Annotated in this window: 59 protein-coding genes, 1 tRNA gene and 2 pseudogenes; 25 read left to right on the top strand and 37 right to left on the bottom strand. The window is 49.9% G+C overall.

The annotated features are described in order from the left end of the window. On the bottom strand, positions 1–181 hold a 181-nt coding region (locus tag KNP74_RS08355; protein WP_214764015.1), incomplete at its 3' end, for a hypothetical protein. 359 nt (positions 182–540) lie between these two features. Beyond that, positions 541–996, bottom strand: coding sequence for a JAB domain-containing protein (locus KNP74_RS08350; RefSeq protein ID WP_214764014.1), 456 nt, complete (start codon positions 994–996; stop codon positions 541–543). Between the two features lie 371 nt (positions 997–1,367). Here KNP74_RS08350 and KNP74_RS08345 point away from each other — a divergent pair, with 371 nt between their 5' ends. Further along, on the top strand, positions 1,368–1,709 hold the full coding sequence (locus KNP74_RS08345; protein ID WP_029595514.1) for a YolD-like family protein: 342 nt from the start codon (positions 1,368–1,370) through the stop codon (positions 1,707–1,709). A 96-nt stretch (positions 1,710–1,805) separates the two neighbouring features. On the opposite strand, the gene KNP74_RS08340 is transcribed toward KNP74_RS08345, so the two are convergent. From KNP74_RS08340 to copZ, 3 genes are all read right to left on the bottom strand, one after another. After that, the gene (locus tag KNP74_RS08340) at positions 1,806–2,765 is read right to left on the bottom strand and encodes an IS30 family transposase (RefSeq protein WP_114167461.1); all 960 of its coding nucleotides are present in this window, start codon (positions 2,763–2,765) and stop codon (positions 1,806–1,808) included. Positions 2,766–3,113: 348 nt separating this feature from the next. Next, the gene (locus KNP74_RS08335; protein ID WP_029595516.1) at positions 3,114–5,252 is read right to left on the bottom strand and encodes a heavy metal translocating P-type ATPase; all 2,139 of its coding nucleotides are present in this window, start codon (positions 5,250–5,252) and stop codon (positions 3,114–3,116) included. A gap of 137 nt (positions 5,253–5,389) precedes the next feature. Continuing rightward, positions 5,390–5,593, bottom strand: a complete 204-nt coding sequence (gene copZ / locus KNP74_RS08330) for a copper chaperone CopZ (protein ID WP_029336157.1) — start codon at positions 5,591–5,593, stop codon at positions 5,390–5,392. Positions 5,594–5,865: 272 nt separating this feature from the next. On the opposite strand from copZ, the gene KNP74_RS08325 reads away from it, so the two are divergent. Next, positions 5,866–6,198, top strand: a complete 333-nt coding sequence (locus KNP74_RS08325; RefSeq protein WP_084158420.1) for a four-helix bundle copper-binding protein — start codon at positions 5,866–5,868, stop codon at positions 6,196–6,198. Between the two features lie 59 nt (positions 6,199–6,257). Here the strand turns inward: KNP74_RS08325 and KNP74_RS08320 are convergent, their stop codons facing one another. The 5 genes and pseudogenes from KNP74_RS08320 to KNP74_RS08300 all read right to left on the bottom strand — a co-directional run bounded on the left by KNP74_RS08320 (position 6,258) and on the right by KNP74_RS08300 (position 10,938). Continuing rightward, positions 6,258–6,935 (bottom strand): response regulator transcription factor, encoded by a 678-nt coding sequence (locus tag KNP74_RS08320; RefSeq protein ID WP_029595517.1) that lies wholly within the window; start codon positions 6,933–6,935, stop codon positions 6,258–6,260. Continuing rightward, complete coding sequence (locus KNP74_RS08315; RefSeq protein ID WP_214755065.1) at positions 6,913–8,316, bottom strand: sensor histidine kinase; 1,404 nt, start codon at positions 8,314–8,316, stop codon at positions 6,913–6,915. Before KNP74_RS08315 ends, KNP74_RS08320 begins: the two co-directional genes overlap by 23 nt. A 99-nt stretch (positions 8,317–8,415) precedes the next feature. Continuing rightward, the gene (locus tag KNP74_RS08310; protein WP_029595519.1) at positions 8,416–9,324 is read right to left on the bottom strand and encodes a F510_1955 family glycosylhydrolase; all 909 of its coding nucleotides are present in this window, start codon (positions 9,322–9,324) and stop codon (positions 8,416–8,418) included. A 323-nt stretch (positions 9,325–9,647) separates the two neighbouring features. Further along, a pseudogene (gene resA / locus KNP74_RS08305) lies at positions 9,648–10,192 on the bottom strand (thiol-disulfide oxidoreductase ResA). A 38-nt stretch (positions 10,193–10,230) separates the two neighbouring features. Next, entirely contained in the window at positions 10,231–10,938 is a 708-nt protein-coding gene (locus tag KNP74_RS08300) for a cytochrome c biogenesis CcdA family protein (protein WP_214764011.1), read from the bottom strand. A gap of 230 nt (positions 10,939–11,168) precedes the next feature. On the opposite strand from KNP74_RS08300, the pseudogene KNP74_RS08295 reads away from it, so the two are divergent. The 4 genes and pseudogenes from KNP74_RS08295 to KNP74_RS08280 form a co-directional block, all read left to right on the top strand. Then, positions 11,169–11,594: pseudogene (locus tag KNP74_RS08295) on the top strand (YdhK family protein); the annotation flags it as partial. Positions 11,595–11,793: 199 nt separating this feature from the next. Next, positions 11,794–13,245: a UDP-N-acetylmuramoyl-L-alanyl-D-glutamate--2,6-diaminopimelate ligase gene (locus KNP74_RS08290; RefSeq protein ID WP_029595522.1), complete on the top strand. Its 1,452-nt coding sequence runs from the start codon at positions 11,794–11,796 to the stop codon at positions 13,243–13,245. Positions 13,246–13,270: 25 nt separating this feature from the next. Beyond that, positions 13,271–14,431, top strand: coding sequence for a D-alanyl-D-alanine carboxypeptidase family protein (locus tag KNP74_RS08285; protein ID WP_029595523.1), 1,161 nt, complete (start codon positions 13,271–13,273; stop codon positions 14,429–14,431). Positions 14,432–14,574: 143 nt separating this feature from the next. Beyond that, on the top strand, positions 14,575–15,054 hold the full coding sequence (locus tag KNP74_RS08280; protein ID WP_125318013.1) for a TVP38/TMEM64 family protein: 480 nt from the start codon (positions 14,575–14,577) through the stop codon (positions 15,052–15,054). A 54-nt stretch (positions 15,055–15,108) separates the two neighbouring features. On the opposite strand, the gene KNP74_RS08275 is transcribed toward KNP74_RS08280, so the two are convergent. After that, positions 15,109–15,564, bottom strand: a complete 456-nt coding sequence (locus KNP74_RS08275; RefSeq protein WP_084158424.1) for a transposase — start codon at positions 15,562–15,564, stop codon at positions 15,109–15,111. Continuing rightward, positions 15,561–16,229, bottom strand: a complete 669-nt coding sequence (locus KNP74_RS08270) for a transposase (RefSeq protein ID WP_141639594.1) — start codon at positions 16,227–16,229, stop codon at positions 15,561–15,563. Before KNP74_RS08270 ends, KNP74_RS08275 begins: the two co-directional genes overlap by 4 nt. A 230-nt stretch (positions 16,230–16,459) precedes the next feature. On the opposite strand from KNP74_RS08270, the gene KNP74_RS08265 reads away from it, so the two are divergent. Beyond that, the gene (locus KNP74_RS08265; protein ID WP_214764010.1) at positions 16,460–17,683 is read left to right on the top strand and encodes an MFS transporter; all 1,224 of its coding nucleotides are present in this window, start codon (positions 16,460–16,462) and stop codon (positions 17,681–17,683) included. A gap of 61 nt (positions 17,684–17,744) precedes the next feature. On the opposite strand, the gene KNP74_RS08260 is transcribed toward KNP74_RS08265, so the two are convergent. Next, positions 17,745–17,999 (bottom strand): hypothetical protein, encoded by a 255-nt coding sequence (locus KNP74_RS08260; RefSeq protein WP_029595526.1) that lies wholly within the window; start codon positions 17,997–17,999, stop codon positions 17,745–17,747. 10 nt (positions 18,000–18,009) lie between these two features. Between KNP74_RS08260 and KNP74_RS08255 the strand changes: the two genes are divergently transcribed. Both KNP74_RS08255 and KNP74_RS08250 read left to right on the top strand, forming a co-directional pair. After that, positions 18,010–18,255, top strand: coding sequence for a hypothetical protein (locus KNP74_RS08255; RefSeq protein ID WP_131472542.1), 246 nt, complete (start codon positions 18,010–18,012; stop codon positions 18,253–18,255). 101 nt (positions 18,256–18,356) lie between these two features. Further along, positions 18,357–19,193, top strand: a complete 837-nt coding sequence (locus tag KNP74_RS08250; protein WP_214764009.1) for a GGDEF domain-containing protein — start codon at positions 18,357–18,359, stop codon at positions 19,191–19,193. Positions 19,194–19,516: 323 nt separating this feature from the next. Here KNP74_RS08250 and KNP74_RS08245 read toward each other — a convergent pair whose 3' ends face one another. Then, positions 19,517–20,035, bottom strand: a complete 519-nt coding sequence (locus KNP74_RS08245) for a Rossmann-fold NAD(P)-binding domain-containing protein (protein WP_131472540.1) — start codon at positions 20,033–20,035, stop codon at positions 19,517–19,519. Between the two features lie 93 nt (positions 20,036–20,128). Between KNP74_RS08245 and KNP74_RS08240 the strand changes: the two genes are divergently transcribed. Beyond that, the gene (locus tag KNP74_RS08240) at positions 20,129–20,575 is read left to right on the top strand and encodes a GNAT family N-acetyltransferase (protein ID WP_029595529.1); all 447 of its coding nucleotides are present in this window, start codon (positions 20,129–20,131) and stop codon (positions 20,573–20,575) included. A gap of 140 nt (positions 20,576–20,715) precedes the next feature. Then, on the top strand, positions 20,716–21,132 hold the full coding sequence (gene arr / locus KNP74_RS08235) for an NAD(+)--rifampin ADP-ribosyltransferase (RefSeq protein ID WP_029595530.1): 417 nt from the start codon (positions 20,716–20,718) through the stop codon (positions 21,130–21,132). Between the two features lie 149 nt (positions 21,133–21,281). On the opposite strand, the gene KNP74_RS08230 is transcribed toward arr, so the two are convergent. The 4 genes from KNP74_RS08230 to KNP74_RS08215 all read right to left on the bottom strand — a co-directional run bounded on the left by KNP74_RS08230 (position 21,282) and on the right by KNP74_RS08215 (position 24,218). Further along, complete coding sequence (locus tag KNP74_RS08230) at positions 21,282–21,524, bottom strand: hypothetical protein (protein WP_165569448.1); 243 nt, start codon at positions 21,522–21,524, stop codon at positions 21,282–21,284. Between the two features lie 55 nt (positions 21,525–21,579). Further along, complete coding sequence (locus tag KNP74_RS08225) at positions 21,580–22,638, bottom strand: ABC transporter permease (protein WP_214755059.1); 1,059 nt, start codon at positions 22,636–22,638, stop codon at positions 21,580–21,582. Further along, positions 22,638–23,498 carry an ABC transporter permease subunit gene (locus KNP74_RS08220; RefSeq protein WP_214764008.1) on the bottom strand — a complete coding sequence of 287 codons (861 nt, stop codon included), beginning with the start codon at positions 23,496–23,498 and terminating at the stop codon, positions 22,638–22,640. Before KNP74_RS08220 ends, KNP74_RS08225 begins: the two co-directional genes overlap by 1 nt. 306 nt (positions 23,499–23,804) lie before the next feature. After that, entirely contained in the window at positions 23,805–24,218 is a 414-nt protein-coding gene (locus KNP74_RS08215) for a hypothetical protein (protein WP_214755055.1), read from the bottom strand. Positions 24,219–24,293: 75 nt separating this feature from the next. Between KNP74_RS08215 and KNP74_RS08210 the strand changes: the two genes are divergently transcribed. Beyond that, positions 24,294–24,701, top strand: coding sequence for a hypothetical protein (locus KNP74_RS08210; protein WP_214764007.1), 408 nt, complete (start codon positions 24,294–24,296; stop codon positions 24,699–24,701). A gap of 41 nt (positions 24,702–24,742) precedes the next feature. Here the strand turns inward: KNP74_RS08210 and KNP74_RS08205 are convergent, their stop codons facing one another. From KNP74_RS08205 to KNP74_RS08195, 3 genes are all read right to left on the bottom strand, one after another. Continuing rightward, positions 24,743–25,501, bottom strand: coding sequence for a DUF817 domain-containing protein (locus KNP74_RS08205; RefSeq protein WP_138859450.1), 759 nt, complete (start codon positions 25,499–25,501; stop codon positions 24,743–24,745). A 9-nt stretch (positions 25,502–25,510) separates the two neighbouring features. Next, entirely contained in the window at positions 25,511–26,371 is an 861-nt protein-coding gene (locus tag KNP74_RS08200; RefSeq protein ID WP_214764006.1) for a metal-dependent hydrolase, read from the bottom strand. Positions 26,372–26,590: 219 nt separating this feature from the next. Next, positions 26,591–27,586, bottom strand: coding sequence for a helix-turn-helix transcriptional regulator (locus tag KNP74_RS08195; RefSeq protein WP_034777546.1), 996 nt, complete (start codon positions 27,584–27,586; stop codon positions 26,591–26,593). A gap of 115 nt (positions 27,587–27,701) precedes the next feature. On the opposite strand from KNP74_RS08195, the gene KNP74_RS08190 reads away from it, so the two are divergent. Continuing rightward, positions 27,702–28,547 (top strand): alpha/beta fold hydrolase, encoded by an 846-nt coding sequence (locus KNP74_RS08190; RefSeq protein ID WP_214755045.1) that lies wholly within the window; start codon positions 27,702–27,704, stop codon positions 28,545–28,547. Positions 28,548–28,570: 23 nt separating this feature from the next. On the opposite strand, the gene KNP74_RS08185 is transcribed toward KNP74_RS08190, so the two are convergent. The 9 genes from KNP74_RS08185 to KNP74_RS08145 all read right to left on the bottom strand — a co-directional run bounded on the left by KNP74_RS08185 (position 28,571) and on the right by KNP74_RS08145 (position 36,343). Next, a complete protein-coding gene (locus KNP74_RS08185) occupies positions 28,571–28,990 on the bottom strand; it encodes a YhfM domain-containing protein (RefSeq protein ID WP_214764005.1) in 420 nt (139 codons plus the stop codon). 77 nt (positions 28,991–29,067) lie between these two features. Then, entirely contained in the window at positions 29,068–29,484 is a 417-nt protein-coding gene (locus tag KNP74_RS08180; RefSeq protein ID WP_214764004.1) for a YhfM domain-containing protein, read from the bottom strand. A gap of 81 nt (positions 29,485–29,565) precedes the next feature. Beyond that, the gene (locus KNP74_RS08175) at positions 29,566–29,853 is read right to left on the bottom strand and encodes a hypothetical protein (protein ID WP_214764002.1); all 288 of its coding nucleotides are present in this window, start codon (positions 29,851–29,853) and stop codon (positions 29,566–29,568) included. A 107-nt stretch (positions 29,854–29,960) separates the two neighbouring features. Next, positions 29,961–31,379, bottom strand: a complete 1,419-nt coding sequence (locus tag KNP74_RS08170) for a sucrose-6-phosphate hydrolase (RefSeq protein WP_214764001.1) — start codon at positions 31,377–31,379, stop codon at positions 29,961–29,963. Positions 31,380–31,397: 18 nt separating this feature from the next. Then, entirely contained in the window at positions 31,398–32,828 is a 1,431-nt protein-coding gene (locus tag KNP74_RS08165) for a sucrose-specific PTS transporter subunit IIBC (RefSeq protein WP_214764000.1), read from the bottom strand. Then, on the bottom strand, positions 32,825–33,769 hold the full coding sequence (locus KNP74_RS08160; RefSeq protein WP_214763999.1) for a carbohydrate kinase family protein: 945 nt from the start codon (positions 33,767–33,769) through the stop codon (positions 32,825–32,827). Before KNP74_RS08160 ends, KNP74_RS08165 begins: the two co-directional genes overlap by 4 nt. Before the next feature lie 110 nt (positions 33,770–33,879). After that, on the bottom strand, positions 33,880–34,869 hold the full coding sequence (locus KNP74_RS08155; RefSeq protein ID WP_214711045.1) for a LacI family DNA-binding transcriptional regulator: 990 nt from the start codon (positions 34,867–34,869) through the stop codon (positions 33,880–33,882). A 47-nt stretch (positions 34,870–34,916) separates the two neighbouring features. Then, positions 34,917–35,393: a GNAT family N-acetyltransferase gene (locus KNP74_RS08150; RefSeq protein ID WP_138859460.1), complete on the bottom strand. Its 477-nt coding sequence runs from the start codon at positions 35,391–35,393 to the stop codon at positions 34,917–34,919. A gap of 86 nt (positions 35,394–35,479) precedes the next feature. Next, positions 35,480–36,343 carry a cation diffusion facilitator family transporter gene (locus KNP74_RS08145; protein WP_214763998.1) on the bottom strand — a complete coding sequence of 288 codons (864 nt, stop codon included), beginning with the start codon at positions 36,341–36,343 and terminating at the stop codon, positions 35,480–35,482. Positions 36,344–36,524: 181 nt separating this feature from the next. Between KNP74_RS08145 and KNP74_RS08140 the strand changes: the two genes are divergently transcribed. The 6 genes from KNP74_RS08140 (at position 36,525) to KNP74_RS08115 (ending at position 41,907) form a co-directional block, all read left to right on the top strand. Beyond that, positions 36,525–36,836 (top strand): hypothetical protein, encoded by a 312-nt coding sequence (locus KNP74_RS08140; RefSeq protein ID WP_021067357.1) that lies wholly within the window; start codon positions 36,525–36,527, stop codon positions 36,834–36,836. 38 nt (positions 36,837–36,874) lie between these two features. Then, positions 36,875–37,660, top strand: coding sequence for a class I SAM-dependent methyltransferase (locus KNP74_RS08135; protein WP_214708658.1), 786 nt, complete (start codon positions 36,875–36,877; stop codon positions 37,658–37,660). Between the two features lie 144 nt (positions 37,661–37,804). Beyond that, positions 37,805–40,183: an immune inhibitor A domain-containing protein gene (locus KNP74_RS08130; protein WP_214763997.1), complete on the top strand. Its 2,379-nt coding sequence runs from the start codon at positions 37,805–37,807 to the stop codon at positions 40,181–40,183. Between the two features lie 110 nt (positions 40,184–40,293). Then, positions 40,294–40,364 (top strand) — tRNA-Thr (locus KNP74_RS08125). Between the two features lie 138 nt (positions 40,365–40,502). Next, a complete protein-coding gene (locus tag KNP74_RS08120) occupies positions 40,503–41,063 on the top strand; it encodes a hypothetical protein (protein WP_214763996.1) in 561 nt (186 codons plus the stop codon). 148 nt (positions 41,064–41,211) lie between these two features. Beyond that, positions 41,212–41,907, top strand: a complete 696-nt coding sequence (locus tag KNP74_RS08115; RefSeq protein ID WP_034777482.1) for a queuosine precursor transporter — start codon at positions 41,212–41,214, stop codon at positions 41,905–41,907. Positions 41,908–41,938: 31 nt separating this feature from the next. Here the strand turns inward: KNP74_RS08115 and KNP74_RS08110 are convergent, their stop codons facing one another. Beyond that, positions 41,939–42,187, bottom strand: a complete 249-nt coding sequence (locus tag KNP74_RS08110; protein WP_034777481.1) for a hypothetical protein — start codon at positions 42,185–42,187, stop codon at positions 41,939–41,941. A 146-nt stretch (positions 42,188–42,333) separates the two neighbouring features. Between KNP74_RS08110 and KNP74_RS08105 the strand changes: the two genes are divergently transcribed. From KNP74_RS08105 to KNP74_RS08095, 3 genes are all read left to right on the top strand, one after another. After that, positions 42,334–42,690 carry a PilZ domain-containing protein gene (locus KNP74_RS08105; RefSeq protein WP_034777480.1) on the top strand — a complete coding sequence of 119 codons (357 nt, stop codon included), beginning with the start codon at positions 42,334–42,336 and terminating at the stop codon, positions 42,688–42,690. Between the two features lie 87 nt (positions 42,691–42,777). Further along, positions 42,778–43,410, top strand: coding sequence for a hypothetical protein (locus KNP74_RS08100; RefSeq protein ID WP_214763994.1), 633 nt, complete (start codon positions 42,778–42,780; stop codon positions 43,408–43,410). A 120-nt stretch (positions 43,411–43,530) separates the two neighbouring features. Next, positions 43,531–43,803, top strand: a complete 273-nt coding sequence (locus KNP74_RS08095; protein ID WP_240731233.1) for a hypothetical protein — start codon at positions 43,531–43,533, stop codon at positions 43,801–43,803. Positions 43,804–43,873: 70 nt separating this feature from the next. On the opposite strand, the gene KNP74_RS15030 is transcribed toward KNP74_RS08095, so the two are convergent. After that, positions 43,874–44,008: a hypothetical protein gene (locus KNP74_RS15030; RefSeq protein ID WP_034777478.1), complete on the bottom strand. Its 135-nt coding sequence runs from the start codon at positions 44,006–44,008 to the stop codon at positions 43,874–43,876. Positions 44,009–44,064: 56 nt separating this feature from the next. Continuing rightward, the gene (locus KNP74_RS08090) at positions 44,065–46,728 is read right to left on the bottom strand and encodes a cation-transporting P-type ATPase (protein ID WP_034777477.1); all 2,664 of its coding nucleotides are present in this window, start codon (positions 46,726–46,728) and stop codon (positions 44,065–44,067) included. 251 nt (positions 46,729–46,979) lie between these two features. On the opposite strand from KNP74_RS08090, the gene KNP74_RS08085 reads away from it, so the two are divergent. Continuing rightward, positions 46,980–48,014, top strand: a complete 1,035-nt coding sequence (locus KNP74_RS08085) for a PTS sugar transporter subunit IIC (RefSeq protein WP_214763993.1) — start codon at positions 46,980–46,982, stop codon at positions 48,012–48,014. Positions 48,015–48,054: 40 nt separating this feature from the next. Here KNP74_RS08085 and KNP74_RS08080 read toward each other — a convergent pair whose 3' ends face one another. The 4 genes from KNP74_RS08080 to KNP74_RS08065 form a co-directional block, all read right to left on the bottom strand. Further along, positions 48,055–49,098 carry a lipid II:glycine glycyltransferase FemX gene (locus KNP74_RS08080; protein WP_214763992.1) on the bottom strand — a complete coding sequence of 348 codons (1,044 nt, stop codon included), beginning with the start codon at positions 49,096–49,098 and terminating at the stop codon, positions 48,055–48,057. A 231-nt stretch (positions 49,099–49,329) separates the two neighbouring features. Further along, a complete protein-coding gene (locus KNP74_RS08075) occupies positions 49,330–50,328 on the bottom strand; it encodes a Gfo/Idh/MocA family oxidoreductase (RefSeq protein ID WP_214763991.1) in 999 nt (332 codons plus the stop codon). Between the two features lie 60 nt (positions 50,329–50,388). Continuing rightward, positions 50,389–50,877, bottom strand: a complete 489-nt coding sequence (locus KNP74_RS08070) for a GNAT family N-acetyltransferase (protein ID WP_138859472.1) — start codon at positions 50,875–50,877, stop codon at positions 50,389–50,391. A 79-nt stretch (positions 50,878–50,956) separates the two neighbouring features. Beyond that, positions 50,957–51,382, bottom strand: a complete 426-nt coding sequence (locus KNP74_RS08065) for an OsmC family protein (RefSeq protein ID WP_034777472.1) — start codon at positions 51,380–51,382, stop codon at positions 50,957–50,959. 94 nt (positions 51,383–51,476) lie between these two features. Here KNP74_RS08065 and cls point away from each other — a divergent pair, with 94 nt between their 5' ends. Beyond that, entirely contained in the window at positions 51,477–52,934 is a 1,458-nt protein-coding gene (gene cls / locus KNP74_RS08060; protein WP_214763990.1) for a cardiolipin synthase, read from the top strand. Between the two features lie 257 nt (positions 52,935–53,191). Then, positions 53,192–54,073, top strand: coding sequence for a sensor domain-containing diguanylate cyclase (locus KNP74_RS08055; protein ID WP_214763989.1), 882 nt, complete (start codon positions 53,192–53,194; stop codon positions 54,071–54,073). Positions 54,074–54,262 lie beyond the last annotated feature (189 nt).

Raw genomic sequence — 54,262 nt, 5'->3', positions numbered from 1 at the left:
ACGCATGCGTTGTCGAAACACTAAAACCCAGCTGGCAAAGTTCTGTACTTTTCGTTGCATTATTGTGCACATTTGTATTGCAAAATACAGTCGAAGCAATACCTCCGTCATCTCGTCCATCGTCTGTTGATCTAGTTGGTAACTGTCCATCTGAATCTTCCTCTCCTGTTGATAGCCTCATGATACCTCGCATCCAAGCAGACAACATCTCGCCTAATTTCACGTAAGCCCTGGTGTTGTTTCAAACAAGCCCTAGGGCTTGTTTAGAAAACATGCTCATTTTCAATAAACAAACCGTGTTTTCACTTCTGTCATTTCATCAAATAGTCTTCTTACGAGACAGACCAAAACAACGTCCAACCTTCACACACGAACCATCGCGTTTTCGTCATGCGAAAACGACCCTTTTCCGGATCCCGCTCTATGGATCCAGGCGAGAGCAACGCGAGTCGCCCATCCAGTCAAAGAAAAACGTACGTTTTTCTTCCTTGTCCTTACCGGACGGACCGGGACCGGTCCCCCGGCCCCACTCCATTCCGTTCAACCCATGTAACCTCGCTGTTTCATGCTGACGTACGACTCGTCCGCTCCGAGGATGAGATGGTCGAGCACCGGGATGCCGATGAGGTCCCCCGCCTCATGTAACCGTTCGGAGACGAGGATGTCCTCCCGGCTCGGTCTCGGGTCCCCGCTCGGGTGCTGATGACAGACGATGAGGCACGAGGCGTTGTTCAAGATGGCGCATTTGAAGACCTCCCGTGGGTGGACGACACTCGAGTTGACGCTCCCGACGTGTGCCCGGTGGACGCCGATGACCCGGTTCTTTGTGTTGAGCATGATGACGAGGAACACTTCACGGTCGTCGTCCCCGATGAACGAGGAACCGATTTGTCGGGCACTGTCCGGTGATTGGATGATGGCGTGCTCGAGAGCGACCATCTCCTCGCGAATCTCTTGTTTGATACGAATGACCTCGATGATGGATGTAAGTTCCATGATGGTTTGTCCCCTTTCGGATAAGCCGAGCTCAGAACGAACACCGTTGTGCGTCCTGTTGACGGGAACGAAGCGAGCGTCGGGAGACGGTGCAAGGGCGACCGCAGGGAGAGCCTCAAAAAAATGCGTAGAGCAAACGGAGGGACAGGCTTCCGTAGCCAACGAGCGAAAAGCCTCGCTTTGAGCCTAAAGCGAAGGAAGACGGGCCGGAGGGCGCGTCATTTTTTTGACGTCCCTTGCACCGAAGACCAGCGAGCTAGAGTACGGAAACAGGACGCACGGATTACCAATCACGAAAAAGGCTGTTCAAACGGGACAAATCGGGTATAAAATAAGAACAAACGTTCGTTTTATTGAGAGGGGTAATTATTATGACGATGTATCGCGATCGGGGCGAATTGAAATGGATCCCATTCCTCATGCCCGAGCACAAGGCGCTACTGACGAAATACTATAAAGAGATTCAAAAAATTGAGATGCCAGATATCGATGAACAGGTCCTATCGGTCTATGAGAATGTGCTGAACGACGCGATCTTCAGCGGAGATTTGGTAGAGGTAAAATATGTGGAGAAGCGGGAGATGAAACGATTCAGAGGATTCGTGCACCGGACGAACTACATGGAGCGGACCGTCGAGCTGGCCAATCAAAGGGAAGGGATCATCCATGTGCCGTTCGAGGCAATCATTCACGTCGAACAATCGATAGACTAACGCCCTGGCGGTTGCTGACGAAAAATCCTTTGCTGCTTTTATAGATGTATCAGTTAAAAGTTGCAGTACACTGATATCTTTAAATCATTCCGTTTGTCAATTTAAGCTAGACAGATCGACTCCATTCAGGTGACTCAAAAATGCCTCCAACGGTGTGCGGTAATTCAGTGACTTTCTTGGGATGTTATTCCGCTTGTCGGCCACCGACGAAATGAATGTTTGATCCACCTGGTTGAAGTCCATTTCCTTTGCCAAGCCGTCTTTCCGCAGGAGCCCGTTGGAGTTTTCATTCAAGGCGCGCTGAGAAGGCGTGCCGGGATCCGCAAAGTAAATCGAGACGTCGTGCCGGTTGCACAACGGTTTCCAATTGGAGAATTCCTTGCCGCAATCAAACGTGATGGATTTGAACAGATTTCTCGGGACCCCTTGGAACCACTGGTTCAACGCAGTTTCAATATCGCAAGCCTTGCGTCCTGCAGGCTTCAGGGCGATGATGACTTTCGTCAGCCGTTCGACCAGCGTGATCACCGCACTTTTGTGGCGGGCACCCACAATGGTGTCGCCTTCGATATGCCCGAACTCTTTTTTGAACGACGGGTTGTCGGCTTCCCGTTCGGAAATATGGCGTTTGAACGCCTGTTTTCCCCGGCGTTCCTGGTGTCCATTGGGTTTCCGTTTTCCTTTCATCGGCAGCGTGGCGGCGTCAAAGACCTGATTTTTGAACATGCGATAGATGGTGCGCGCGGAACAATCGATGGCCGTTTCTGCCCGGCCGACAATGACATCCGGCGTCCAGCCCTGCGCCACCTTGTCTTGAACATAGGCCACTTGTTTCTTCGGCAGGACAATCTTCCGCCGGCCGCAGCGTTTCTTATTTTTCTTGTATTGCGTGTAGAAGTCGAGCGCTGTATGTCCTGATTTCAGGAAATTGATGACGTTGTAGATTGGCTGCCTGGAACGGTTCATCAACTTAGCAATGATCGCTACAGGTATATTTTGGCGGTGGTAGGATTCTATCATCACCAGTTCATCCGTGGTAAGATGGGTGTAGGTCATTCGTGATCACTCCTATGTTTTTCTTTGGTCGGAAAATACATTGTGAGTGTACCACGAATGGCTTTTTCAATTGTCTAGCTTAATTTTACAATCGGCTATTAATGAATGAATGATCAATTTTTGAAAACTTTTTTGTGTTAATTGAATTTAAGTAGAAAAGAGAAGAAGCTTTTGGGCTTCCTCTCTTCCGATAATATCTCATATGTTAACTATAAAAATATATTTAATTATCCAAAGTCTTCAAACCTCCGTTTGACTTTAACCTAATACAAAACTGTGCCCCCAAGGTTAAAGAAAATTCAACTTTTGGGAGGCAGCACTTTTCGTGTACGACAATTAAACACGGTGTTAAACAGCTCTATTTCTTAGTTTCAATGTCATCGCATTGATAGCCACGATAACCGTGGACACGGACATCAGAACTGCTCCTGCGGCAGGAGCCAACGTAATCCCAATGGAGGCTAGAACACCCGCCGCTATGGGAATGGCAATAAAGTTATAACCGGCTCCCCACACGAGGTTCTGTTTCATTTTACTGGTTGTTTTATTGGCCAATTCGATAAAGGATTCAATATCGCCTGGATCCGACTGAGTCAAAATCACATCAGCGGAATCGATGGCGACTTGAGTTCCGGCACCGACTGCTATCCCAACGTCTGCTATTGCAAGGGATGGTGCATCGTTGACGCCATCGCCGACCATGATAACCGTTTGTCCATTATTTTTCAGTGATTCCACTAAACCATATTTATCTTGCGGTGATTGATTGGCTCTGTATTCAATGCCCAGTTCCTCTGCTACTCCTTGGGCCGCCGTTTCATTGTCACCTGTAGCCATAATCGGTTTTATATTGTAATGCTTCAATGCCTGTATCAGCGTTCTGCTCGTTTCTTTCAATTCATCGCCTAATGCGACCGTACCGATCGGATTCCCGTCCTCAACTAGTATACTTAATGTTGCCCCTTTGGGAACATCCACCGCTACATCTCTTCCAAGTGCCTTTTGGCTGATCAATTCGTATTTGCGGCCATTGGCGTTTCCTTCTATACCCGCACCCGACACAACATCAATCGAATCAAAGTGGACAGGCTGAATCCCTTGTTTCTCAGCGTATTGGACGATTGACTGGGCGATTGGGTGGCTGGACCCGCCTTCAATCCCTGCCATTAACGCCGCGATTTCGGCTTCGGTATGTTGACCATCCAGTGTTTCCATGTTCAAAACTTTAAATTCGCCAGTAGTCAATGTACCCGTTTTATCCAGTATCATTACATCAGCCTTAGTTGCCAGCTCCAATGCTTCGCGGTCTTTCACCAACAGCCCGCGGCTTGCACCTAAACTGGTGCTTCGTGCAATAACCAGCGGAATGGCAAGGCCGAGAGCGTGTGGACATGCAATGACTAATGTCGTAACCGTAAAAAGAACAGCGGTTTGAATGTCAGCAATGTACAGCCAAACGACAAAAGCGAGGAAAGCCGCCGCAATGGCGATATAAAACAGCCAGCCGGCTACTTTTTGAGCCAGATTTTCAGCTCTTGAAGGTTGATCCTGCGCCTGGCTTATCAGGGTTTGTACTTGGGAAATGAACGATTGGTCGCCGGTTTCCTGTACTTCAAGATATATGATGCCTGCACCGTTCGTGGAACCGCCGATCACTTTGTCTCCGGCTCCTTTTTCAATGGGTTTAGATTCCCCCGTCAGCAAAGCTTCATTGATCCGCGAGGTGCCTCTTTTGATGATGCCATCGGCAGGGACGTTTTCTCCGGCCTGAACCCGTACAAGGTCTCCGACTTTCAGCTCATTTACGGGACGCGTCTCGATCGAATCATCTTCCAATACCACATGTGCATCTTTCGGCACCAATTCGGCGAGCGATTTTTGCGCGTCTCCTGCTTCTCCGATAGCCTTCATTTCGATCCAGTGTCCAAGGAGCATGATCAACAGCAAGGACGCGAATTCAAAGAAGAAATCCATGATGTGATCGCCGGTTACGTAGCGTGCCAGCACGGCGTAAATGCTGTACAAATAGGAAACGGATATCCCTAATGAAATAAGGGCCATCATGCCCGGTGCTTTTTCCTTAAATTCAGCGATTGCACCTTGATAGAAGGGTTTTCCGCCATAAACCAATAAGATAGTTGCTAATACAGCGACCACAATATCCGAGTATGGAAAAGTAAATTGGAAAGGAAGCCGAACGTCCATCATCGGCGACAATAATAGAATGACAATGCCCAAGGGCAGCGACTTCAGGAAAATTTCTTTGAAATTCCCATGATGGTGATGTCCATGGTCACTATGATCGTGGCCACCATGATTGTGATGGGCATGATCATCATGAATTTTGGCAGGATTGCTGTCGTCTTGAATGCCTTCTTTCACTTGGTCTTCATGGTACGAATGCCCAACATGTTTGGAATGATCCATTTTACTGTGATCTACCTGTTCGTCTTGATGGTGGTGATGGTCTTTATCATTTTTAGCCATTCAGTGCGCCTCCTCCAAACTAGTGGTTCTTATCCTATTTAACCCTATTTACATTCTTAACATTCACAAAGTTCTTGCCGAATATACCACGCGAGGGTATATTTCATTTAAAAGTAAAGTGTGCTGTGAAAGCACCCTTATACGACGTCATACCCTTGTTCTTCAATCGCTTTCTGAATTTCGTTTAATGATGTCTTGGCAGTATCATAGTCTACTGCCACTTCGCCTTTTTTAAGATCAACTGTCACAGATGAAATCCCTTCGAGTTCACCGACGCCCGTTTCAACCGAGTTTGCACAGTGGCCGCAGGACATACCTTGTACTTTTAATGTTTCAATCATTATTATTCCTCCTAAAGTAATATTTCCTTAAACTTAACATACCCCGATAGGGTATATCAAGTGTTTAGTATCATTTTACTTTATCGCTGTTTCCATGACTCTAATTTAGAAGTTCACAATGACCCCCCAAAAAAACCGCACCATTGATTTTAATATTTGATTACTTGTCTATAAAATGTGCAGTTTCTATGGAGTTTCGGTATTTCTGTTTAGTTTGGAAAGGAGAGGGAAATCCAGTAAATGAAACAAAAATAAGAAATGGAGGTTTTAACATGGCTCATGAACAACATCAGGAATTGATTCGGGCATTACATGATTGTGCAGCGGAATGTAACCATTGTTTTGACGCTTGTCTGCAGGAAGATGATGTGAAGATGCTAGCACAGTGCATTCGATTAGACCGGGAATGCGCGGACATGTGTGCATTTTTGGAACATGCCATTACTCACAATTCACCGTTCGTTTCCGAACTGGCAGCCGTTTGCGCAACCATTTGCGAAGCTTGCGCAGAGGAATGTGAGAAGCACGCCGATCATCATGAACATTGCAGACGCTGTGCGGAAGCTTGCCGTAGATGTGCAGAAGCTTGCCGTAACGCCGCATAACCTTACTCAAAAAGGCCCGTCGGAAATATTTTCCGACGGACCTTTTCTTTTATCAAGCATCATTCTGCTTCATGGATCCATTTGTAGCCGATTCCCCAAACCGTGAGAAAATGATCATCGACCGGAAAACCGGACTGGCGGATTTTTTCCCGAACATTTCGCACATGCGAATCGATGGTCCGCCCTTCCGTCTCTGAGTCGAATCCCCAAATTAACTGGATCAGCTGCTCCCTCGTAAACACTTTGTCGGCATTCTTCATCAGATGGCCCACCATCAGAAATTCTTTTGGCGTCAATTTGATGATATGTTTGCCGTACGTAAGTTCAAACCGGTCTTCGTCCCACACCAAACCGTCCACTTCAATGGTATTTTTCGGAGTTCTCCTGCGAAGCAGCGCCCCCATCCGGGCCAGCAACTCATCTTCATTAAACGGCTTTGTGATGTAATCATCCGCCCCGATATTCAATCCCTTAACAATATCCTCCTGTTGTTCCCGCGCCGTCAGCATAATGATTGGCACATCCGAAAATTTCCGGATTTCGCGGCACAGTTCCCAGCCATCCATTTCCGGCATCATGATATCCAGTAAGACGAGATCGAAAGGTTCCGATTCCAAATAGTCGAGGGCTTCATGAGCTCCCAGTGCTTTTTTACAGAGGTACTGATGCGGCTTCAAATATAAAGCCACTAAATCCAGCATTCGTTGTTCATCATCAACCAACAGCACTTTCTGCAAGCGAATCCCCCCTTTTCAATTCTATCAGGACGGTTGTCCCTTGTCCGTACTCACTTTGAAGCGTCATGAGACCACCGTGCGATTCGACGATTTCTTTCGCAATCGCCAGGCCAAGACCGCTTCCTCCGTACTGTCTGGATCTGGATTTATCGACCCGATACAATCGTTCAAAGACAAAAGGAAGATTTTTTTCCGGTATGCCCTCTCCTTCATCACGGATGCTTATGGTGATGGTACCTTTATCTTGGACTCCCTGTAATACCACTTGTGTTCCTTCAGGAGAATGCTTGCGGGCGTTGTCCAAGACATTCAGCAATACCTGCTGAAAACGTTCGGGATCAATGAAGGCGACAATCTCATGTTCACAATGGACAGCCAATGAAATCTGTTTCTCGTCAAAAGCTGGCCGAACCAAGGCAACGACGGATGCAAAAAGCATCTCCAGTGAAAATTCCTCTTTTTGAATGGCGAACTGGTTATGATCCATCTGAGCCAGCTCAAACAGCTGCCGGATCAATTCCGTCAAATGGGCCGTCTCTTCCCGGATGATGCCAATGTATTCCTTTTTCTCTTCCTCGGATGCATCCGGCCGGCTCGCGATATCGGCATATCCTTTGATATAGGTCAACGGCGTCCGCAACTCGTGCGAAATACTCGCCAAAAATTCATTCCGCTCATTTTTTAAATGTTCCAAGTCACTGGATAGAGCAGTGATGGCTTTCGCCAGCTCTCCCAACTCATCGTTTCGGCCAATATTCAGGCTGACCTCGTGGTGCCCTTCGCTTAACTGTTCCGTCGCTTCTTTCATCCGAATCAACGGCAACGTAATCAATCGGGATAGCAGAAAAATTGTGATGACGGTCAACCCGACAGCAATCAGGCCAACAATCAGGAATTGGTTTCGCAAATGACTGACCATCCCTTTGATATGATTGGTTTCCGCAAACATGAACACGTGGCCTCTATGTTCTCCTTCAATGGTGATTGGGCTGTCCGTCGCAATAAACTCTTTTTTGTCCCATCGCTCTTCCACGACCTTCCCTCCCTGCAGAACCTCATCAAAATCGGTGTGTTCCAACACTTCCCTCATTTCAGGTTCAATCAGATCGGAATGGGTCAATTCGTTGCCATCTGCATCCGTGATGATGACGATGAAATCGGAGGCCGATTCCATCAACGCCACATGGTTCAATGTCGCCGGTTCAAAACTGTCTTCCAATACTTCGCTGTGGGTGTTCCCTCTTGCAAGCAGGTTGGTCATGACTTCATCCACCCGTTCATTGACAAAAGTAACGTACAGGGTTAGAAACAAAACCAATTCAATGATGATAATAAACACAAAAAACAGCAAACCTATTTTCAATGCAAGCCTGTTTAACATGGCATCCCTCTTTAAGTCGATTGGTTAGCAGCAATCAAGACAAAGACTGCTGCCGAAAGCTGTTGGATTCGGTTCGTCTTTCAAACGGCTAGCTGGTTTCTACTTGGTTTTTCCCTCTTCCAGCAGCGTTTTCCAGGTCTGTAATCCGTCTTCCGACAAGTAGGCATTGCCTTCAAATGTGTAGATCGCCAGTTCCATTCCATCCATCGGGTTTTGTGCAATAAAAGCGACGGCATCTTGTGAAAGGTCCGGTGTATCCACCGGCTCGAGTTCTTCATTTTCCATAGTATACTTCACCAGAGCCGCCGCTGTCCCGTAGCTTCCGAAGTACAAATGGTCTTCGGTGAAATGCACCGCTGTGCCTGTTTCACTTCCGTCTGTAATGGCTTTAAAATTTTCTCCGCCATCCCGTGAGAAATAAATCCCTGCAGCCGTAGCTGCAGCGACGAAGTTTGAGTCAGCCGGGTGAAGAGCGAGCGAAGTCACTTCGCCTTCCAGCCCTTCAGCCTTCACAGTTTTCCATGATTCGCCTTCATCACCGCTTTTATATACGCCGGCTTCCAATAGGGAATTCTTGGCCGGATTGATTAGGAAAATGTCGTTACTGTTATATCCCACCGCCATGGCATGAAAATCCGTTTCTCCTTGAAATGCAATCTCTTCAATCGATTTACCGCTGTCGATGCTTCGCTGTATCCCTAGGGGATTGGGTAATTCTGAGTCTGCACTTGGGTGGCCCGACGTAATAAATCCTTCATTTGTTGCATTAAAGCCCATATAATCATGAAAATTATCCGCCGTTTCGAACCAGCCCTCTTCCCGGTAAATTTTCAGCCCGGTATGCGAGGCAAAATACAGTCCGTTCTCATTTCCTGCATAACCCATCCCATGAACATGGTTCAGTTCCCCTTCAAACGGCACTTCAAATGAATCCGTTGTATCATTGCTGCAGCCTGCCAACAAAAGAAAAGCCGACAGCACTGCCGTTCCTATTCTCTTTTTTTTCATGTAGATGCCCTCCGAATATGTCATTTTTTATTTTTTATAAGTATAACATTCTTAAAGTTTAACGAAAAAGTTTCGACTTTTTGTGCAGATATCTTGATTTCAAAACAGCTAATCCATTCCCTCTACAATTGACCCAAAAGGAATAATCCTTCCAATCGGTCCGGTGGAGGATCTTTGCCTGATTTTTATTTATAAATTTTCTACACCTGACATTTCTTTTCTTTCGGTTAGTCCACTTTAAAGAAATGTTTTTTTCTCGTTTTTTCTTTGCAGCATTTTTCAAAATAACGTGGCCCGCATTATGCTTGGGAAATTCAGAGGTATCAGCACGGTTTGATCTGTTCCATATAACTCGCGATATCCTCTTCGGACATTTCACCCGTAATAATTTTCTCGATTTTGCCCTCTTGATTGACTAACAGAGTAGTCGGCAATGGACGGATATTATAAGCTTCCATAACACTTTTGTCCTTATCGATAACAATCGGGAACGTTAAATTTCGCTGTTCAGCAAATTGTCTCACTTCATAATCGGATTGCGCAATATTGACAGCGAGTATCTCCACACCTTGATCCTTGTATACCTGGTACTGCTTTTCCATCAGCGGGAACTCTTTTTCGCACGGTTTGCACCAAGTACCCCAAAAGTTCACGAACACCCCCTGCCCTTTGTACTCAGACAGCTGATGCCGTTCCTCGTTCAAATCCGTCAACGCAAAATCGGGTGCCGAATCTCCAACTTGCAGCAATTCGTTTTTCTCTTTTGTTAATCCGTTGTAGATGGTAAATGCAATAGCGACAACCAGAATGAACAAATACTTGTCCTCATAATCAAGCGATTTCTCTTTTTATCCTTTTTAGCAGCCATACACTGTCACGTCCTTCCTAGATGATGGGTTGAGTCCATTAAAACCCTGTAAATCCACCCGTAAATTGCGATAAAAAAGCGATGATTTCTGTCAGCATGTCAAAGTAAAGTAAAACGCCCATCAGAATCATTAATGCTCCTCCTATTAACATGAAAAGAGCGCTCTTCTTCTTCAAGAAAGTCATTTTCTCAATAAAAAACGACATCAAGAGAAAAGGAATGGAAAATCCCAGAACGTAAAACAGCATATAGAGTAAGCCACTGTCCGGATCCGCTACTCCGAGTGCAATAACTCCTGCAAGTATGGGACCGGTACACGGGGTCCATCCAGCTGCAAAGCCAATGCCGATCAGAACAGAACCCGCGTATCCGGAGGGCCTTTTCTGGAACTGTAATTTCTTATCCGACAGCAGGAAGTCGAATTTCAGGATACCGGTTAGGACCAAGCCAAAAAACACCATCAAAATAGCGCCCAATTGACGTAGAAGAACTTGATATTCCAAGAAGAAGTTTCCGATAAGCGAAGTCGACAAGCCCAACGCTAAAAAAATGATGGAGAAACCTATCAAAAATAGAACCGTATGAATCAAAGCCGTGCTCCTCATCATTCCCTTGCCCGTCTTTAACTCATTGACTGAAACTCCAGTAAGGTAGGATAAAAAAGCCGGATACAAAGGAAGGGAGCATGGAGAGATAAATGATAAAAGCCCTGCGCCAAACGCAAGATACAAACTAATTTCCGCCACTTGTACACCTCCTATTACAGTAAGTTGAATCCTCTTCTTTATCATTTTTGTATCCCTTAAGGAATCAAATGAAATTTTCTATATAAGACTCGGGGAATTTCAAGGTATGTAAAATTAAATACAGCCCCTCTCTTAACTTCTACTTCCCCGTGCTTGCTTAACCGTTCCAGAAGACGTCAACCAATCCAGTTTACCGATTAATTCTTGATTTTCTGTGCAGTTTCTTCTATTCCGGTTCAGGTGAAGTCCCGGATGATTTGCAGGAAGCCGAAAATCCAACCTTTGAAGTTGGAAGCCAGGCGATTATTGAAACCGATCATATGGAAGGCATGAAAGGTGCTGAAGCCACAATTGTCGGGGCTTATGATACAACCGCCTATGCAGTGACCTATACGCCGACGGACGGAGGCGAGCCGGTTGAAAATCACAAATGGGTGATTCACGCAGAATTGGAAAATCCAGGTGATGAACCATTGGAAACGGGCGATGAAGCGGCCATTGCCGCTGACCATATGGAGGGAATGGACGGCGCAACGGCTACGGTTGATTCTACCGAAGAAACGACCGTCTATATGGTTGATTTCGTCCCGACCACCGGAGGCGAGGAAGTCACCAATCATAAATGGGTGACTGAAAGCGAACTGTCACCCGAATAAAAGCGCCAAAACCCGGGATCTTGTCAACAAGATCCCGGGTTTTTATCTGTAATGGTTCATAAAGGATTCGATTTCGTTTGTATTACAAAAACATTAAGTTTTAGTAGTTAGGCTTCCCGTATAAATTCTGCACATTTTTTCAACATTTTTATAATAGAATAAATCAAATTTAAATAGTTTTAGAGAGGTCACCAAATCTATGAAAACAAATCAGCTTTTGAACGAATCCGGTCTGATCTCCCGATTAGATTCCAGAATATTAGAATTAGACATCAAGGGGATTGCCGATAACTCAAGCGATGTGGCAAAAGGTTTTGTGTTTGTTGCTATTAAAGGATTTGAAATTGATGGTCACGGGTTTATTGACCAGGCAATTGAAAAAGGGGCAGCCCTTGTCATCGGAGAACAAGGAATTACCCGGTTAGGTGTCCCTTATTTACAGGTGGAAAATAGCCGGAAAGCGCTTGGCATCCTGGCCAGGAATTTTTATGGCCGTCCATCTGACCAGAAAATAATGATTGGAATTACGGGCACCAACGGAAAAACGACGACGAGCTATATGCTCCAGCACTTTCTGGAAAGCAACGGTATGAGTTGTTCTGTCATCGGTACCAACCAAAATATTATCAATGGCGAAAAAATGAAAAGCTCGAACACCACACCAAATTCACTCGCTCTCCATAAACTGTTGACCCTCAGTCAGGATGAGGTCGTCATTATGGAAGTTTCTTCTCATGGACTGGCCCAGTATCGGTTAGAAGGCATTGAATTTGATTACGGCTTGTTCCTCAATCTTCACCATGAACACCTGGATTATCACAGTTCCATGGAAGAATATTTTCAGGCGAAGCTTACAATGTTCAATCAGATGAAAGAACATGGGATTGCTGTAGTGAATACAGATAATGAGTGGGGACGAAAGCTCTGTGGAATCCTGCAAACAAAGGGAAAACCGATTTATGCAATTGGCACATCCACTGAATGCAACCTGCGTGTTGCAAAATTTCATTCACTGTCCTCCACTATGCGGGTGATTGAAAGTAACGAAACGTATCAAATGGTCGCTGCCATGACCGGAATGCACAATATGTATAACACCTTAATGGCCTACGGAACATCATTGTTGCTGGGTATTCCCAAAGAAAAGCTCTTAAACTCCATTCACCATTTCAAGGGAGTCGATGGACGCTTTGAGGTCACGAAACTGGCCAAGGGCTCGATCGTTATTGTGGATTATGCCCATACTCCGGATGCCATCTCTTACTGCCTGGAAACTGCAAAATCACAAGGGGCCCAACGAATAACCCATATTTTCGGCTTTCGTGGAAATCGAGATGCCAGCAAGAGAAAGCACATGCTATCCATATCTGCTGAAATGAGTGACCGCTACATTTTAACGTTGGACGACCTGAACAATGTTTCTCCAGGAGATATGCTGGAAGTTTTAAACCAACTAAATGAAACATACGGCAACTCAAAAGGCAGCATCGTTCCAGACCGTACACTCGCCATTCAGCAAGCAATCCATGAAAGCAAGGAAGGCGACTGGATTGTGATTACCGGTAAAGGACACGAGAAATACCAGCAAACCTTTCATTTACCGACTGATTCGGACCGGGAAACCGTCAATTATATAATAAAGCAGAACTAAAATAATCACTCAGGAGGGAGTAGTTATGAAAAAACTAAGTGTTGTTTCAACCATTTTAATCATGATCAACACTTTAATCGTTTCGTCCGTTTTCAGTAAAACTGATGACCCTTCCCTGCCAAACGTATCCAGTGAAGCAGCTATTGTCATGGAAGCAACGACTGGAGAAATCCTCTATGAAAAAAATGCACAGTCGCAGATGTATCCTGCCAGCCTAACAAAAATTGCCACAGCCATTTATGCAATTGAAAACAGAAAATTAAATGATATTGTAACCATCAGTAAAAAAGCACGCAATACGGAAGGCACCCGTGTTTATTTGGAAGAGGGAGAACAAGTGACTTTAGAAAAACTGTTGCTGGGCCTCTTAGTCAACTCTGGAAATGATGCCGGCGTCGCCATTGCTGAACACATCAGCGGCAGCGTTGAGTTATTTTCTGCTGATATGAATTTATATTTAGAAGATGTAATTGGCCTGCGGAATACGAACTTCGAAAATCCCCACGGTCTTTTTGATCCCGAGCATGTTACGACAGCCGAAGATTTAGCGAAGTTAACCCGATATGCGATGAAGAACGATGAATTCATGAAAATATTTGGAACAAAAGAACTGCCCTGGAACGGTGAATCCTGGGATACCACGCTTTATACCCACCACAAACTATTAAGGGAAAAACCTTATGAAGGCGTTACGGGTGGTAAAACCGGGTTTGTGCCAGAAGCAGGCGTCACGCTGGCCACGACAGCCAAAAGAGAAAACCTGAATTTAATTGTCGTCACCTTAAAAAGCGACACAGAGGCAGAAGCTTATGCTGACACTATTCAACTTTTGGATTTTGGATTTGAAAATTTTAAAACAGTGAGCATTCCGAAAGAAAGCAGCTTTTTTGCCGGTGATGTGGAATACATTACGCCAGGCGATTTCTTTTATACACACCAAACAGATGAGCAAGTGACAATCGCTGTAAAAGAAGATGGACTATTAAGGATTACTGATCAGGATGGCACTCTTTTGTCTTCTTATCAGTTTCCCGTTGTCAGTGCTTCTGAGACAAACCTTCCTTCTAATTCTGAAGACGTTCGCACATTTTTCCCACCTGGGATTTTAAGTTCAATCTATTTGTTCCTCCTCGTCGTTGGCTTTTCAGGATTAGTGTATTACCGAATTCGAAAAAAGCGGATATAGAACGCACTTCTCTATCTTAAAATTTCATTCAACTGAACTTTTATATACCATCAATTTTTTAAACAGCGCAGGAGGCGGATTATACCATAAACACTCAGTTCCCCGTTTTAGAATTTCTGCTGCTTCTCATTTTCAACATAAGTATGGGTGCAGTTGGCTTTTTCCCAAGCTTTTTGCTCACGTCTCTCAATATCAGTTCTTTAGGGTTAACCATTGGCGTCATCCTTTCTTTGTCGGGGGAGATTTTTGGCGCTATCGTCGGATTTTACCTATATCGATATGGGTTTTCAAAAGTTAATCCAAAGTGGTTAAAGCGGCCGTTCTGGAGGTACATCCAGAGTTCTTCAATAAGCCGCGTCTTCTGGGCAATCATCTTGCTGCGCTTAATTCCTTTTGTCCCATCAGGTCTGGTAACAGCAGGGGCGGCCTTGACGCCCATTCCAGGTGGCTTATTCATTATTGCCAGCACCATCGGTAAAATTCCGGCCGTTTCTCTTGAAGTGGCTGTTGTTTATGGCCTTGTAGAATCCATACATCCCGGTTATCAGTACGGCTTATTTATTTTGATCTTTCTATCGTTTCTAGTGATCTGGGCAAAGAACAAAAGAAAAAATTCTTTGTAATTTTACCCCCTGTTTGAGAAAACTTCGATAAATTCATCCTCTTTTTCTGGCTCATCACCATAACTCGTGGTTGCTATTTTGACGACCGATCTCGAGGCGCAATCTTAAAAAGAATCGCTCGAGGTTTCGATAGCCATAGCCACGGCGTTTGATGAGCTTGATCTTGTTGTTCGTCCCTTCCATCTTCCCGTTCGACAGCCTTGACACGATTGTCTGGCGCATCGCTTGCTCCCGGACCCGGATTGCTTTCGCGATCTTCGCCAGGGGCCCGCACGGATGGAACTGATAACGGTCCAACCAGTCTGTGAGCCGCCGTTGCGACTGTATCTCGCACGTCGCCTTCAGCACATACCGGATATGCTGGAGCCCTTGATAGAGGTTCCGAATGAATGGATCTTCCTGCATACAGGAACGGGCGACCTCCCGGTCTTCCCCAGTCAGCGTTTCCGGGCGACGCGCGAGCGAACGATCGATCACGCGAACGTGGTGATGGCGTCTTGCCTCGTTCAAAAACGACGCCGTCGGCGAAGGGCGTCCGTGACGAACTGGACGAGGTGGAACCGGTCCAGCACATGTTCTGCCTCCGGGAAGACATGGTTGATGGCCTTCGCCATCGCCGGTGCAAAATCACTGACGACAGAACGGACATCCCCGGATACGCCTTGAAGTGCTGCCGAGATGGCTGCCACGTCCCGGCCCGGGACAATGGACAGAAGCTGGCCACTCTTGGCATCGAGGACAATCGTCGCATAGTGGTGCCCCTTTCTCGTGGCGAACTCGTCGACCAGGACATGCGTTGCACGCTCCATCGTCTCCACCGAAGCGTACTGATAGAACCAGCGCTCCACCGTCGTATAAGGGAGGCTGTACTCGCGTGCGACATCTGAGATTGTCCGTCCGTGGCAACGTTTTGCGATGCCTTTCCGGAACACCTCGGTGGAAGTGCTGACGAGCCCGAGACCGTAGTCATACACGAACGTCAAATCACAAGAGGTGCATCTTTGACGTGGGACATCCAGTTCGATCCAGAGTACACCGACGTTCCACGCATGACCGTGTCGAAAGCGACGCCGCTTTTTCGAATGCAGGATGGTCTTTCTCTGGCACAGCGGACAAGGGATGTCATGTCGATCCGGGATGACCGGAAAAACGTTTGGTTCTTCGTCTGAAGACATCTGAATCTGAAAAAGGTCTGGAAGTGGAAGAAGTAATTTGATAAACTGTTGGGACAAAGCGAAAACTCCAATCGTGGTTTGTCTAAGCAACAATTACGATACCGGGGTTTTCGCTTTTTTTCTATGTTCAATTCAAAATCTGATGGATTTTATGCGTCAACCACACCTTATGGTGATGAGCCTTTTTGTGACATACTGTTCAAAATCTACTTTGAACGGGGACGATTGCGATGAATACTTGGAAACACACTTTACTCTTACTAACTGGCGTCGGCATCTCGAACCTCGGCGCCTGGGTGTATTTCATCGCCCTCAACTTGATTGTTCTCGAGATGACGCAATCGCCGTTCGCCGTCTCGGTCCTCTACATTCTGGTCCCGCTCGCGGCACTATGCGCGAACGTTTGGTCAGGCTCGGTCATCGACCGTACCGATACACGCCGCTTGATGATGTGGCTTGATGCGCTCCGCGCCGTCGTCGTCTTCAGTCTCGCTTTCATCGACTCACTCGCGCTCATCTACTTGCTCGTGTTTCTATTGAACATCGCGAGTTCCGTCTTCGAATCGGCCTCCCTCGTCTACATGACCAAGCTCGTCCCAAGCGGTGACCGTCAACGGTTCAACGCCATGAAAAGTTTCGTCCAATCGGCCGGATTCATCTTAGGCCCGGCCATCGCGGGATTGTTGTTCATGATCGGTACACCCGCGCTCGCGATACAATTGAACGCGCTGGCGTTGCTCGTGTCTGTCGGAATCCTCTCCCTACTACCGAAGTTGTTCACGGCCCGCGACGAAGTCGAAGTGTTCAACCTGCGCATGATTCTCGATGATTGGAAAACGGTCGTCCGATTCGCATCGACCATGCGTTACGTGACACTCGTCTATGGCCTATTCTGCGTCATGACGATTTTCATGTCGAGGCTCGACTCGCTCGAGGCGTCGTTCGCGACGCAAGTGCTCAACTTTTCTGAGAGTCGCTACGGTTTTCTCGTCAGTGTTGCCGGAGCCGGGATTATCGCTGGTTCCATCATCAACGCGACGTTCAGTGCCCGGCTGACGTTACCGTTCCTAATCAGTTTCGGTGCCATCCTAACACCTGTCGGCTATCTCGTCTTCGCCTTCTCCGAGTCATTCGTGGTCGCAGCGGTCGGTTTCTTCCTGCTCACGTTCGCCTTGTCGTTCGCGAACACCGGCTTCTTGTCGTTCTATCAAAACAATGTCCCGACCGACCTGATGGGCCGCTTCTCCGGGGTGATCAACGTAGCGGAGTCCGTCTTGATTATCGGGTTGACGTTCGGCATCGGTCTCCTCGCTGAATATGTCGGGATTCGCTCGACGTATGTCGCCTTTTCACTCGCTTTCTTGCTCGTCGGCTTGGTCACAGTACGGGTTGTACTAGAGCGATCAAGACAAGCTTTGTATACGTCAGCTCTACACGAGGAGGAAGCATCCTAATGCGGTTATAGTGTTGGCGAAACAACAGAAAGAGCCGATTGAGACCATCCTCTCAATCGGCTTATTGTATCGCTTGAGTCATCTGATCAATGTGTTCTTCTACCACAGCAACAATGACATCCGGACGATCTAATTGAATGGCATGCGATGCCTGTTCCGCAATCACCAGCTTGCTAGTCGTTGCGAGCATCGTTTGTTCACGAATGAGTTGATGCCACGTTGCTTCTAATAACCTTAACTCAGATTCAGGCAAACCGTTTAACATGCCTTGTGCGACTTCATAATCGGCGTCGCGTCCGATCACATATAACGGCATCGCATAGGCGATGGATCACTCGTCACTCCTCCTCGCCAGAGACAATCATCTTCCGATCCATGTGTTCGACTTTGAAGTGACGGGCGCGATGAAGCGAATCGATCGACACGTTGATTCACGATGGCCAGACCACCCTTGCCACATAACTGACGACACCACCGGCATCTGTGTCGGTGGTGTCGTTTACTTAATCCCGAAGAACGCACTCGCTCCGATTCGAAAAACGATCTCGTCGTTCCAGTCTAATGTTTTATAATGAAGGTGACGGACATCTTTGATTGGTTATTCCGCATATATAGCGGGTAATTGAAGAGGTGGCTCATCGTGAGCCGATTCAAGACAGATGGAGGGGTGAACATGAAGCAATGGACTAATGAATCGATTTATTTGTTCGGTCTCATCGCTTGTATGATTGTCGGTACGATGGCTTATATCGTCCTTTTGTCTGAAAGTAACACCGGTCTTCTCGGCTACTTGATTTTACCCACCATCATACTCTCTTCTCTCATCTTCGGGATGCGAGCTGGGCTGACTCTGTCTGTCACGCTCCTCCTCTTTTTATTCATCTATTTCCGATGGCTCGCGTCCATTTACGAAACAGGAAACGTTCAGTTTTTTAACGCCAGAGGCATCAGTTTTACGATTCTGCTTCTCGTCATGTCCATTCTGTCTGGTCTCGTTCATCAACTCGTGAACACCGTTCAACTGTCCCGGCACGAGTTAGAGGAACAAGCGCGACAATTGATTGCGGTCGATCCAGAGACGTGGCTTGATAATACCGAGCGATTTCGGATGGACTTGAGTGCGGAACGAGACCGTCTCATTCGCCACGGTGGCTCATTCTCAGTCTCGTTCATTCACTTGAATGACTTCGCTCGTTTCAAGGAACATTACGGACGAACTGAATATGAATGGTTCTTGAATTATTTCAGTGACGAGCTCCATATGGCAACAAGACGAACCGATCACAAGTATCGGATCGCAGTCGATACGTTCGCCATCATCTTCCCCTACACGTCACAAAAAGCCGCACAAGTCGTCCATGACCGGATTCGTCCGCTACTAGAACAGTATGGGCTTCAAAGCGGTAAACACGTGTCATTGACGTATGAGGATACGTTTTATGAGGTGAATCAAGAAAATTGTAACACGGTCGTTGATAAAATCGTTGCGAAGGCATCGTCGACTAGTTGAGAAATACCTGATAATAAAACCTTGAATGATCGACACTTAATAAAAGTGCGCATTCAAGGTTTTTGTGTCATCATATCGATTTTACCCCACATTTAGCCGTTTCGATTCTCCATCACGACTGCTGTCTGTAACGTCTATCCAAGCCCATTATACGCAAACTCAGAATTTCCATTTGGATACAGCATCAAGTCCTTCACAGAGTTAACCCAATTCAATTTCTTATCTAAATCGCTCTAGATGATACTCTATCTAGGTTGCCCGAAGAGCATTTTCATATGTATCGTTCGACCTTTTATCACTTCAGTTTATTATTGTTAATCGTTTCATCTCGTTACATTTCCGACTAAATGGAGAGGTTCCTTCCCTTGAATCGCCTCGATCACGCCTCCGGCAATCTCTTTATGCGTCAACCAGCGGCTCTCCCCCTTCACGACTTGAAAACCGAGTTGCACTTGGTGATAACGGACGTCTTCAGTGATCGTCAGCCCGTTTCTCACACCGCTCGAGTTGGCGCGACTACCGAGAACATGGAACACGTCCGTTCCCCCTCGTAGTGCTGACAACACACACGTTAAGGCGTCAGCTGCGTCCGAATGAACCCAGGCAACGACCAAGTCGAAATCTCCGTGATCCGCAATCGAACTTCGCAGCGCTTCCTTGAGACGCAAGTCGTCCCGATAGTCGACCAATACGGCAGACAGTCGGTCGGGTGTTTGTTCGGTCAATCGGCTCATTTTCTCGGCATCCCGTCCGATGATGGACACGTGATAGCCAACCTCTTCCAACCAAAGGACCGTCCCCGCCAGCATCCCGCTGCCGCCGATCACTAGCGCATGTTTCACGATATATCTGTCCCTTCTGTCCGTTTATAAGTAAGGAAAGGAATCCTGACTTACGAAAGCGAAATCTACATATAACACCCCCCTCAAGGAGGCATGATTCCCATTCCATCGACCATCTATTCCATCAAACCAATCGAGTCGCCACACGAACTCGATGAATCGTTCCCAGTCATGAATCAACTGCGCACCGACTTGACGCTCGACGCCTATCGCGATCTCGTCGCCGCCATGCGACCACAAGGGTATGAACTATATGCGTTATACGCCGACGATGTCATCGTCTCGCTTGCGGGGATTGAGCTCCGCGTCAATCTATATCTCGAGAAACACGTCTTCATTTACGACCTCGTGACGTGCGTGAACCATCGCTCGAAGGGATATGGCGAGATGTTGCTTCACTTCATTCATGAATACGCACGCGACAGTGGTGCCAAATATGTCGCCCTCGAGTCCGGACTGGCAAGGACCGAGGCGCATCGCTTTTATAAAGACAAGATGGACTACGCCATCACGAGCTATTCGTTCCGAAAACAGCTTTGAATTCTATGTAACAAAAAAGGAAGAGCCGAACGCTCTTCCCGTCTTTATTATATCGCGATTCTCGAACCAAAAACAGACTGTGTTCTCCTAAATCCATCCACTATACTGTGAAGACAGCCTGACTGAAGGAGAGATAAAGCATGACCGATGACATGAAACCGCTCGACCCCGGCCCGTTTTTCCACGGAACGAAAGCCGAACTGAAACTTGGAGACTTGCTTGAACCGAAGCGACGCTCGAACTATCAAGACAAGCAGTCGAACTACATCTATTTCACGGCCACTCTCGACGCCGCCAAGTGGGGAGCCGAACTGGCGAGCGGAAATGCGCGTGAACGAATCTACGTCGTCGAACCGACGGGCGACTTCGAGAACGATCCGAACTTGACGGACAAGCGCTTCCCCGGAAATCCGACCCGGTCGTACCGGTCGAACGCCCCGCTCAAAGTCGTAGCCGAACTCGGGGCTTGGGAACGCCACCTTGACGATGTGATCGCGCATATGCGCGACTCACTTGAGAAACTGCGACACGCTGGAGAAGATATGATTGAAGACTGACACGAAGTAGATACACCTTGAATAAATCGTACAGGAAGCGCTGATATTCTGGAGAAATCGATTATAACAAGCTTAATGCATGGATTAATCGAGTCAAATCACAATCTGAAGATTAATTTATCATAGGTTTCTCATAATATTGAGCGAATTCAATCACTATGACTGGCTATCCGTCTTGATGAAAAGAAGGTAAAAATCCCACTCGCGATGGCTGAGAACACAATTTTAAAAAGAGAGTTGTGAGTAAAACCATCAATCACATATCCCTTCAGCTTTTGCAATAAAGCGGCTTCCGGAATCCAATCAATCACATAACCGATTCCTAACATTGAAGGAAGACTCATTAACAAGTACACCGAGACAAAAACGAGCATAAACGACTTCGTGTTCACCATCTTTACCTCCTTAGTTTTACGATAATCAAGTACTAAAAGAAAGCGGATGACATCAGTGTGTGATGCCGTCCGCTTTCTTTTGATTCATCTTTTGAAATGAGCCATCCGCATGCACAAGTGTGAACGGCTCGGCGAGCGACGCGGCCGCTGCCTCGGCTTGAGACATCGTCTCTTCCGTGATGACCGCTTCTTGTCGCCGTAACCGAAACGCCCGCTCGAGGCGGCTCGTCAGCAAGTTGCTGAGGAAGACGAGCAGTGACAGGCCGAGAGCCGGAACGAGGAACATATGGTTTGTCATCCATGTCGTCGCTGTGAACTGCGTGAAATAAAAACCGAACATCGACGACCATTCAAACAGCGTCGGTCGCACCCCTTCAAACAGGAAGACGGTGCCTCCGAAAAAGACGCCGAACAACGACAGATGAATGAGCAACATCAATGTTTGCACGAATTGCTGCATGAAGACGATGACCAACGTCGGAACGAGGTGCGGCCATAAGTGTCTCCTTGTCCGGTGCCACACACTGCCTCCTAACGTCTCGGCGACGATCATAAACTCTTGTTTGAGCAATTGCCGCACCTCTGTAATGAGATAGAGCGTGACTGCAGGCAAGCCGAGCGCCACGAACACCGTCAACTGCAGCGTCACGCGGTCCAGCAGCGGCGGCACCATGGTCGAATCCGCGAAGAAAAAGGACGGGAACAGCATCATCATGGCAAGAAGGGAAATCGGTAAAATCAAAAACCCGTCTAACACCATTTTGAAGATTCGGTTCACGCGCGCCCCGCGAAACGCGAGTGGAATCCCAATCAATAGGCCGAACGCCATCCGTCCGAGCGCAACGGTGGCACAAATGCCGACCGTCCACTTAAAACCTTCGATCATCATCTGGAACAAGTCGTTGCCGGCCCGGTCGGTACCGAGCCACTGATCTTTCGACGGTTCGAGCGGCGGAATGCCAATCAACCGACCTTCGTCGGAGTAACGGTTCAAGAATTGGTCGACTTGGCCATCGCGGAATACGGTATTCCCGATACTTAGTAACAGCAAGCTGGCAAAAATGACGAACCCGATGATGAAAATCGGGTCCCGCAGTAACGTGCGTCGCATTAAATCCCTCCTTTCCAAGCGTTCGGGATGAGCCATTCTGCTACTAAATCCAATATAAAAATCGGGATATAGACGACCAACAAGATGACGAGCAGGATTGGCATGACCGGATTATAGACGGCGAACCGGAAAATCCCTTGCACGTTGAACAAATACTCGATAATCAACAGACTCGATAGCACCGTGATCAAGTTCGAGCGGGAAAAGAGGTAGAAGCGGTACACCAAATTCGGGAGCAAATGTCTCCAGAACAGGGCGGCCGGTCTGACGCCTTTGGCCCGGGCCAGTTCGAGAAACAACGACACCTCCTCCTCGAGGATATGTTTCGTCAACCACTTGAGGAAGAAGAACAGAATCGTGAGCGTCAACGTCACAATCGGCAAAAAGCGTATGTATTCGGCGAACCCACCTGCGACTTCAATTCGATCGAACCCTGTCTTCTTATAAATCGTGATGGCAAGAAATTGCGAGAAGATGAGCCAAAACAAATCCGGGATCATCTCGAGCGTCTGGCTCGTTTGCTGGAGCACCGTGCGCACGCGCTTCCCGCTCCGATAAAAGAAATAGGCGTACAGAAGGGCGAACCCGACCGAGACGATGAGTGACGTCATAAAGATGATGACCGTCTCTTTCATGAGCGGGGCGAGGTCTGGCAATAACGGTAACTCGCGTTGTGCGGTGACGTTGTAGTATGTAATCTCGTCGAGTTTCGCCAACTGACTGAATTGTTGTTGAATCCCGTTCCAGTAATTTGATGGCACGAACTCGAGTTCCACGACGAGTGACGGCAAGGCACTGATTGCAATCAATACAAATAGCGTGATGAAAAACTGAGCCGATTTTTGAGCAATCCAATTCATCCGATTCTCTCCTTTTGTGACATGAGTTTCTATTCTCTCAATGACTAGCCGCCTAAAACACAGTCAAAAAGAACTCTCTCCAAAATAAAACATTTTCTCGATACAAAAGTAAAATAAAACCATATGTGTGTTTTTTGATTCTATCACAGTAATATTGTAAATAATAACAATATTCAATAAATAAAGAGGTGAATTATGCTATCTTTAAATTACGCACATACTCTGAGACAACTTTAAATGTGCTAGCTACATTGAACACCCCAATCAATAAGCAAATAAAAAGTATTCCTTCATGAAAGGAACACCTTAGTATGTTGAAAATAGAACGTCACCATCTTCAGACCGTAACTCATAGTCGACGAGCGTCTTCAACTCCTGCGTGAGCGTGATTGTGCATTCATATTCAATACCAGGACCGAACGGGATATCGGGACGATTGCGCGTTTCGTGCGGTACGCCATTCAAATATACATCGATATCACGGGCTTTAGCACCGTTATCGATTATATAGCACATTCCCGTCTCTGTCTTGTAGCGACTATGAATCCGATCATATGTATCTGGAACCGTCACGAGCAACACTAGAATGACTAGCACGAGCGACCCAATAGACGCAAACAACTTTCCTAACTTTCGTCCTCTCCACCATTGGACGAAATACATGATCGTCGCACCCATAAGTGCGAGCGCAATACACCAAAACCCAATTATATCAATCAAACTTATCACCTCATCTTTTTATACGGGTGCTGCCAGACAAAGTTTCATCACCATTTCATTTTCAAGGAGACCTTCATGACACACTTTCTCAAATTACAAAACCTCTCCATCCTGCTCGCGCTCATCCTACTCTTAAACATTCAACTGCTCGCCAACAGCGGACGGCTCTATCTGATAATGGATAACATTTATATACTAATCATCGTCTCTATCGCTCTGGCTTCACTCATCTTATTCACGCGGATCCTCATCAAACTTGTCAGGCGTCTCGAAGCTTCAACATGGAACCTATCCCTATACGTGTTATGGTTTCCTTATTTGGCGCTGTTCACTTATGTCTGGACGCGAATCGTCCCCGCTCCGAATGAAGCGGCATGGCCAAGTCCGGCCGTCGGGCTATTAATTATCGCGCTCACATTCACCTTCCCGCTCTATGTGTTCATCGTCCATATGGTCGCCCGCTCCAAACAACGAACGACGTAACCAAAAAACGCGTGCAACCCGAAGCGGGTGCACACGTTTTTTCATGAGAGCTCCTGTCTTCGTTTCTGCCACGCCACGAGCAAGATGCTGATGATGACGAGCAGGAACCACGACGACAGCTTGCCGAGGTCAACGAGCGCCCAACCGCTCAACTGGTTCGGATATGCCCAACCGTTGTAGAACGTGACGATATTTTCCGCGAACCAGATGAAGCAGGCAATCAAAAAGAAGGCGACGACGACGGGCATCGTGAAACGGCGGTCGTCGAGCCGGTACGTGACGATGGCACGGCCGAAGACGAGAAAGACGAGACCAATCAACACCCAGCGCAAATCGAGCCAAATGTGATGCCAAAAGAAGTTGAAATAGATGGCGATTCCCAGGCCGAACGCGATGAGCGGTGGAGGCATCTTGAGAAACTCCAAATCAAGGCGGCGCCACGACTGGACGACGTAGCTGCCGACGCTCGCATACATGAACCCCGCATAGAGCGGGACGCCGAACCATTTCGTCAACGCCTCGTCGGGATAGCTCCATGACCCCATCTGGACTTTGAACAGCTCGAGGCCGAGCCCGATAACGTGGAACCAACTGATGACCTTCACTTCTTCCATCGTCTCGAGCCCGGTCTTGACGAGCACGACTTGGACGAATAGGCACCAAATGAGGAGGACGTCGTAACGCGGAATCGGAAAGTCGAACCATTTCGTCAACGCGAGCGCCCCGAAGATGGCGACCGGGAAGATGCAACTGAGTGCCTGTTCGTAACCGAAGATGAACAAATAACGGATGCGCCGCATCGTAATCACCTACAATTCGATGTATTCGTAAAGGAATGACGACTCACCGTCAAAGAAGCGCGGATCGTAGAGGCCGAGCCGCTCATCATCCTCGACGACGACAACGAACGGGGACCACTGTTTGAGCGTGATCGCTTCTTTATTTTCGGCGAAGAGCGGATTCAAATCGGCATCGTCCGCACTCGTCAACTCGTATTGGACCTCGGGTTCTTGATAGACCGAGTCACTGTAAATCGACACCGACTCATCGGTCTTTGTGACGACCGTGAACTGGGTCGGGATGAACGAGGCCGACAGCGCCACTTCATCGTGATCGGCGGCATACGACTGATACAAGTACGCCCCTTGCGCACTTTGAATCAAGACGTGCACGACGATCACTGCCCAGGCGTAGCGATACACCGTATGACTGATGTCAGTTCGCCGTGCGATCAGCCAGGCGACGAGGAAAATGCCCCAATAGACGAAATCAACGATCGGGATGACACCGAACGTGACCCGGACATCCGATAACGGTTCGAAGTAACCCGTCCCCCAGGCGTTGAACAAGTCTGCCGTGTTATGGATGAACACGGACAAGAGCGCCCACCAGAAGTAACGGATATCGGTCACCTTGAACAAGAGGCGCACGAGTATGTAAATGAGTAGCGCGAACAACGGGACGAGGAAAATCGAATGAGTGATGCCGCGGTGCCACATCTGATACATCCCTTCCGTGTCCCATAACCGCGAGATGACGTCACTATCTGGGATTTGGCTCCCGACGAGCGTCGTGACGAACAAAGCACGTTTTTCGTTTTTCTGAAGCTCTCGCTTGTCGGCCGCCCCGTAGAGCGTCAGACCGAACAGCGTACGTGTGATGGTGTCCACCGGTCTCCTCCTTTTGGACGGAAAAGACATCCCCCTCATGACGAGAAGGATGTCCGTCCTAGCTTATTTCTCTTGGTCCATTTTCATGGCGCGTCTTGCGACGACAGCGACAAAAATGACAGCGACAATCGGAATGATTAATGGCATCCAATCTAACATCCGCCTGTCCCCCTTCTACAAGTGTCGCAAGCAGTATATCATACCTTCATTTCAATCGTTTCAGTGAATGCTCGCCTTCGCATATCGTTCGGCCATCGCCTCGATCGTCTCGCGCAAATGGTCGCGGAGCGTGATTGGTTCGAGCACCTCGACTTGCGTGCCGAGCGACAAGAGCCAGAAGACGAACCCGTCGGATACGGCCGCATCGAAGCGGATGAGGAAGCGTTCTCCGTCTTGAGTAATCGAGACGTCTTCGCCGAGCTTGTCGAAGATGACCGGGAGGACGCGCTCGTCGACGGCAAGGACGATTTCCTCGTCGAGCCCGTTGTACATATTGAACGACTTTTGGAAGTAGTCATCCGGCAAATGATGTTTCATGCGCGGCGTATCATCCTCGACAATCTCTGAGTTGACGATGCGGTCGACGCGATAGTTTCGGATTTCCCCGATCGACTCATCGATGCCAATCAAATAATATTGCTCATGGTTCCAGTGCAAGTCAATCGGATTGACGACATAACGCTCGCCGTCACGGCGAAGCGGGAACGTTCGCTTCGTGGCGTCAAAGCCGACGACGTCCGTATATTGGAACGAGATTGCCTTTTGTTCTTGGATCGCGCGCTGGATGCGATCGATATGGTAAGGAATCTGTCCGTGTTTCTTCTTCGGTGTCTTGATGATCGACTGGAGCGTTTCCGCTTCCGGAATACTCGTCAGTTTTTGAAGCTTTTCGACGATCCGCTCTGTCACGTCCTCCGAGATGAACTTCGCCGCGACGATGGCGTCGACCATCATCCGGAGCTCATGGATTTCAAACAAACGGGCCGAATGCCAATATTTTTTGGCGAGGCCGTTCTTCTCGAGCTCATCCTGCACCTCGAACCCCGAATCGGTCAATGCTTGGATGTCGTCTTTCACTGATTTTTTTGCTAACTTAGAAGTATCTCCGATCGTAGATAAATATTCGAGCAAGTCTTCTAACGTCTTTGGATGATTATCATCTGTGTGGCGTTCGAAAAACCGTCTCACCTCGAGTAACCTTTCTCGGTTGTTCACGGTTTAATCCCCTTTCACTTCTCTATGTAAAATATGTATAAACAGACAGTAGCATGTTATTTCCATGAAATAAAGGTATTTTCCATTACAAATCGTTTAAGGAGGCCCTTCCGCAGTGAAACATTACGCGCACGTCAACGGCACGAAAATCGAATATATGGACCGCGGTCATGGTCCGGTCATCGTTCTGATTCATGGGACCCAATCATCGAGCCTCGAACCGTACCATGTGGACCGGCTCGTCGTGTCCGGTTTTCGGGTCATAGTCCCATCCCGTCCCGGCTACGGTGAGACTCCGTACTCATTTTCAGCTTCACCGCAAGCGTTCGCCACCAACCTACGTCATTTGATGGAAATCATGGCAATCGATCGGTATCACGTGTACGGCATTTCGGCCGGTGGGCCGACGGCAATCGAGCTCGCATCGCAGAACGACCACGCGCTCAGCCTTACGCTCGCTGCCGCTGTGACGAGCGTCGTCGACTTCCCCTATCGGCAATACATCAGCCGTAACGTCGCCCAGCCTGCGTTCATCGCGCTGCAATTTGCGATGAAACAGTTCGTCGCCCGCGCCATTCAAAAACAACCGTTTGAGGCGACGGCCCGCATGATTCAATCGACGAGCCTGCTCGCACTCGATGTCATCCGCGACGAAGTGACCCCGTACGATATCTTCCTATTGAAACGAGTCGCTAGCCAAATGGCGTTCGGTCTCGGTGCCCAGTTCGACCTGCGGCAACAAGTGACCGATGAAGCGCTGCTCGGGGTGACGTGCCCGACGTATATCGTCCACTCCAAAAATGACAAGGCCGTGCCGGTCCGCCACGCGCATCACGCGAAACGGCTCATCCCGCACGCCCAGCTCACCATCTTGAACAGCCCCGGCCATTTGATTTGGATTGGTCGTCAAGCACGGAAGAGCGAGCAACAGATTGAACGCTTTATCCGCTTCAACTCATAAGACGCCATTCTAGGCGTCTTTTTTTAGTCGCCTGGTTCGAGCAGATTGATCAATTTTTCCGTCACGTCAGCCGGAAGGCGGTAGCCGATATTTGTGTCGTCCGCGTCGTAAAGGCTACTGACGGATTTCGCATCATCGTTGAGCCAAAGGTAATAGCGGTCCGTCTCCCCGTCCTCGAAGCGGATTTCGATATCGTATTCCGGCCCGACCACATTGGCGACACCTGGAATTTCGTCTGCCTCACGCAGCATGTCTTCGAACACTCGAATCGATTCCGGTTCGTCGAACGTGACGATATCGCGCTCTTGAAAACTGCTGAATCCGTCCGATTCCGAGACGCGGACTTCTTCAATCCCATCCGTCCGGAAATCGTTCGAGGCACAACCGGTCAAGGTAAGTGTTAATGTGACGAGAGCAAAGACTGATGTATGTCGATGTTTCATAAATAGACTCCCTCTGTCTGTATATGGTTGATATACGCGATTCAAGCAAGTAAAGTTTCACATTCCACGTCACTCGTTCAATCATCCACCCCGAGCACTTGAATCAACTGATTCGTCATATCTCTCGACACGCGATAGATGAGATGCGGATGCGTCACATCCATCAAAAAGCTCGGTTGATGTTTCTGTCCGAGCCAAAGATGATACTGTGCCATCATCCCGCCCTTCCAATGAAGCTCCAAGTCAAAGTCCGGTTCCCCGTGAATGGAATCTTCGAGCGCATCATCTGCATTACGCAGCATGTCCGCGAACGATCTCACTTTTTCGATTCCATTGAACATGATGAAATCTGTCTCATTGAACGAACCAATTCCTGACGACTCAGCAACTCTCGCTTGAATCATCTCTTCTCTATTCAACTCATTCTCCTCTGAGTTCATAAATGCTTTGAACATCGCCGAAGCCCCTGTGAAGATTGCCCGATCTAGTTTCATGTCCATCACCCCATTCATGTTGATCGTTATCTTTTACGAAAATCCGGACGAAAGGTTTCACAAATTTTGACATCGGATCATTCAGGCCTGTTTTCGCATTCGCTCCAAGAAAATCGGCAATATGTTCAATAGAATCGAGATGCTCGTTAAGACCCACCACGCTCGTCCCATACCTGGTATGACATCCGCCAACGCACTCCAATCCTCCGCTTCGACCCAGACTGATAAATAGCTGTAATCTGCACACACCGTCAATGCGGTCAAGGACAACGCAATCGCCATCGGTAGCTTATAGTCTTTCCCGATGCTGAACGTATACAAATTGACCAGTGTCGCCCCAATCGCGAGCAATCCTAAAACCATCCACATGTAAACCATCCCCTATACCATATGTAATTTATTCCCTATTTCTAGAATAGCATATAGAGTTCATTCTGTAGGTAAACAAAAAAGCCAAGCCGAAGCTCAGCTCTTCCTTATTGATACGTCCAACCGGTCAGGCTCGCAGTCGCGCCTTCGTAACGCAACTGTTTCTCGAGCTCGCTCGGGAAGACACGGAGCGTGGCGACCGCCTCACCGTCATTGACGAAGCATTCGACACTTGACGAGTCGACGAACACGTGAAGCGACGTCACATGAATCGCTTTCGTCCGTGTCGTGCCAAACTCGGTCGCGAACGGCTCTCCGGCATTCGTCCGGTCGATCGTCAATTCGCCTGCCGTCGCGTCGTAACGAATGACGAGTGACTCATTCTCGACCTGAAGCAGGTCGAGCGTGAAGTCTGACCCATCCGTTTTCACCTCAAGCTCATACCGGTCCGGTGTCGCGACGCTGATTGATGTGCCGGACGCGTCGAGGAATGTGTCTTGGCGAAGCGTTGTCATCTCCGCCACCGGACGCTGCTTGAGCATCCCTTCCTCAATTGTGAGCACACGCGGTAACGTCAAGGCGTGGGCCCAACCGAAGCGGTCCGTCGGATACTCGATTTCAGGGAGTCCCATCCAACCGACGAGAACGCGTCGTCCGTCCTGTTCTGTCGTCTGTGGGGCGTAAAAATCAAACCCGAAGTCGAGCTCCTCGAACGCTCCGTGGGTGAATGTTAACGTCTCAACGTCGAGCTTGCCGATCAAGAACCCAGACTGATAGATGTTGTGATAGCGATGCCCGTCCGGTTCAATCCCTTGCGGCGAGAAGACGAGGACGTGCTGCCCATTCAGTTCGAACACGTCGGGACATTCCCACATGTAGCCGAACGAATCGAGTCCCGTCTTGATTTCACCGAGGAACGTCCAGTCATCCAAGTCGACCGAGTGATACAAGACGACGCAACCCGTCTCGTCCGTACGTTGTGCGCCGACGACGGCGTAATAGGCGCCGTCCTCGAGCCACACTTTCGGGTCACGGAAATGTTCCGTGTACCCGGCCGGCACGTCCGGAATCGCGACATTGCGACGTTCGATCTTGCCATCCCGCAACACGCCGAGCACTTGCGAGGCGTGACGCGTCCAGTCATCCGTCCGGTGATTGCCCGTGTACATGACGTGGAGTTCCCCGTCTTTCACGAACCCGCTGCCTGAATAGGCACCGTGTGAATCTTCGGTCGTCTCCGGGACTAACGCCACCCCGCGGTCCGTCCACGTGACGAGGTCGGGTGATGTGACATGATACCAGTGTTTGAGACCGTGTACCGGTCCGAGCGGGAACCACTGATAGAACATGTGATATTCCCCGTTGTAATACGTGAATCCGTTCGGGTCGTTCAGGAGTCCCGTCGGCGGTTGGATATGATATCCGAACCGCCACGGGGAAGCTGCCGTCTTCGTGCGGAGCGTCTCCATCTCGAGGGCACTCACGTCACGTAACGAGCGGTAACGCTCTGCCTTCGTCCAACTCATAACATCACTTCCTTTTCATTATGCTGCTTGTTTGACTGCTTCTTTTTTCGCTTGGCGTTTCGCGAGCACGAACGTCAATCCGAAGGCAACCGCGAAGGCGATAGCCATACCGATGATATACGAGACGATTGACGCTGGTGCGATTGAGATGATCCCTGGAAGACCTGCCGCACCGAGGGCAACGGCGAGGACTTCACGTCCGACGATGAACGCCGAGGCGACGCCTGAACCGATGATGGCCGCGATGAACGGATAACGAAGTTTCAAGTTGACCCCGAACATTGCCGGTTCCGTGATGCCGAGGAGTGCCGAGATCCCAGATGCTGAAGCGACACCTTTCATCTTTTGGTCACGTGTCAAGAAGAAGACAGCGAGTGTGGCCGCACCTTGCGCGACGTTCGACATGGCTGCGATTGGGAAGATGAATGATCCACCCGTACGTGCGATATCGGCAAGAAGTTGTGTCTCGATGGCGATGAAACTATGGTGCATCCCTGTGATGACGATCGGTGCGTACAAGAGACCCATGACGAGACCGCCGAAGAAGCCGAGTGAGTCGTACGTCCAAACGAGACCGTCGATGATCAAGTTACCCGCTTCGCGTGTGATCGGTCCGACGAAGGCGAACGTGACGAACGCCGTAATGAGGAGCGAGAGGAGCGGTGTGAGCAAGATATCGAGTGATGCTGGCATGAATTTGCGAATATTGATTTCAAGTTTCGACAAGATATAAGCGGATACGAGGACCGGTAACACTTGTCCTTGGTAACCGAGTTTCTCGATTTCAAAGCCGAGAATGTTCCAAACCGGGATATCACCGACCGTTGCTTGCGCATAGGCGTTGACGAGATCCGGGTGAACCATGATCATCCCGAGCGCGGCGCCGAGGTACGGATTACCCCCAAACCGCTTGGCGGCGGAGAACCCGATCAAGACGGGCAGGAAGACGAAGGCGGCGTTCGCGAACGTGTTGATCATCGCGGCGAGATCGGCGATGCCTGAGTACTGATCGATGAGTGAGCTTCCTTCGAAGAACAAATCAGGTGCCGTGAGCAAGTTGTTGATCCCCATCAAGAGACCGCCGGCGACGATGGCCGGGATGATTGGGACGAAGATATCAGACAACATTTTGACGAACTGTTGGAGCGGGTTGCCTTTCTTCGCGCCGGCCGACTTGACGTCGCTTGTCGACATATCGCCGAGGCCTGTCAATTCAGCGAACTCAGCGTACACCTTGTTAACCGTACCTGCACCGATGATGATTTGATACTGGCCACCGGTCGAGAACGTTCCTTTGACGACGTCGAGGGCGTCAAGTTTCTTCTCGTCGACTTTCGATTCGTCGTTCAAGACGAGGCGGAGCCGGGTCGCACAGTGGGCCGCGGCGGCGACGTTGTCTTTCCCGCCGAGAGCCTCTAAAATCGCTTCTGCTTCTTGTCTGTAGTTCATGCTGGTTTCCCTCCTAGCGTTTCAAGTACGCGTTGTTGTGTTGGTATGGCTGGAATCGCGCCGTATGCCGTGCACGTCAATGCGCCGGTCACGTTCGCGTATTCAATATCCTTTAGTAAACGGTCGTCATCGATGCCTAGAGTCGCTAAGCGATACAAGTAGGCGCCGACAAAGGCATCACCCGCTCCCGTCGAATCGACGCTTTCAATTTTCACTGAAGCGATGACGTCTTTGACATCTTTCGTCGCAATCAGCGTCCCGCGCGAGCCGAGTGTGATGGCGATTCGTTTCGCACCCGTTTCGAGAAGCGACGCGATCGCTTCGTCTAAATCGTCAAGCCCGGTCAATAAATGCGCTTCCTCCTCGCTCAACTTGACGAAGTCTGCTTCGGCGATGAAGTGGAGCGAATCTTGTTTGAACGCCTCGAGGTCGGTCACAAGCGCGTCACGGTAGTTCGGATCGAACGAGACGAACAGGCCGTCACGCTTGGCGAACTGGAGCAGTTTGAAATAAGCGGTCTTTAACTCACCGTCGAGGAGTGCCGTCGCCGATCCGAAATGGACGATGTCCCCAGGCTTGAAGGCCGACAAATCAATCGACTCGAACGCATAATCGCCGTCGCTACCGCGGCGGAACGTGAAGTCCCGTTCACCGTCTTCTTGAATCGACACGAACGCGAACGTCGTGTCACCTTCCTCAACTAGATTCTCGACGCCGACGCCGTTGTCGACGAGCGTCTGTTTTAAAAATCGTCCGAACGGGTCTGCCCCGACTTGACCGAGGAAACTCGAATTTCCTCCGTGTTTACTGACGACTGCCGCGACGTTTGCCGGTGCGCCCCCTGCTTTCTTTACGAATGTCGTCCCGTTGACGAGGTCGCTCGATGCGTCCTCGCAAACCCAATCAATCAATAGTTCACCAATGCAATGTACGGTGTTCATCCGTCCACCTCCATGTCTGAATGTCGTGCTTCGTATCACTTATCGAACCGGTTCCAAAAACGAATAAAAAAATGTTGCGGAACCGGTTCCGCAACACAAATGTAATCGATTTAATTTAAAATGTCAACGCTTTCTCGCAGTTTTAATTCAAAAGTTGTGAACGTTTTCATCGGGATGGTTTCGCCTGTTAACAATTGGAGAATCATGTCAGCCGCACGAGACCCTGTCCGACGGTATGGAAGATGCACCGTCGTGATCGCTGGATGGAGCACTTCGGTGAAATCATAGCCGCCGAATCCGCTCACCGAGATATCCACCGGCACCGATTTTCCACCATTGGCGAGCCCTTTCAAGACACCGAAGGCGATGTTGTCGGTCGCACAGACGATGAGCGTCGCGTCATCGGTCGCCTCGGCGATCCGTTCCCCAATCGGGATCGCGTCGTCAATTTTGAACGTCGTCGTATACGTCGTTACGTTCGCGCCTGCTTCTTTGAACGCATGCAGAAAACCGTCACGCCGCGCCTGTCCGACGGCGATGTCGTATGGACCGACACCGACATATAGGACGTCACGGTGACCCCATTCCATGAACTGCTTACCGAGGGCGAACGCCGCATCGTAGTCGGGATAGACGAGGCTATGGACCTGTTCATGCTCTTGACCGATCAATAGGACCGGAATTTGGATATCGTTGATCGCCTTCAAGTGCCGCGGCGTCACGGTCGTCCCGAGCCAGATGATGCCGGCCACTTTCTGTTTTGCTAAGTTATATAATTGCTCGATCTCGCGTTCGGTCTGTTGGGCCGTGTTGACGACGAGCATTTGATAACCGCGCTCGGTCAACCGCTCGTCGATGCCCATCATCGTACGCGAAGCCGCATAGGAATCAAGACGAGGGACGATGACACCAATCATTTTCGTCTGTTTCGACTTTAAGCTTTGCGCAAACTGGTTCGGTTCATAGTTCGTCTCTTGAATGACCCGCTCGATTTTCTCGCGTGTCGCTTGTCCGACCGAACCCCCGTTCAAATAACGAGAGACGGTACTTTTGGCGACCCCGGCCAGTTTGGCGATGTCGTTGATTGTCACTTGTTTCATCGGTAAAACCTCCATACGAAAAAACTGACGCGTCAGACGCCGTCAGTTCAGTGGTTGATTACATATCGCTTTTTAAAGTTTAAATAGTAAAGGCCGTTCCGTTTCTCGAAGCCGTTCTTCTCAAGGACACGGCGTACCGCTTCCTGATGTGGACTCGTCGGCGGGATGCCGGCGCGGACGGTATGTCCTTCTCTTAAGTCGGATTGTTCGAGCGCGAGGCGCAAGCCTTCTGTCGCATAGCCATTGCCCTTGAAGGCGTCGAACACCATCAAATCGAGCTGATAGACGCGAGCGAGTTTCAAGAGCAACACTTTTCCGACGATTTGCCCGTCAACGAGGAGATCATAATAGAAGTCCTCCCCATAACTATGCTCATCGGCCGAGTATACCTGCTCTGCCCCCATCTCGACAAAGATGCCTTTTAACTCTTCGGCTGAGATGCCGTAAGAACTTTGACCATATTTTTTAAAATGCTCATATTCGATCTCATCAATCTGACGAATAGGTTGACGCACGATTTCCATCCCGTGCCCTCCTTAACAGTTATCTCATAGTCTTTCCAAACTCATTATATACGAACGGCGGCGTGAAGCGCAAAAGATAACCGAAATCAGACCGGTTCAATGTGAATATGGACCGAATCGACAGCATGATGTTCGTCGAGCTCCCGTTCGATGTCATCACACAAATCGTGCGCCTCCTCGACGGTGAGACTTCCTTCAACGGCAATCGTCACATCGAGCATGACATGGTTACCAAGGTGACGTCCTTTGATTTCACGCACTTCCTTGACGGCATCGAAATGCTGAATCGTCTCTTCGTAGGAATCGACGAGATCCGGCGGGAATCCGTCAGAGAGCTGATGTGTCGCATCGAGAAAGATTTGAATCGCGGTCCGGATGATCATTCCCGCAATCAAGACGGCGAGAACCGTATCCATCCAAGGCAATTTAAAGTAAGCGAAGAGAACGCCGAGCGTAGCCCCGATCGAGATCATGGCATCGGCCAAATTATCTTTCGCGGCCGCTTTCAAGGCGAGCGACCGGGTTTTCTTGGCCAAGTTCGAATTGTACGCATACACGCCGAACATGACAAGTGCACTTAAGAACGCGACGACAGCAGCAAGCGGGTTCGGTTCGACGTATTCACCACCGATTAGAGTGGCGATGCTGTTCAATAGAACGAACACCCCGACGGCGACCATGATCAGCGATGCGACGAGCGCGGCGAGTGTCTCCATTTTGGCGTGACCGTATTTATGTTCGGCATCTCGGGGCAGTGCGGCGATGCGAATGCCGATATAGACGGCGATTGATGCGATGATGTCGGTCGTATTATTGAATCCGTCGGCGAGGACGGCCTCCGAATTGTACACCAAACCGAAGACGACTTTTAATACAGATAAGACCAAATACGTCGTGATCGATAAAATGGCGCCTTTAAGCGCTTTTGGTGGATGAGTTGTCGACTGCATCCGACCACCTCCTTTTTAGCTAAGTCAGTATACCAGTTGAGATTCATGTGGGCATAGAGAAACAGTGTTTCCCACAGCCAATAAAAATGGAATATATTCCCGGTGGTTTCGTTGTTCGAAAATTATGGTAAAGTAAATGGGAAGAGACAACAGGGTTATCCCCATAAAAGAGGTGAAACAAATGTTTACGGAACGTGATGGAATCAAGCTTCGGTTGGAACAAATTGACAGATTGCTCGCTGATTTGAACCGAGAAGCAAAACAATTGATGGCTCGTCTACGCGAACTCGACGCAAGCGGTGAAAACCCGCATGAGGTCACCCTCAAGCCGGAAGATCGTGACACGCTCAAATCGTCAATCGACGAAACGCTCGAGGCGCTCCAGAGCCGCTCGAAACGCCCGATAAACCCGAACGACGAGAAGAAGAAAGAACTTGCCTCCCACAAGGCACTCATCGACGAGTTATCGGATTTACTCAGCAAGAAAAAATGAGACGCTTCTGCGTCTCATTTTTTCAGTAAGGAGAAACTATGACTTATATCGTTACAACTTGTTTACGCCCGACTGAGGCAACCATCGAACGGGCCGAGGCCCATGCGGCGACTTATGGCGCCCATTTCGTCACCCGTCGCAAACATTCCATCGACACGTTAAAACAACGTCACCATGCCGGCGTGCTCGTATTTGATAAACGTCGCGTCGAATACACCCCTCTCGCCGGAGATGAACCGTTCTTTTTCCACCCATCGAGCTCGGTGTTCCGTGTGAAGCAGCTTGCGCGTGGCGGGAACGATCCGCTCGTCGATGCCGCCGCAATCAAACCGGGTGACCGGGTCCTCGACTGTACGCTCGGGCTCGGCTCCGACAGTATCGTCCTCAGTCATGCCGTCGGTCCGTCGGGTCGCGCCGTCGGGATCGAGAGCGAATTTGTCACAGCGATGCTCGTCAAGGAAGGGCTAACCGTTTGGGAAGAAAAAGAGCCCGCCGTCAATGAGGCGATGCGTCGGCTCGAGGTCGTTTGGACGGATGCCCTCACCTATTTGAAGACATGCCCGGACGATTCATTCGATGTCGTCTACTTCGACCCAATGTTCGAAAAGACGATTTCAGAATCGGTTCACTTGAACCCATTACGATCCCTCGCCAACACGAATCCGCTGTCTCTTGAACTCATGATGGAGGCCCGTCGTGTTGCATCCAGACGAATTGTCCTAAAGGCTCACTTTGAGAGTGAGACGTTTGAAACGTTTGGTTTTAAAAGGATTGTTCGTAAAACATCCAAATTTCATTACGGCATCATCGATGTAGAGACTTGACCCCTTAGGTCTTTAGAACCATTCGGGACGAAAGTCTCTTTTTTAAGTTATTATTTTCTGAATATTGACATTAATCAGACACAAGTTTAACGTTAGATTCAAGCTCACACAATTTCCCATTATTTTCACAGGAGGTTAGTACAAATGAAAAAACGTTCCATCCGTCGTACGACGCTCGCCGTCGCATTGACATCGGTCATGAGCGTCAGTGCGATTCCGGCCGTCGGTGCCGCTCCACTCGCCGCCTCACCGTTGCCAACCCCAAGCTCGACCGCTCCATTCGATCATAACATCATCGATGAGGATCGGCTCGCCAAAGCGCTCGAGAAACGAGGCGTCATCAAAAAAGGGCTTTCGGCCACCGAGCGCCAAAAGGCCGTCGATGCCTATATCGAGAAGAAGCAAGGCAATGCGAAAGACGTCCATAAGCACGACGATAAGTTAGACAAAAAAGCAGCCAAAGCAAAAGAGAAGATACATAACCAATTCGAGAAAGAATCGAAACGTCTCCTCGACAAAGCGAAAAAAGGACAAGCGAACTATCGCAAAGGCAAGCCGAACGGTCAAGTCAAAGTCGACCCGGCCAAGCAAGCTGGCTATAACGGCGCCGTCCGTGAAGACAAAGTCCTCGTCCTTCTCGTCGAGTACAGCGACTTCAAACATAACAACGTCGTTCAAGAAGAAGGTTATCTCTATAGCGACAACTTTAGTAAAGAACACTACGAGCAATACATGTTCGGCGACGAATCGTTCGAACTGTTCAACGGTGAGAAAGTCCAAACGTTCAAACAGTACTATGAGGAACAGTCGGGCGGCAGTTACACGGTCGACGGCACTGTCTCAGACTGGTTGACCGTCCCGGGCACAGCGAAAGATTACGGCGGTGACAATCCGGCCGGCGGGAATGACAACATCGGGCCAGGTCCGCGTCAACTCGTTAAAGACACGTTGAACGCTGCGGTCGCTTCAGGCATGGACCTCGCCGAATACGATCAGTACGATTTATATGACCTCGACGGTGACGGCGACTTCAACGAGCCGGACGGCTTGGTCGACCACTTGATGATCATCCATGCCGGTACCGGCCAAGAAGCTGGTGGCGGTGTCCTCGGTGACGATGCAGTCTGGTCACACCGTTGGGTCGTCGGCAACAGCCCTTACCGCGTAGCAGGTACGGAAGCAGCTGTCCCATACTGGGGCGGTCAAATGGCGGCATTCGATTACACAATCCAACCTGAAGACGGCGCAGTCGGCGTCTTCGCTCACGAATACGGTCACGACCTCGGTCTTCCAGATGAGTACGATACACAGTACACAGGTCAAGGCGAACCGATCCAATCATGGTCAATCATGAGCGGCGGCAGCTGGGCTGGTAAAGTGGCGGGTACAGAGCCAACGAGCTTCTCGCCACAAAACAAAGAGTACTTCCAAAAATTGATGGGCGGCAACTGGGCGAACATCACGGAAGTTGACCTTGAAGACATCACGCAACAAGGTTTTGTTTCGAAACTCGATCAATCGGTGACGAAATCAACCAACCCTGGATTGTTGAAAGTGAACCTTCCAGACAAGAAAGTAAAAGGCATCGAACCAGAATACGGCGAGTATTACTACTACTCGACAAAAGGTGATAACTTGCATACTGAACTCTCGACACCGACGGTCAAACTTGGAGCGGACGGTACACTCGCTTTCGACACACGTTTCGATATCGAGTTTGACTACGACTACTTGTACGTGAAAGCACTCAGCGGCGGCAAAGAAGTCGTCCTTGACGTCTACGGCGATGACAACACTGGAAACGGTGCGGAATCGACGAACGGCGCTTGGGTGAACAAATCGTACGACTTGTCACAGTTCGCTGGTCAAGACGTACAAATCGTCTTCGAATACGTGACGGACGGTGGTCTTGCCCTTGAAGGGTTCGCCCTCGACAACTTGTCGATCACGTCAAGCGGACAATCGCTCCTCGCTGACGATGCGGAAGGCGCAGAGAAAGTCACGCTCGACGGCTTCGTCAAGTCGGACGGCTATGATTCGAAACCGCACTACTACTACCTCGAGTGGCGCAACCATGAAGGCGCTGACACTGGTCTCTTGAACGGCCGTGGCGTCAAGTACAACACAGGTCTCGTTGTCTGGTATGCGGATGATTCGTTCTCAGACAACTGGGTCGGCATCCATCCGGGTGAAGGTTTCCTCGGTGTCGTCGACTCGCACCCTGAGGCACTTATCGGCAACTTGAACGGTCAAGACACAGTCGCTGGCAGCACGCGTTACCAGATCGCAGACGCGGCGTTCAGCTTAGATAAGACGCTCCCATGGTACATCGATTCACCGAGCCGTGGCATCTATGACTACAAAGCTCAACCAGGCGTGAAACAGTTCAACGACGCCAACACGTACATCAACTCGCTCATCCCAGATGCGGGCCGTAAACTTCCACAATACGGTCTCGTCGTCGACGTCGTCGGCGAAGCGAAAGACAACTCGGCTGGAGCAGTTTGGGTCCGGACGAAGTAAGCTTGATTCAACGCACCCCCGCCCTTCTCACCATGAGAAGGACGGGGGTCTTATTATTCTAAAAAAGCTTGAAATTTCATGACAGACTGTGTAACATACTAGATGTAACCGCCTCTGTAGGTTAGTGGCAGACCTCAGCAATGGTAATGCTGCAGCACGAGTTCGATTCTCGTCGGAGGCATCAAATGGATTCCGTAACACGGACCAACACAAGCACTTTCTCAAACCCTTGAGAAAGTGCTTTTTTATTGTCGATCGCCCATCCTTAAATTCCAATAAATGGTATGATGGATGAATACTGATATAAAGGAGACTCGATATGAAACGTTTCATCATTCTACTTGCTGCCGTCGCCTTATTGGCCGCCTGTACCGAACAGACGACAGATCGTACGTCTGACTCACCCCCGAAAACTAAAAATGTCGTAATCGATGTATCCGAGACACAACCTTTCTCCGAGCCCGTCCCGACCGAAGAAGAAGTCACAATCTTTTTAGGGTATCTTGAGTCTCTGAGCAGTGATACGCTCGGCGCGTTGCGCGAATCAGAGCAGGCTATTTTCCCCTGTGGGATGTCTTGTGAAGACCGTCCGCTCGACGAAATCTCTACGCAAATCGACAGTAACCAGGAAGAACTCGAATCCGTCCGTGCCGACATTGATGAGATTCTCCCGGCACTTGACCACTTGTTGTCATCTGACGCCTCAGGCATCGACCGCGAGGGGTTGACCTCTGTATTGAACGAACTCACTTACATTAGTGAGACGTTGACACGATTTATAGAAGGTGACGATTGGGAATCTTGGGAACATGCCCGTACCAAATTGAATCATCTGTCATCGATGATGAAAGGCATCGCCATTAACCTAAGTGGTGTATGACAGCATATCAACTAGATATATCGCTCTCATCCAACCCCGGGTGAGAGCTTTTTCCGTCTAGTCATGGAAACTGTCTTGACACGGTTTCCGTTCCTCTATAAACTTGTAAAGTTGACAGAATGAATGATTTGGAAGGAGTACGATCCCCATGCTCAATGAATGGTTATGGATTCCTTCTGCCTTGCTCACGCTCGGTCTGCTCGTCCTCAGTTATAAGCTGTTCGGACGTGTCGGACTGTTCGCCTGGATCGCGATGGCCTCGGTCGTCGCCAACATCCAAGTGACGCAGCAGATTGTAATCGGTGGTTTCATCTTTACTCTCGGGAATATCGTCTACGGTTCCCTTTATTTAGCGACTGACATCTTGAATGAAAAATATGGTCGTCACACCGCCCGTAAAGGCGTCTGGCTCGGCTTCTTCATCTTGATCGTCTCGACGGTGCTCATGCAATTCGCACTGCTCTATGAGCCGTTCGAAGAGGCGCTGTTTATGCATGAGAGTTTCGAGGCGCTGTTCTCGATGCTACCGCTCATCACGCTCGGTAGTCTCGCGGCGTACCTCGTCTCACAGCTGTTCGACGTCTTCATCTATTCGAAGATTCGTGCCAAGACCGGTGAGAAGAAACTGTGGCTCCGGACGACCGGTTCGACCGTCGTCTCACAGTTCATCGACACGCTCACGTTCTGTACGATTGCCTTCTGGGGCATGGAATGGGACATCTGGTGGAATATCTTCATCACGACATACGTCGCCAAGTTCATCATCGCTTGGATGGCGACGCCGTTCATGTATTACGCAAAACGGACCGTCCCACAGGAAGACGAGACAGAAAAAGCAGCCTAAACAAAACCGCGAGCCCATCGACTCGCGGTTTTTACTTACCTTTGATATGAAGCCGCACCGCATAAGGGCGTGCATCTTCAAGCGACGATTTCTCCCGACAAACGGTGAGCGCCACGTACGCGTCGATGGCGAGCGCCTCGATGGCCTCGTCCGTCGCCTCGACCTCTAGTATGGTGTAGGGCGGCAGTTGTTCCAACTTGACCCACTGTCCGTGTAGATTTTTCGCGTAGATGATTGGTTCGTCGATCGAATAGCGTCGGAGTAAGTCCTTGACGTTCATACGATCCCTCCTCTATCCACTCTGTCTTCTCATTATAGAAAGCGATTGCATTTCTGTAAACCGCGCTTCCTAAATTTTGGTGCATTCAACGCTTCACGATTCGCCAAAAATAGCCGATAATCAAGGTAGAGAAATGAGGTGAACCGATGCGCTATCGACGACAAGAAACGTTTCGTTATATTTTACCGAACCCCCGCTTCATCCCATATCGCCTCATCTGGGAAGACAAAGAACTTCATGACGGGGAAGCACAACTGCTCAATATCAGCGCCCACGGTCTGAAGATGCGGTGCGATTACTTATTTCCACTTTCTGAAGGATTGAAAGTCCAAGTCAAACTCGACCTCGTCCCGTTGATTCAACCGCTCGACCTGACGGGTCACGTACGGCACCGTGGACAAATGGGGAGCCTGTATGATTACGGGATTCGACTCGATTCGAACTCTGACGAGACCCAGCAACTCGTGACGATGATTAAAGCGTATGCGCGCGAAAACCAATGAGAACGTGTCGATTGACACTTCTCATTTTTTGTTCGCTTGATTCCGGGGTATACTAAAAGAAACAGAGACAGACTCGAGGTGTAGGGCATGACTAGAAAGTTTTTACTCATTCCGTGGGCCGCTGCGATCGCCATCGCGCTCCTCGGCCCGAACGAACCGTTCTCGAGCCGGTTTTTGCTCGATTTCATCACGTATAATACGGACGCCTATGAAGGGTATTCGCTTTCCCTTTTCAGCATCCTAGGCGTTTATCCTCTCGCCTTGTTCCCGCTTCTTTGGTCCGAGGTGAACCAGTTGCGCCCGAACCCGCTCTTACCGGCAGCGACCGGTTTCGTCGTCGGCGGCTTCATCATCGCCCCGTATTTGGCGTTCGCGCGGCAGTCGCCTTATCCGACACCGATCAAACCGCTCCCGACACGATTGCTCGGGGTGTTGCTCTTGCTCGTCACGATCGGTTTGTTCATCGCCGCATCGACGACCGGGAATGTGGCCGAGTATTGGTCGTACGTCGTACAGAACCAGTTCGTCCGGACGATGACAGTCGATTTCTTCTTGCTCGCTTTCATCCAAATCACGTTGATGAACCGGGATGCAAAGCGCTATAAAATGAGCTTGTGGCCGCTGCCTTACATCCCATTGTTCGGTTTGTTGTTCTGGCTGATCATTCGTCATAAGCAACCGTTCAACGAGGCACCGCCAAGCCGACAAAAAATGAAATGAACCGAGCCCCTTTCGCATTCGCCTCAGGTGCATTCTGATGGAAAACAGGATGACGGTTCCCAAATCGGGCCTGCTCCTATATACTGAGAATTCAGCTTACAGACGAAAGAAGGTACACCCATGAGATTTTTTAAAGTGATGACGCTTACGAACGATAGAGGCGAAGACATCATCTTGAGCGAATACTTCAAAATCATCGACAAACAAGTCGATCAGTTTTTGAAGGACACGCTCGAGCTTGATATGTACGACCAGAACGTGACACTGAAAGAGTGTCAAGTCGCCAAGGACCGTTGGGAATGCCCAGTCGGCGATTTTACCATCGTCGAGTATTTTAATGAGAAAGAGTTCGACAAGATGACCGAGTATCGCAGCCCGGCACCGAAAAAATAACGCCATAAAAAGGCTTTCCGATTTTTGTCGGAAAGCCTTTTTTTGTGGATACTCCCTCATTGAAGTCTCCTTATTTTGATTCTTTGTCGTCTTCTTCAGGTGCCGGGTCCGGATGTTGCGTCGGAGCCGGTTTTGTAGCCGGGTTTGATTCCTCATCCGGTACTGGGTCCGGGTGAACCCCTGGTTGTGATTCATCACGTTTCATTGAGCATCCCTCCTCTGCATAATGGACTAATTCCACATTAGGCAGTGTGCAAAACATCAGTGTATGTCTTTGTTGCCGATCACACGACGCGAGATGGCTTTCTCGATTTCGACGATGACAAAGACGATGAGACCGAACGCGACCGGATAAATCCAGTCTTGCAGTTCAAGTGGTGCCGTACCGAACAGCGTGTGCATGAACGGGACGTACGTAATGAACAGCTGGAGCCCGATCAAGAGTGCCGAAACGAGGAAGGCGATCTTGTTGTCAAAGAAGTGACGGTTGAACGCGGGCGCGAGCTCGGTCCGACAGTTGAACAAGTGGAACAGTTGCGCCATGACAATCGTATTAAGCGTGATCGTCTGCAACTTGTCGGTCGAGTAATCGAAATCGCCGAGCATATAGTTGATGACTAGACTACCGCCCCCGATTAAAATCGAGACGAACGTGATGCGGAAGACGTAGTAGCGACTCAGCAACGGCACGTTAGCGGGACGCGGCGGCCGTTTCATCGTGCTCTCTTCGAGCGGCTCGAAGGCGATGGCGAGCGAGAGCGTGATGGCGACGACCATGTTGACCCAAAGGATTTGGACCGGACTGAGTGGTGCCGCGGCGCCCAATAAGATACTCATTGCGACAAGGAGTGCTTGTCCCCCGTTTGTCGGGAGCAAGAACAAAATCGTCTTCTTCAAGTTGTCATAGACGCGACGACCTTCACGGACGGCGTTGTAGATCGTCTTGAAGTTATCGTCGACGAGCACCATCTGTGAGGCCTCTTTCGCAACTTCCGTTCCTTTAATCCCCATCGCGACCCCGATATCGGCCCGTTTCAAGGCCGGGGCGTCATTGACGCCATCACCGGTCATCGATGTGATTAAGCCGTTTTGTTGCAGTCCTTTGACGAGACGAAGTTTATCGTTCGGGCTCGTCCGGGCGAAGACGTCATTATGGACCGACGCCTCTTTGATTTCTTCGTCGGACATGTTCGTCAATTCTTTCCCTTCGAGGGCGCCCTCGACTTCCATTCCGAGTTCTCGGGCAATGGCGACGGCCGTGTCTTTATGGTCGCCGGTGATCATCTTGATACGGATCCCCGCGTCACGACAAGCCGCGACCGCTTCGATCGCTTCTTGTCGTGGCGGATCGACGATGCCGTAGAGGCCGAGGAATGTGATACCGTTCTCGACGTCTTCATGGTCGACCGTCTCTTTCGAAGCGTCGACGCGTTTGAAACCGCCCCCGAGCACGCGTTGTCCGCGGTCGGCAATTTCTTTTCGTTTTTCATCCCAATAGGCACGGTCGAACTCCGTGTCTTCCGCCATATCGAACAGGCGGTCCGGTGCCCCTTTGATGAAGATCATCCGCTCTCCTTTATAGTCGACGAGCGTTGCCATATATTTGTACTCCGAATCGAATGGAATCTTCGAGATGACGTCCAAACGTTCGATCGGCCGCTCCGCTTTTTCAGCGAGCGTGAGCAAACATGCTTCCGTCGGGTCACCATTGACGACCCATTCGCCGCCCTCTTCATACAGCTGGGCGTCGTTACATGTTTTCCCGACCGTGAGAAGGTCGATCATCGACTCATCATCATCTAAATCGAACGGTTGACCGTTCAGTTCTAAATCACCGTCCGGGGCGTATCCACTCCCTGACACTTCGATGTCGTGTTTGGCCGTGACGACTTGTTTGACGGTCATCTCGTTTTTCGTCAACGTCCCGGTCTTATCGGTACAGATGACCGATACGGCGCCGAGCGTCTCGACCGACGGTAAGCTGCGGACGATGGCTTTCTTCTCGGCCATGTTCCGGACACCGAGCGCGAGGATAATCGAGATGACGGCCGGTAATCCTTCTGGAATCGCGGCGACGGCAAGACCAATCGTCGTCAGCATCAACTCGATTGGGTCGAAATCGCGGACGAAGTAACCGAACGCGTAAATGACGACCGAGATGACGAGGATGGCGATGGATACCGTCTGACCAAACTTCGTCGTCTGGCGGATGAGCGGCGTCTTCACCGTCTCGACTTCAGCAATCGAGGCGTTGATTTGGCCGAGCTCCGTGCCTTCTCCGATGGACGTGACGATTGCTTTCGCACTTCCCGTCGCCACGCTCGTACCCGAATAAATCATGTTCTTGCGATCACCGAGGACGGCGTCTTCCGGTACGACTTGAATTTTCTTCTCGACCGTCGTCGCTTCACCTGTCAACGCCGATTCCTCGACTTTGAATTTCTCGGCTTGAATGACACGGGCGTCAGCCGGCACTTTATCACCGGCGGCAAGGACCAAGATGTCCCCGACGACGAGGTCGCTCGAGTCGACTTGGATTTGCTTGCCGTCACGGATGACGCTCGCCTTCGTCTCGAGTAATTTTTTGATTCCTTCTAAAGCCTGCTCGGCCTTGTTCTCTTGGAGATATCCGACGACGGCGATAACCGTCACAACGAGCACGATGACGATCGTATCGATGTACTCTCCTAGAAAGCCGGTGACGACAGCGGCACCGAGCAAGACGAAGACGAGAATATCATTGAATTGACGCAAAAATTTTATGATTTCAGGTGTCTTCTCTTTCTCGGGCAGCACGTTTTTCCCGTACTGTTCCTGCCGACTTGACACTTCCCCTTTCGACAGACCACTAGATGTGTCCGTCTCGAGCGAACTCTTTACCGCATCCGGTTCGAGTGCGTGCCAGTTTTTTGTCTCCATCTGCATCTCTACTCCTCCTTGGTCATTCCTATATGGAAAGTCTTTCCCCTTTCTCTTCCCACTCCGGGCCGGACTGACACATTTGAGCTTGTTTTTTCACTAATTTTACAGCTGAATTCGTTCACAATTTTCTAATTCGTCAGTTGGAAACGCTACCATCAAAAAAAGTCGTGTCAGATGGATGAAATGGCTTTACAGAACTGTTCGGATGGTTAACTATAGAGGAAATATAGAGCAGAGAGAAAGAGGTACATCGTATGATCATTATTCAAGGTATCGCACTTTTACTGTTGATTCTTGCCTTATTCACGTTATTCAGTTACAAAGCCCCGTTTGGAATGAGAGCGATGGGCGCCTTGGCCGGCGCCGCCATCGCCAGTTTCTTGGTCGAGGCGTTCAACGCTTACGCCATCGGCGGTTTGCTCCCGCTCACTTTATATGAGGAAGTCGGACAAGCGGCCGGTTCATTATCAGGTCCGGCCGCAGCGGCGCTCGTATCGATCGCACTCGGGATCAATCCGGTCTACGCGCTTATGCTCGGTCTATCGGTCGCCGGCTTCGGCATTCTTCCTGGCTTTTTCGCCGGATACATTCTTGCCCTTGTCGGTCGTAAACTAGACCGGCATTTACCGGCCGGTGTCGACATGATTTTCTACGTGATCGTCATGGCTCCCCTCGCTCGCCTCGTGGCGACAGGAGTCGATCCGCTCGTCTCGAACACATTGTCGCAAATCGGTGCGGTCATCGAACTTGCCGCGACACAGAATCCGGTCGTGATGGGACTTGTCCTTGGTGGCATCGTCACGGTCGTCTCGACGTCGCCACTTAGCTCGATGGCACTCACGGCGATGCTCGGTTTGACAGGCGTACCGATGGCCATCGCTGCCCTCGCCTTGACGGCGTCGATCTCGATGAACTTCTTGCTGTTCAAACGGTTGGACATAGGAACGAAGAAAGACCAACTATCGGTCGCGATCGAACCGCTCACGCAAGCCGACCTCATCTCGGCTAACCCGATTCCGATCTACAGCGTCAACTTTGTCGGCGGTGCGATTGCCGGACTCATCGTCGCGATGACCGGCATGGTGAACGACGCGCCAGGTTCTGCTGCCGGGATTCCGGGATTGCTCGTCATGTACGGCTTCAATGATTGGCAGACCGTGACCGTGACGGCGCTCATCTTGTTCGGCGTCGGCATCGTGGCCGGACTCGTCGGCAGTAAACTGTTCAGTAATTTCCCTATCACTCGCCAAACCGAAAAAATGGCCGCTTCCGACGAAGAGGCCGCTTGATACGAAAGGTCCTCACTCCATCTCGAGTGAGAACCTTTTGTTATCGTTCTGCTTGCACCTCGGCGACCGTCTCTGCGACCGGTGTCCGATAAAGTGGAAAGAAATCGGATGGTCCGTAGCGGAGCAAATGGTCTTGATTCAACCGATGGTAAACCGCCTCATCGAGCACGGACTGTCCGATATAGTATGTGAGCGGCTCATCCCCTGAGAAGCTCTGCTTGAAGTCATAGAGCGCATCTTCCCCGGTCGCTCCGCCACCGAGATGTACGTATGCTTTCTCTTTCTCGGCCGCGCGGCGGATCATCTCGCGGAACAAGAAATGGTTCGGTCGCAGCGCCAAGTAGTTCGCATCCGAACCTCCGAGATGATAATGCGCTCCATCGTCCCCGAACAACATGAACACGCCTGCCACGATGACGCCCTCATGGACAGCGAATAACAGCTCCGTTTCGCATGTATCGCTGTTCCACAGGTCCTCGAAGTATCGGTCCGAGAAATAGTACCCCTCGTTCGCTGCTCGACGGTCCATCGTCGCCCGATAAAGGCGGATGAATTCACATAGTTCATGGGCCTGCCCTTGTACCGCCGTCACTTGTTCACGGATAGCCCGCTTCACGTTTCGTTTCGTCATTTTACTGAAGCGTTGCTCAAGTTGGTCGAACGGGTCATCGAGCCGGACGTGCACCGTTTGACGAATCGGGACGGCTTGGCCGAAGGCACGCATCAAATCATGGTCGAAGCGGCAAGGATGATATCGAATCGTCTCAGTAACCGTGGCTTGATTCTCAGGGCGTTTTAAAAAGAGACGTCTAGCCTCTGCGACGTCTTCGTTCGAAAAGTTGCCTTCACGGAACGGACCGCCATAGCCATACGCCGTCACGAGATCATCATGACGATGTGCAATTGGACGACGGATGTACGGATACAGCAAGATGCCGTCCTCTTTGGCCGCGATATACAACTCAGGCTGCTCGCCTGGTTCACAGTTGGCCAATACATAATCGTAATGATCGTACGAGTCACAACTGACCTCCCGTAACCAGTTCTCCCACTCCCATCGATTTTTCACAATCTGATTGAACATCATCCGTTCCCCTCTTCCTATAAGTCGTCATTGTTTGAAGTGTGACAGGACAGTCTGGAGTCGTTTCCTATGTCCTGTTCCCATTCAAAGCTGACTATTTGAAGGAGGGGAATAGCTTTTTGTTGTTAACAAACATGAAGCGAGTTTGTTCGTTCACAATAAAATCATAACGATTTCTTTGAGATGTTAAAAAGGACGACCTCGCCAATGGCATCAGGTCGTCCTTCATGATTATGACTTGAAGTCGAGGACACGTTGTAGCCGTGATGCTTCACGAGCCGTTTCGATGACTCTCGTCGTCAAGAGCGCTTCCCGAAGCGGCACGAGCGGATGACGTGTCATATAACTATCCGCCAGCGCCCGGTAGAAGGACAAATACTCACCTGCTTCGATGTCGATTGTCGATTCAACGTCTGTGACGACCGTTCCACTCTCACGGTCGGGACATCGCACTTCCCCGTTCCGGAGACACGCCTCTTGCGGATCGAGTCCAAACTTCAAGAAACTGCCTTCCGTCCCGTGCACTTCGAACCGCGGCGCCTCGACGGCTATGAACGGGTTCGAACGCAGATATACCCGTTTTTCTCCATAATACAGGGTCAGATGGAAACCGTCGTCAGACTGACCTCCTTTACGTTGAATCATAACATCTGCCGACACTTTGTCGGGTGCACCGAACAAGACGAGCGCTTGATCGATCAAATGGCTACCGAGGTCAAACAATATCCCTGCTCCCGGCCCCGCATTCTCGCGCCACCGATCCCGGACGACCGGACGGAACCGGTCGAACCGTGACTCGATCACTTTCCAATCGCCGAGTCGTTTTTCCTCGAGCAGTCGTTTGACCGTCATGAAGTCTCCGTCCGTCCGTCGATTATGGAAGACGTTGACGATTCCGGCACTGGCCTGTTCGCGTGCAATCAACGCCTCTCCTTCCTCTGTCGTCAAGAACGCAGGCTTCTCGACGAGAACATCCTTCCCTTCCTGTAAACAACGTTCCACCATGTCCTTATGTAAATGGGACGGCGTCGTGACGATGAACAAGGTCGCCTCAGTCGCGAGAGCCTCGTCTAGCGTCGCATATACCGCGACATCGCCAAGTACGGCTTGTACGTCCTCAGGTCTTGATGAGACGACACCGGCGATCTGGAAGTCATCCAGCTCCTGTAAAAATGGTAAATGAAATGTCGTCGCGGAAAAACCGAAGCCGACAAGAATCGTTTGAATCATACCGTTCCCCTCCTATCCATTCGCTTCCCAGTATATCAAAAAAAGGAGTCAATCGACCCCTTATGCACTGACACTCTCATCCATGCTGTATTCAAACGTGTTATACCCGTCCCGTGAGTCCACGAAGACGAAGCCAAACCGTGGATAATAACTGTTCAAGAAATCATTATCAGCCACACAATCAAGCCGGACCGGCTCCTGTGTGTCGGCTTCACGTAAGACGTGCTCCATCAGTTGTTGACCGACGCCCCGCCCTTTCAGCCGTTCACTGACAACGATTCGATGGATGTATTGACCGCGCTCGCCATCTTCCCATAAGCTATGGTCCCAGTCATCTGCCGGAAGTAAGGCGATCGAGGCCAATACCGACCCATCTTGCTCGTACACATATACATATCCCGAGGTGATGTCTGTCTGCACCCGGTCTATGAGGTCTTGCTCCAAATATTCCGCCCATTGATCGCTACCTTGTTGTTTTAGCGCTACGGCTCGTTGTTCGATTAGGTCCGCGATGTGTTTGGCATCGCGTTTCGTCGCGAGTCGAATCATAACGTCCTCCTTTGTATTACAGTATTTGAAATACAAATATAACGGACCGTTTCGACTCTTTTCAACCATCCTGCTCACATTACGTAAATGGGACGACCTCGCCGCCGTTCAAACGATAGCTGTACGTCATCGTCGCGTTCAGACTGTGCGACACCGAACAGTAGCGATCGACGGACAACTCGATGGCACGGCGGACCCGTTCTTCGGGCATATCCCCTTCGAGGACGTATAAGATATGGATGGCCGTGAATTTCTTCGGATGTTCTGTCGCCCTGACCCCGTCGACTTCCATCTCGAACCGCTCGAGCGGCAACCGCATCTTATGAAGAATCGAGACGATATCGATCCCCGTACAAGCGGCCGTCGCCTGCAGGAGCATCTCGGTCGGACGCGGACCCGTATTGAGACCACCGACGTCTTCTCCGGCGTCAAGCGTCACATCATGACCCGAAGGCGTCGTCGTCTGAAACGCCATCCCTTGTTTCCAATTCACTTGTAAATGCATCTTTGTCTCCTCCTTATGTTTCGATAGCTTACTGTTCCCTTGAATGAGGTATTATTAATCTATGTAAAGAAATTGTCGTTTAGGAGTTGGTCGCATGGAATGGTCGGTCATTATTAGTTGGGGGCTGTATATCGTCCTCGGTTTGAATTTATTGTTCGCGTTAGCCGTCATCTTCGCGGAGCGTCGCGATGTCGGGGCGACGTGGGCGTGGCTTCTCGTCTTGTTCTTCTTGCCAATTATCGGGTTCATCATCTATCTCTTCCTCGGCCGACAGTTGAAGAAGGATAACTTCTTCAACTTGAGCGTCGAAGAGCGCTCGTTCCACGCCCTTCAAGTCGACAGTCAAATCGAACAGATTCGCCGGAAAGAGACCGCTTTGGCTCAACCGGCGTTCGAAAAGTACGAGCAACTGCTCGAGATGAACTTGCGATCGTCGAAGTCACTCATCAGCGTCCATAACAAATCTGCCATCATGCATGATGGCGAACAGAAGTTCAAAGCGCTCATGGACGATATCCGCAGCGCCGAAACCGAGATCAACATCCAGTACTACATCATTCAACGCGACGCGCTCGGGAAGGCGCTGATCCACGAACTAATCGAACGCGCCAAGGCGGGCGTCAAAGTCCGGCTGTTATATGATGCGGTCGGTTCGCGCAGCCTCCGTGACTCCGATTTTAAAGAATTGATCGCACACGATGGCGAGGTCCGCGTCTTCTTCCCGCCGACGCTCGGATTGATCAACTTCAAGTTAAACAACCGCAATCACCGTAAAGTCGTCATTATCGACGGCAAGATTGGTTATGTCGGTGGCTTCAACGTCGGCACCGAGTATCTCGGCCTGGTCGAGAAGTTCGGATACTGGCGTGACACACACCTCCGCGTCGAAGGGGACGTCGTCTACCATTTGCAACATCGATTCATTCTCGATTGGAACTATTCTGGCAGCAAACATCATGACCCGGAGAACTCGTTCTGTTTCGCACGCCACGACATCAAGGACAAGTCGCCGATGCAAATCGTGACGAGCGGACCGAACTCCGACACGGAACATTTGAAAAACATGATGATCAAGATGATCATGTCGGCGAAACATCGCGTCATCATCCAGACGCCTTACTTCATCCCTGACACGAGCTTCATGGACGCCTGTAAGATGGCACTTTTGTCCGGCGTCAAGATGGACATCATGATTCCAGGGAAGCCCGACCACCCGTTCGTCATGTGGGCGTCGCTATCGTTCCTCGGCGAACTGCTCGACTACGGGGCAAACGTCTATATGTACGGGCAAGGTTTCCTACACGCCAAGACGCTCGTCGTCGATGATGAGATTTCGACCGTCGGGACGACGAACTTGGATGCCCGCAGTTTCCGGTTGAATTTTGAAGTGAACGCCGTCATTTATGATCAGCGGGTCGCGCTCGAACTCGCATCACTGTTCGAGTCAGACGTCGCCGTCAGCCGCAAATACACGGTCGACGACTATGCAGCCCGGAAATGGACCGTCCGGATGCGCGAAGGCGTCTCACGATTGCTCAGTCCAATCTTATAAGTTCTGATCACGCTAACTACCCCATCGTATCGGCCAAGTATGCCAACGCGATGGGGTATCTTTATGTTCGTAAGTCGAGAGCTATGTACTCACACCAAGCTGTGACGATTTCTCGTCATATTCTAAAATTTGCTAGCATTTAAAAGAATACTCGCTAGTTTCTTCCCGAATTAGGGTATAAAGTATCAGTACGAACGTCCTACACTACCGCTTCGGCTAGGAAAGGAGGAAGTATGCGTTCACGCATATGTCATACAATGGCTGATCAAGAACGGACTCATCATGACACTCACACCACGAAACCCGATCCTTCCTCATGGGACCAGCTCCCGATCGGCCTGTTCGCATTCAATCGTGACGGGCAGATCGTCAGCTATAACGAATCATTCGTTCATTTACTCGGGATGCTTCCGACCTCGATTGTTATGTTCGAGCGATGTAGTTCTTCTTCGTTCGACTTCTCAGGCGCCATTCGGAACGTCTTGAACGGGGAGACGATTCGCATGGCCGGCTGGTATAAAGCACCAGAACGGCAGGCTCGCTTCATCCGAACGACGATGTCTCCGAGTTTTTCCGCGGACGGACAACTTGACGGCGGCGTCGGCATTTTAGAAGACGCGACCGAGCAACGTCGTTATGAAGAACGCATGGAACACCTGTCCTCGCTCGATCCGCTGACAGAGCTGTATAACCGGAAGAAAGTCGGGGACGTTCTCTCGTCGACGGCTCAGGAGACGGTCGACACAAGGGCGCCCGCCGCTGTCATCATGCTCGATATCGACTATTTCAAACTTGTCAACGATACGTTCGGCCATCCGACCGGAGACCTCGTCTTACGTTCGATTGCCCAACTACTCAGGCGCAACATCCGCAAGTCGGACTCGATCGGCCGCTGGGGTGGTGAGGAATTTTTAATCGTCGCCCCGCAGTCAACGCTTGCTGACGGTGTGCAACTCGCCGATAAGCTCCGACAAAAGATTAACGCCGAGCCGTTCGGTCCCGTCCCGCGCGTCACTTGTTCGTTCGGTGTCAGCGCCCTTGAAGATGGGAAGACGGTCGAACAGGCGCTTCAAGATGCCGATGAGGCACTGTATATTGCCAAGAACCGCGGCCGTAATCAAGTGTCGAGCAAGCGATAGTTTTGAAAAAGGATGCGTTCGTGCATCCTTTTTTTGTGGACAGACGATTCCGTCAAGTTGGCTTGCCTTTACAAACTTGAGGTAGATGATGCCAGAGCATTCAATCGGTCATCAGTCAGTGAAACATATTTGTGAAAAAAACAAAAAGGGATGATCGTCTGCCTCGAACAGATTCTCATCCCTTTTTCT

The sequence above is a fragment of the Exiguobacterium sp. s141 genome, assembly GCF_018618085.1.
Classification (GTDB): Bacteria; Bacillota; Bacilli; order Exiguobacteriales; family Exiguobacteriaceae; genus Exiguobacterium; species Exiguobacterium mexicanum_A.
Note: the sequence above shows the minus strand (reverse complement) of the source record. Positions and strands in the feature narration are given on the sequence as shown.

Coding starts and splice junctions, on each gene's coding strand:
- KNP74_RS08325 (WP_084158420.1), top strand. CDS start 5,866: ATGGCTCATGAACAACATCAGGAATTGATTCGGGCATTACATGATTGT.
- KNP74_RS08130 (WP_214763997.1), top strand. CDS start 37,805: ATGAAAAAACGTTCCATCCGTCGTACGACGCTCGCCGTCGCATTGACA.
- KNP74_RS08290 (WP_029595522.1), top strand. CDS start 11,794: ATGAAAACAAATCAGCTTTTGAACGAATCCGGTCTGATCTCCCGATTA.
- KNP74_RS08315 (WP_214755065.1), bottom strand. CDS start 8,316: ATGTTAAACAGGCTTGCATTGAAAATAGGTTTGCTGTTTTTTGTGTTT.
- KNP74_RS08095 (WP_240731233.1), top strand. CDS start 43,531: ATGAGATTTTTTAAAGTGATGACGCTTACGAACGATAGAGGCGAAGAC.
- KNP74_RS08055 (WP_214763989.1), top strand. CDS start 53,192: ATGGCTGATCAAGAACGGACTCATCATGACACTCACACCACGAAACCC.
- KNP74_RS08075 (WP_214763991.1), bottom strand. CDS start 50,328: ATGATTCAAACGATTCTTGTCGGCTTCGGTTTTTCCGCGACGACATTT.
- KNP74_RS08260 (WP_029595526.1), bottom strand. CDS start 17,999: ATGCCGTTATATGTGATCGGACGCGACGCCGATTATGAAGTCGCACAA.
- copZ (WP_029336157.1), bottom strand. CDS start 5,593: ATGATTGAAACATTAAAAGTACAAGGTATGTCCTGCGGCCACTGTGCA.
- KNP74_RS08250 (WP_214764009.1), top strand. CDS start 18,357: ATGAAGCAATGGACTAATGAATCGATTTATTTGTTCGGTCTCATCGCT.
- KNP74_RS08110 (WP_034777481.1), bottom strand. CDS start 42,187: ATGAACGTCAAGGACTTACTCCGACGCTATTCGATCGACGAACCAATC.
- KNP74_RS08080 (WP_214763992.1), bottom strand. CDS start 49,098: ATGTTCAATCAGATTGTGAAAAATCGATGGGAGTGGGAGAACTGGTTA.
- KNP74_RS08155 (WP_214711045.1), bottom strand. CDS start 34,869: ATGAAACAAGTGACAATCAACGACATCGCCAAACTGGCCGGGGTCGCC.
- KNP74_RS08280 (WP_125318013.1), top strand. CDS start 14,575: ATGGGTGCAGTTGGCTTTTTCCCAAGCTTTTTGCTCACGTCTCTCAAT.
- KNP74_RS08310 (WP_029595519.1), bottom strand. CDS start 9,324: ATGAAAAAAAAGAGAATAGGAACGGCAGTGCTGTCGGCTTTTCTTTTG.
- KNP74_RS08240 (WP_029595529.1), top strand. CDS start 20,129: ATGATTCCCATTCCATCGACCATCTATTCCATCAAACCAATCGAGTCG.
- KNP74_RS08185 (WP_214764005.1), bottom strand. CDS start 28,990: ATGAAACATCGACATACATCAGTCTTTGCTCTCGTCACATTAACACTT.
- KNP74_RS08340 (WP_114167461.1), bottom strand. CDS start 2,765: ATGACCTACACCCATCTTACCACGGATGAACTGGTGATGATAGAATCC.
- KNP74_RS08115 (WP_034777482.1), top strand. CDS start 41,212: ATGCTCAATGAATGGTTATGGATTCCTTCTGCCTTGCTCACGCTCGGT.
- KNP74_RS08265 (WP_214764010.1), top strand. CDS start 16,460: ATGAATACTTGGAAACACACTTTACTCTTACTAACTGGCGTCGGCATC.
- KNP74_RS08165 (WP_214764000.1), bottom strand. CDS start 32,828: ATGAACTACAGACAAGAAGCAGAAGCGATTTTAGAGGCTCTCGGCGGG.
- KNP74_RS08145 (WP_214763998.1), bottom strand. CDS start 36,343: ATGCAGTCGACAACTCATCCACCAAAAGCGCTTAAAGGCGCCATTTTA.
- KNP74_RS08070 (WP_138859472.1), bottom strand. CDS start 50,877: ATGATTCGACTCGCGACGAAACGCGATGCCAAACACATCGCGGACCTA.
- KNP74_RS08210 (WP_214764007.1), top strand. CDS start 24,294: ATGACACACTTTCTCAAATTACAAAACCTCTCCATCCTGCTCGCGCTC.
- KNP74_RS08120 (WP_214763996.1), top strand. CDS start 40,503: ATGAAACGTTTCATCATTCTACTTGCTGCCGTCGCCTTATTGGCCGCC.
- cls (WP_214763990.1), top strand. CDS start 51,477: ATGGAATGGTCGGTCATTATTAGTTGGGGGCTGTATATCGTCCTCGGT.
- KNP74_RS08135 (WP_214708658.1), top strand. CDS start 36,875: ATGACTTATATCGTTACAACTTGTTTACGCCCGACTGAGGCAACCATC.
- KNP74_RS08085 (WP_214763993.1), top strand. CDS start 46,980: ATGATCATTATTCAAGGTATCGCACTTTTACTGTTGATTCTTGCCTTA.
- KNP74_RS08065 (WP_034777472.1), bottom strand. CDS start 51,382: ATGCATTTACAAGTGAATTGGAAACAAGGGATGGCGTTTCAGACGACG.
- KNP74_RS08205 (WP_138859450.1), bottom strand. CDS start 25,501: ATGCGGCGCATCCGTTATTTGTTCATCTTCGGTTACGAACAGGCACTC.
- KNP74_RS08180 (WP_214764004.1), bottom strand. CDS start 29,484: ATGAAACTAGATCGGGCAATCTTCACAGGGGCTTCGGCGATGTTCAAA.
- KNP74_RS08170 (WP_214764001.1), bottom strand. CDS start 31,379: ATGAGTTGGACGAAGGCAGAGCGTTACCGCTCGTTACGTGACGTGAGT.
- KNP74_RS08350 (WP_214764014.1), bottom strand. CDS start 996: ATGGAACTTACATCCATCATCGAGGTCATTCGTATCAAACAAGAGATT.
- KNP74_RS08140 (WP_021067357.1), top strand. CDS start 36,525: ATGTTTACGGAACGTGATGGAATCAAGCTTCGGTTGGAACAAATTGAC.
- KNP74_RS08335 (WP_029595516.1), bottom strand. CDS start 5,252: ATGGCTAAAAATGATAAAGACCATCACCACCATCAAGACGAACAGGTA.
- KNP74_RS08160 (WP_214763999.1), bottom strand. CDS start 33,769: ATGAACACCGTACATTGCATTGGTGAACTATTGATTGATTGGGTTTGC.
- arr (WP_029595530.1), top strand. CDS start 20,716: ATGACCGATGACATGAAACCGCTCGACCCCGGCCCGTTTTTCCACGGA.
- KNP74_RS15030 (WP_034777478.1), bottom strand. CDS start 44,008: ATGAAACGTGATGAATCACAACCAGGGGTTCACCCGGACCCAGTACCG.
- KNP74_RS08100 (WP_214763994.1), top strand. CDS start 42,778: ATGACTAGAAAGTTTTTACTCATTCCGTGGGCCGCTGCGATCGCCATC.
- KNP74_RS08345 (WP_029595514.1), top strand. CDS start 1,368: ATGACGATGTATCGCGATCGGGGCGAATTGAAATGGATCCCATTCCTC.
- KNP74_RS08270 (WP_141639594.1), bottom strand. CDS start 16,229: ATGTCTTCAGACGAAGAACCAAACGTTTTTCCGGTCATCCCGGATCGA.
- KNP74_RS08150 (WP_138859460.1), bottom strand. CDS start 35,393: ATGGAAATCGTGCGTCAACCTATTCGTCAGATTGATGAGATCGAATAT.
- KNP74_RS08225 (WP_214755059.1), bottom strand. CDS start 22,638: ATGCGACGCACGTTACTGCGGGACCCGATTTTCATCATCGGGTTCGTC.
- KNP74_RS08285 (WP_029595523.1), top strand. CDS start 13,271: ATGAAAAAACTAAGTGTTGTTTCAACCATTTTAATCATGATCAACACT.
- KNP74_RS08220 (WP_214764008.1), bottom strand. CDS start 23,498: ATGAATTGGATTGCTCAAAAATCGGCTCAGTTTTTCATCACGCTATTT.
- KNP74_RS08175 (WP_214764002.1), bottom strand. CDS start 29,853: ATGTGGATGGTTTTAGGATTGCTCGCGATTGGGGCGACACTGGTCAAT.
- KNP74_RS08090 (WP_034777477.1), bottom strand. CDS start 46,728: ATGCAGATGGAGACAAAAAACTGGCACGCACTCGAACCGGATGCGGTA.
- KNP74_RS08255 (WP_131472542.1), top strand. CDS start 18,010: ATGGATCACTCGTCACTCCTCCTCGCCAGAGACAATCATCTTCCGATC.
- KNP74_RS08105 (WP_034777480.1), top strand. CDS start 42,334: ATGCGCTATCGACGACAAGAAACGTTTCGTTATATTTTACCGAACCCC.